Raw genomic sequence first — 54,874 nt, forward strand, 5'->3', positions numbered from 1 at the left:
CTGCCTACTCAATGCACTTAATTTTTTGGGTCGACACCCCCGGCCCATCCCCACCCCGACCCCCGGGGGCGGCCCCCCCCCCCGGGGGCGGGCGGGCGCGCCACTCATCCAGCCGCCCCGCCGGGGGGGGCCCCCCCCCCGCCGGGACGCTCATGTTTCACGGGAAACCTAATCGTCCGCGTCGTCGTCATCTCCGTCGGAGAGGCCGTCGACGTTCCGGCGGTCGCGATCCGCCTTGCTGATCCCCGGCGCGCCCGGTGAACGTCCGGGTCCGTGGCCGACGCCCGGCTTGTCCGCCTGCTCGGTCCCCGGCCGGTCCTCGGGCCGCCCGGTCTTGTCCGGTTCGTGGTCGGGCGACGTCTTGGAGCCCTTCCGCCCGGTCAGAGAGTCCGGAACGCCACCGAAGGTGACGTCCCAGTGAGACCGCTCGCGGGCGAACGTCACCGGCCCCGGCGCCCGGTACTGCGCCGCGCCGTCGCCCCGCGTCGGGACGTGCTCGAAATGGTGCGGGATGTAGGTGTCGAGACACCGGTTGGGCAGGAGGTCGAGCTTGTAGCCCGCGCCGTGGCTGTAGCGGCCCGCCGCGTGCCCCGCCTCGGTGCCGCCGGAGACGGTCAGATGGCAGTGGCTGGCCCCCTTCAGCGCCATCAGCCCGGCGAACGTCGCCGCCCGCAGCCCGTCGAACGAGGTGCAGTGCGGGTTGCCGCGCCGGGTGCAGTGCCCGGAGGAGATCCAGCGGACCCCCACCGCCCGGAACAGCGCACCGGCCAGTCGCTGGTGCAGCAGACCGGGCTCCGACGTCGGCGTGTGGGTGCGCGCCATGGCCGAACCGGCCATTAACGTCCAGAATCCGGCTGCGCAGCCGGCGATGACGGCAGTGCGTATCGACATGTAGCCCTCCCGTACTGTCACATCGCCAGTCGCAGCATTGATCGTCGCGAGCGCGACACTCCGGCAAGGGACGCGCCGCTTTCCCGAATCCACACCCACTTCTGGCCGCTGGATGACGGACCCGGATGGTCGGCGGAGGGCCGTACAGTGTCGCGTGTGGCCACACCGACCAAGTCCGAGCAGACGAGAGAGTTGATCGCGAAGACGGCCCTGCGGCTGTTCCGCGAGCGTGGCTACGAGGCGACGACGATGCGGGCGATCGCCGCGGAGGCCGGTGTGTCGGTCGGCAACGCCTACTACTACTTCTCCTCGAAGGAAGAGCTGATCCAGCTCTACTACGAGCACTCGCAGGATGATCACACCGAGGCGTGCCGGGCCGTGCTGGCGCGGGAGCGGGAGTTCCGCGCGCGGCTGCTCGGGGTGGTGCGCGCCCGCATCGACACGCTGCAGCCGTACAAGGAGTTCGCCGGGAAGTTCTTCAAGTACGCGGCGGAGCCGACGAGTCCGCTGAGCCCGTTCAGCACGGAGTCGGCGCCGATCCGCGAGGCCGCGATCGCCGTCTACCGGGAGCTCGTGGAGGGCTCCACCCTCAAGACCGACGCCGAGATCCGCGCCGACCTGCCCGAGCTGCTCTGGCTGTACAGCATGGGCGTCATCCTGCACTGGGTGTACGACAGCTCGCCGGGGGCGGCCAAGACCTACCGGTTGATCGAGCGGACGGTCCCGCTGATCGACCGTCTCGTCGGCCTCGCGCGGGTGCCCGGCATGCGGGGGATCGTGCGGGACGCCCTGGCGACCTACCGCGACCTCCGGCGGTGACGCGAGCCTGCCGCCGCGGCCGAAACCCGCGGCGGTGACGCGGGTCGGCAGACGCGGCCGAAGCCTGCGGCGGTGACGCGGGCCGGCCGTGCGTTCGCAGGGGGACCGCGAGGATCGTCACGCGGTTCCACCGAGATCGTCGCGGGCGAGGCGTGCCTCCCGGGCGTTACGCGTTCCGGGAGGCACGCCTCGGCCTACGTCAGGTCGAGGTGCTTGCGGGCGAAGTCCATCGTCGCGGCGACCTGGCGGATGCGCTCCTCCACGACCAGGGAGCCGTGCCCGGCGTCGTATCGGTAGACCTCATGGTCCTTGCCCAGCTCCCGCAGGCGGGCCAGGTAGTTGTCGATCTGGCGGATCGGGCAGCGCGGGTCGTTCTCCCCGGCCATGACCAGCACCGGGGCGGTGACGCGTTCGACGTACGTGATCGGGGAGGACGCCTCGTACCGTTCGGGCACCTCCGTCGGCGAGCCGCCGAACAGTGACCGGTCGAACGCCTGCAGCGCCTCCATCTCGTCCTCGTACGCGGCGACGTAGTCGGCCACCGGGACGATGCCGATCGCGACCGTCCAGTCGTCCGGCTGGGTACCGATGCCGAGCAGGGTGATGAACCCGCCCCACGATCCGCCGGTGAGGACGAGCCGCGCCGGGTCGGCCAACCCGGAGGAGACCGCCCAGTCGCGGACGGCCTTGATGTCCTCCAGCTCGGTCAGCCCGGGGCGGCCCTCGATGGCGTCGCGCCAGGTGCTGCCGTAGCCGGACGACCCCCGGTAGTTGACGCGAACGACGGCGAACCCGTGGTCCACCCACGCCGCGGTGTCGGGGGAGAAAGAGTCGGAGTCGTAGGCGGTCGGCCCGCCGTGGACGTCGAAGACCGTCGGGTACGGGCCCGGTCCGTCCGGCTTGGAGACCAGGGCGTGGATGTCACCGCCCGGACCCGTCACCCAGGCGTCCTCGACCGGGACGGACTCGGGCGCGGGCGGGCCGGGCGGGGTGAGCACGACCTCGCCGGAGGTGGACCGGATCACCGGCGGGGACGCCGAGGACGACCAGGAGAACTCGACCGTGCCGTCCGGGCGCGCGGTGACACCGCCGATCACTCCGCGCGGCGTGTCGATCCTCGACAGCTCGCCGCTCGCGAGGTCGTACCGGTAGACCTCGTCGCGGGCGTGGTGGGAGTGCCGGATCAGCAGCGCGGACCCGTCGTGGTACCAGTCCGAGCCGATCTCGCCGGGGAGGTCCAGGACGATCTCCTGGACGTCCCCGCTCACCGGGTCCCAGATCAGCGGCTCGGGCTTGCCCCGGCGCTCGTGCTCGACGAGCAGCCGCTGATCGCCGGGGACGGGCGAGAACGCCAGCCCCCCGAGTCCCTTGCCCGGGCCGTCCCACAGGTCGGCGACGGTCTCGCCGCCGGTTCGGACGACCCGCAGCGCCATGTGCCGGCTGTCGCCGTGCTCGCTGTGGTTGATCGCGACGAGCGACTCGTCCTTCGACAGGTCGATGGCGTAGGCGTCCTCGGCGTGGGAGTACAGGACGTACGGGTCGGCCCCCGGACGGGACACGTGGATCGTCGTGCCGCCGTCCGTGGACCGGCCGATGACGGCGAGTCCGCTGGACCCCACCGACAGCCCGGCGGGGTAGGAGGGCTCCAGGCCGGGAACGGCGGGCTCGTCCGGACCGCCGCCGAACGGCTGGCGCTTCCACACCCCGAACTCGTCACCGTCGGTGTCGGAGAACCACCAGATCCACTCACCGGTCGGCTCGACGCCGGCCATCCAGGTGCCGTTCGGCCGGTCGGTGACCTGTCTGCGGTCGCCGGTCGTACGGTCCCAGGTGTAGATCTCCCACGTGCCCGTGGCGTTCGATCGGTACACCGAGCGGTGCGGCGCGTCGTGCGCCCACCCGGGCAGGCTCACCCGCGCGGCCCGGAAGCGAGCCTTCCAGCGTTCGTCGTCACCCATGCGTCAAGTGTGTCAGTCCGTCTGCGGACCCGCGGGCACGGACTGCAGGCGGAGCTGCGCGGACTTGGTGCCGTACGCCCAGTCGAGCATCTTGGCGGCGTCGGTGAACCGGCGGTTCGGGTCGGTGGTCGTGCTGTTCAGGACGAGGCCGTAGATCGTACGGCCGCCACGCTTGGCCGCGAACAGCAGGCAGTACCCGGCGCCGTCCGTGTGGCCGGTCTTGATGCCGATCGTGCCGCTGTAGGAGCCGAGCAGCAGGTTGGTGTTCTTCCAGCTGTAGGCGTGGTGGCGGGTGGTCTTCGACAGCTTGTACGTCTTCTCGGCCACGATCGACCGAAACGTCGAGCTGGCCATGGCCTTCTTCGTCAGCTTGATGACGTTGTTCGGCGTGGAGTACCCCTCCTTCTTGGTGGAGGTCGGCAGCCCGTCGGCGGTCCGGAAGTACGTGCTCGTCATGCCGAGCGACTTGGCCGTCTTGTTCATCTTGGCGAGGAACTTCGTCTGCCCGGGGCCGTACACGTCGGCGAGGGCGTACGCCGCGTCGCAGCCGGACGGCAGCATCATGCCGCTCAGCAGCTGCCGGACGGTCACCTTGTCGCCGGTCTTCAGGCCGGCGGACGAGGCGTCGTTGTTCTTCACGTGGTCGACGTAGGACTTCTTGATGGTGACCCAGCGGTCGAGGCCGCCGGCGCGGAGCACGACGAGCGCGGTCATGACCTTGGTCATGCTGCCGATCGGGCGCTTCGTGGTCGTGGCGCGGCCCCAGAGCTTCTTGCCCTTGGAGGCGTCGTAGATGTAGGCGCCCTTGGCCACGACGCCGGACGGCGCGGAGGCGGCGGTGACGACCCTCGACCCGGCCGTCGGGGACGGCGTGGCCGCGAGGGCGCTCGGAGCGCCCAACGGAATTGAGGAGATCATGGCCCCCGCGACGGTGGCGGCGGCCAGGCGCGCGCTGATACGCAAGCGGACTCCTGGTGGTGGGGGGAAAGAATCATGCTCGCAGTCGGCGAAATGCGATGCAACCGGGACACGCGTGACCTTCAGTCCGGATGCGGTCAGCCCGCACGCTTCGCGGCGGGCCTGTTCGCCCCTGATCGGGACGTTCGGGACGGCGCGTCGTACCGTTGAGGGGTGACGCCGAGATCCTCGACAGAGCTCGCACTGAGGCCCGACGGCACCGGTGACGATGAGGTCGAACACGGCTACCCGCCGCCCGCCCGGCCCGCCGGGAGCACCGTGGTCGCCTACTGCGGCGCGGTGATGACCGTGCGCGGAGAGTCCTCGTCCGCGCCTCCGCCGAACACCTGCGCCGAGTGCGCGAAGATCTGGCGACGCCGTCGGCGCCGCTCCCGCTGACCGTACGGACCTCGCACGTGCATGCTGGGGGCCATGGAATCCGAATTCACGCTGATGGCCGTGCACGCCCACCCGGACGACGAGGTGATCGGCACGGGCGGCGTCCTGGCGCGCTACGCCGAGGAGGGCGTCCGTACGGTCCTGGTGACCTGTACGAACGGGGAACAGGGCGACGGCCCCGGTGGGGTCAAGCCCGGCGAGCCGGGGCACGACCCGGCCGAGGTGAGCCGCCGCCGGCTCGACGAGCTCCAGGAGTCCGCCGCCCACCTGGCCATCGACCACGTCGAACTGCTCGGGTACCCGGACTCGGGGATGGCCGGCTGGGACGCCAACGCCGACGCCGAGGTGTTCAGCAACGTCCCCCTCGACCGGTCGGCCGCCCGGCTCGCCGAGCTGATGGAGCGGTACCGCCCCCAGGTCGTGGTCACCTACGACGAGAAGGGCGGGTACGGGCACCCCGACCACATCCAGGCGCACCGGATCGCGATCGCCGCCGCGGAGGCGACGGGAATCCCCCGCAAGCTCTACTACACCGCCATCCCCCGGGCCGGGATCGCCCAGATGATGGACTACCTGCGCGACACCGGCGTCGACGTGGGCGACTTCGACCTTCCGGAGGACTTCGGGACGCCGGACGAGGAGATCACCACCGCCGTGGACGTCTCCGCGTACTTCGAGCGCAAGCGCAAGGCCCTGGAGGCCCATGCCAGCCAGGGCGAGAACATCTTCCTGCTGCGCATGCCCGAGGAGGCGCAGCGCCAGGCCCTCGGCCGAGAGGTCTTCGTGCGCCGCTTCAGCGCCGTTCCCGTCCCCGACGGGGAGGAGGACGACCTGTTCGCCGGCCTGCGCTGACCGGGTGTCGCGGAGGGCCGACGCGACCCGTCCCCGGGGGCTCTCGCGTCCCCGGGGCCGCACACGCCGGTCCGCCGGGCGCGTGTGCCCCACATGTAGGGTTCTGCCGACATACCGCCTGATCGCGAGGAGTATGCCGGATTGTCGCTACACAGCCTGTTGGGTCCGCTTCTCGCGCCCGCCGTCACGCTCGGCGGCACGCCGACGAGCTGGGCCGAGGTCCTCGGGTTCGCCACCGGCGCGATCAACGTCTGGCTCGTCGTCCGCCAGCACATCGCCAACTGGCCGATCGGCATCGCGAACGTCGTCCTGCTCGGCCTGATCTTCGTGGACGGCGGCCTGTACGCCGACGCGGGCCTGCAGGCGGTCTACGTCGTCCTGCAGGCGTGGGGCTGGTGGGAGTGGCTGTACGGCGGGCAGGAGCGCGGTGAACGCCTCGTCCAGCGGACGTCCCGCACCGAGTGGGCCGGGATCGCGGTGGCCGGCCTCGCGGCCACCGGTCTGCTGACGTGGGTGCTGAGCACCTGGACCGACTCGAACGTCCCCTTCTGGGACGCATTGACCACCGTGATCTCGCTGGCGGCGACGTACGGCCAGAGCCGCAAGCTGCTGGAGTCCTGGTGGCTGTGGATCAGCGCCGACCTGATCTACATCCCGCTGTACGCCTACAAGCACCTCTACCTGACCAGCGTGCTCTACGTCGTCTTCCTCGCGCTGTGCGTCGCCGGGCTGCTCGCCTGGCGGAAGGACTGGACCCAGCGGGCGGTGGCCTCGTGAGATATGAGCACGGGCTGGTCATCGGGAAGTTCTATCCGCCGCACGCCGGCCACCATCACCTGATCGACACGGCGGCGGACGCCTGCGCGCGCGTGACCGTCGTCGTGGCGGCCTCGACCGTGGAGAGCGTCCCGGTGGCCCTGCGCGCGGCGTGGCTCCGGGAACGACACCCCCAGCCGCACGTCGAGATCGTCCCGGTCCTCGACGACGTCGAGGTCGACTACGACTCCGACGAGGTCTGGGCGGCGCACGTGGCGGCGTTCCGGACCGGCCTGGCCGCGGCGTCCGGGCACGGCGTCGGCGCGCTCGGCGTACCGCCGGTCGACGCGGTGTTCAGCTCCGAGGCGTACGGCCCCGAGCTCGCGCGCCGGTTCGCCGCCGCGCACGTCCCCGTCGATCCGCCGCGCGACCGGTTCCCGGTCAGCGGCACCGCCGTACGGCGGGACCCCGTCGCCTGCTGGGAGTGGCTTTCGCCCGCCGTCCGGGCGCACCTCACCCGGCGCGTCGTCGTCCTCGGCGCGGAGTCCTCGGGCACCACCACGCTCAGCCGCGCCCTGGCCGCGCACTACGCCGTCCGCGGCGGGGTCTGGGCGGCGACCCGGTGGGTTCCGGAGTACGGCCGCCTGTACTGCGAGGAGAAGCTTGCCGTCGCCCGGCGGGCCGATCCGGACCTGTGGATCGGCGATCTCGGCTGGTCGTCGGAGGAGTTCACGGTGATCGCCGAGCGGCAGCTCGCCCTGGAGGACGCGGCCGCCCGCTCCGGTTCCCCGCTGCTGGTCTGCGACACCGACGCGTTCGCCACCTGCCTCTGGCACGAGCGCTACCTCGGCGCGCCGGCGCCCGACGTCGAACGCCTGCACGCCCGCGCCCACCACGACCTGTGGATCCTGACGGACACCGCCGGCGTGCCCTTCGAGCAGGACGGCTGGCGCGACGGCGAGTCGATCCGGGAACGGATGTCGGAACGGTTCCGGGAGGAGCTCGACCGGCGCGGCCTGCCGTACGTCGTCGTCACCGGGACCCACGAGGACCGTCTCGCCACCACCGCCACCGCCGTCGACGCGCTCCTCGACAAGGGCTGGACCTTCACCGACCCGCTCTGACCGACGGTTGCCATTCCGCGCGTGGCCGTTCTGGGCCGAATACCGAAACCTGATTGATGGAGGATCGGGCGGTCTGCGAAGATCATCATCTTCTCCCGACATCGCCCTATGAGAAATCGGTGAGCCATGTCAATGCGCCAGGTGGCGTTGACCGTCGTCGCGTCGTTCATTCCATTGCTGTCGGCCGCCTCTCCCGCTTCCGCGGAAACTCCGAAGGTCGAGATCACGGTCTCAAATCGCCTCATCGTCAACTACGTCGAGCGCTGCACTCCCCCCGAGGACGACGTTACTTGGGTGGGCGCCGGCACCGGTGTCAGCAAGGTCGTGATGCGGCTCTACAAGCCGAGTGGCGAGCGCGCCTACAGCGAGACCGCCCGGCCGGGGGAGCCGCACATCCTGGGCGCCAGTTGCAAGCCGACCTTCGGCAAGTGGACCGTCCGGGTCACCGCCTACAACGCGAAAGGCAAGGCCCTGACTGAACGCTCGGCCTCCTACTGGGAAAAAGGGAACACCCAGATCAAGGCGTTCAACGCCGCCCCCGAACCCGTCCGTGCGGGAGGAAAGGTCACGGTGACGGGCCGGCTCATGCACGTCAAATACCATCAAGCGCCGTGGTACATCGGTTATGCCGGCAAGCCGGTCCGGGTCTATTTCAAGGCGACGGGCACATCGAGCTGGCGGCTGATGGGTTCGACCACGACGGGACGGGACGGCCGTTTCCGTAAGAGCTTCACCGCCCGGAAGACCGGGGCCTGGCGGGCGTACTTCCCCGGCACGTCGGCGTACGACGTCGAGACGTCCCCGAGCGACGTCGTCAAGGTCCGCTGAGCGGCCTAGATCACTCGAAGTACGACCCACCCGCGCGGGTCGCGCGCTCCAGCCCGTCCAGCAGGACCGCGAGGCCCGCGCGGAACTCCTGGTCCGCCGACACCTGCGCCGCCAGCCGTCCCGTCTCGGCCATCAGGGGGAACTCTTCGGCCGGCAGCGCGGCGATCCGCCGGGTGCCCGCGCCGGACAGCGGGCCGAGATGCTCGAGCTGGATCGCCCCGATCAAGTACGCGATCAGGCCGCGCAGCGCGACGACGCGCCGCTCGCCGTCGATCCCCGCCTCGGTGAGGATGCCGAGCACCGTCTCCGCCCAGCGCAGGTTGCTCGGCGAGCTCTGCCGGTGGGTGAGCGTCAGCGGCACGACCTCCGGGTGCGCGGCGACCGCGCGACGTACCCGCTCCACCATGGTCGCGAGCCGGTCCCGCCACGACGTTCCGGTCGGCGGCGTGGTGTCGACCGCGCCCAGCACGCGTTCCACGACCAGCCCCTCCAACTGCTCGCGGTCGTCGACGTAGCGGTACAGCGACATCGTCCCCATCCCGAGTTCCTTGGCGACGGCGCGCATCGTCAGCGCGGCGAGTCCCTCGCGGTCGATGACCGCGAGCGCCGCCGCGGCGATCTGTGGCTCGGTGAGCGAGCGTGGACGGGGCATGGCGTACAAGATACGCGTACGAGTGTTAGCGTATGTTGTACGCCTACCTGAAGGGTGACCCGATGACCGACTCCGACGCTTCTCACCGGCTTCACCCCGGCGAGGTCATCCGGGACCGCGAACTCACTCCCGTCACCGGCCCCGCGATCCGCCTCCTGCAGCCGGGCCACCTCGTCCACCTGCAGTTCCGCCGCTTCGCGGGCTGTCCGGTCTGCAACCTCCACCTACGGTCGATCGTCCGCCGGCACGCCGAGATCGAGGCGGCCGGCATCCGGGAGGTCGTCCTCTTCCACTCGTCGGCCGACGAACTGCGTGAGTACACGCCGGACCTGCCGTTCGCCGTCATCGCCGATCCGGACAGGCGGCTGTACGTCGAGTTCGGCGTCGAATCGGCGAAACGGGCGCTCCTGAACCCGCGCGTCTGGGGCACGATCGTCCGCGCGGTCCTGCGCAACACCTGGGGGATCGTACGCGGCCGGGAACGCGCCCCCGCGGCGATGCCGCGCGGCGGTCGCTTCGGCCTGCCGGCCGACTTCCTGATCGCCGCGGACGGCACCATCCTGGCCTGCAAGTACGGCGACCACGCCTACGACCAGTGGCCCGTCGACGAACTGCTCACCCTGGCCGCCCGGGCGCCCGTACTCGACGACCGGTAGTCGCACCGTGTGGGGAAATTGCCCGTTTTTCCGGCGGGTGGAATCTCGGCTGTTGACCCTGGGGAGCAGAGGCGGACACGATCGGTCGTACGGTGTTCCCACAGAGTCACGGAGGTGCTGCACCATGCCGAAGGTGCTGATCGTCACGGGCGACGCGGCCGAGGACCTCGAGGTCATGTATCCCTATCAGCGACTGCTGGAGGAGGGGTACGAGGTGCACATCGCCGCTCCGACGGCGAAGAAACTGCAGTTCGTCGTGCACGACTTCGTCGACGGCTTCGACACCTACACCGAGAAGTTCGGCCGCACGTGGCCGGCCGACGTGGCGTTCGCGGACGTCGACCCGGCGGAGTACGTCGCCCTGGTGATCCCCGGCGGCCGCGCGCCCGAGTACATCCGCGGCGACGCCGAGTGCCTCCGGATCGTCCGGCACTTCGCGGAGGAGGGCAAGCCGATCGCGGCGCTGTGCCACGGCCCGCTCGTGCTCGCCGCGGCGGGTGTCCTGGGCAGCCGCTCCTCCAGCGCGTACCCGGCGCTCGCGCCCGACGTCGAGGCGGTCGGCGGTTCGTTCGTGGACAGCGAGGCGCACATCGACGGCTCGATCGTCACCGGCCGCGCCTGGCCGGACCACCCGGCCTGGATGCGCGAGTTCCTCAAGATCCTGCGGGTCGCCGCTCCCGTCGGCTGACGGGAGGTCGCGCCACCACCGTGGCCGGCGAAGCGGTCGCGTCGGCCGGCGACGGGGTCACCGCCAAGGCGGTCGCCCGCCGGTGCGGGTTCAAGCTGTCGACGACGTACCATCTCCTGAACACACTGGTCCATGAGGGCTACCTCGTCCGGCTGCCGAACGCCCGCGGGTACGGCCTGGGCTACCAGCTCGTCGGCCTCCACCAGCGGTTGCACGAGCAGTTGCTGCCGAGCCCGGGCGTGGCCGACGCGCTGCGGCACGCGCACCGGGTCGGCGGCACGGCGGTGTACTTCAGCGTGCTGCGCGACGCGCACCTCGTGGTCGCCGACGTGGTCGACTTGCCGCGTACGCCTCGGGTGCGCCCGCTCGACGTGGGGTTCCACGAGGCGGCGCACGCGACGGCCTTCGGCAAGATCCTGCTGGCCTTCCTCCCCGCCGACCGGCGCCGCGACTACCTGGCCGGCGCCGGACTGCGCCGGCTGACGAGCCGGACCATCACCCGGATCGCGGACCTGGAGGACCAGTTGGCGCAGGTCCGGGCCACCGGACTGGCCGACGAGATCGAGGAGTTCCGTCCTGACCTCGCCTGTGGCGGCCCCGGTCACCGACGACCGCGGCACGGTCGTCGGTGCGGTCGCGGCCTCCGCCCCGGCACCGTACTTCGGCGCCCACCGCGACCGGATGATCGAGGCCGTGCGGCAGGGCGCCGATCTGCTCGGCCCCTGCTGAGCCGCTGCGTCGAGGCGGCCCGGCGGAGCCGCCGCGGGCGACGGCCTCGGGCCGGGGTCAGGTCGCCGACGCGGCGCCGCGGGCGAGTGTCAGGGACAGGACGCTCGGCAGGCCGTACCAGTCACACGAGACGACGCTCGCGTGCGCTCCGGCCAGTAGGGCCACCCGCGCCTGCGCGTCGGACGCCGGCGGGTCGTACTGGTCGAGCGCCGGCGCCACGTTGTGCGCGTCGGTCATGGTCAGGAGGTAGTGGTTCGCGTCGTACCAGGCCGTGTCGACGCCGCTGACGTACGTGGCGGCGTCGCCGTCGAAGACGACGAACCACGGCCGGATCGAGGTGTCGGCGTACTGCGTGCGGGGGTCGCCGGAGGCGGCGCCGAGGACCGCGGGGAACGTCGTGGCGGTCGCCGTCGTGCCCGCCGCGCGGAGATTCTTCAGGTAGGTGGCGTACTCGACGTCGGTGTGCAGCGTGTCGGTGGGGTTGTTCAGCTCGACCGTGCCCGGGATGACGTACATGATGATCTTGCCGGCGAGCGCGGCGCGGCTCGGCCAGGCGTTCGCCTTGGCGGCCTCGTCGAGGCTCGCGTGGCCGCCCAAGAGGTCGGCGGGCCGGTACAGCACGCTCCCGACGTGGGAGTTGACATCGGAGTCGAACGCCGCCGGTCCCATGCCGTAGTTGTTCTGGAAGCCGGCCTTGAGCTCGACCTTGACCTGGATCGGGCCCTTTCCGCGGTGCGCGGCCAGCCAGTACTTGATGTCGTCGAGGCACGACCCGAGGTCCTTGTTCGCGCTGCCCGAGTAGATGTCGGACGGGCTCGACGCGTCGACGCAGTTGTTCTTGTTGCTGGTCAGCGAATCATGGCTGACCTTCCACTCATGGGTGAAGACGTCGTCCCAGGCGTCGAGCTCGACCATCGACGCGCCCGCGTCGAGGGCCTTCGCCAGGTACGGGTACGCGTCGGGGTTGTAGGCGTTGTGGACGCCGACCACCGTCGTCTGCGCCAGCGACACGTCCGCACGGGCGGTCCCCGCCGACAGGACCGAACCGCACACTCCCAGCGCTCCCGCCAGCACGGCCGCCGCGGCGACCGCGACGCACCTCCGAAGGCCGACCGGCATTCCGCCTCCCAGATCCGTACCGGAATGAAGAGCGTACGGATGAATATTCACCCCGTTCACGGCTACGAATAAAGTGGAATGTCGTCGCTGATATGAATCTATTTCTGTCAAGCTCAAAGTCCGCCGAAGAGACGCTTTGATCTCGGGCTACGCTTACCGGTTGACATGGGGATATGCGGCTAGTAATGGGCCGCGAGGAGATCGTCGCGGTCGTGATGGTCAAGGGACCATGGTCCCCTGACCAGGGACTTTGGTCCCTTGAGGGAACAGGTCCGCCGGGGCAGTGTGGGAGTTGGCCTGCGGGACGTGCGAGGGAGCTCGACCACACGAATCGCCCGGACGGGATTCGCGAGGAAGGGCTGAGAGGCCGGAAGGGGCGATGAGCCCCTACAGGAGCTGAAAAGCTTCTGGACGGCGACCCCCACAACCTGACCCGGACAATGCCGGCGAAGGGAAATCGCCTCGTAGGTCCTTTATGTGCGCCCGGACCGGCTGGCCTCGGGCTCGGCGAAACGCTGGTGTCCCAGCACCTCGAGCAGCCGCAGCTTCTCATGGTCCTCGGTGTTCGGCGCGGCGGTGAGCACGAGCAGCGCCTGCGACTGGTCCTCGGTGAACAACACCTGGCAGTCCACCTCGATCGGGCCGAGTTCGGGATGGACCAGCGTCTTGTGGTCCTCGAAGCGCTTGGCCACCTCGTGCCGTTCCCACAGCTCGGCGAACTCCGGACTCGCCTTCTGCAGCGTCCGTACGAGCTCGCCCGCCGGCGAGTGCGAGCCCATCGACCCGTACGCCGCACGCAGGTTCGCGACCTGGGCGCGACTCTGCCGGTCGCGGTCGTCCTCGGGATAGCGCAGCCGCTCCCCGGGATCGGTGAACCAGCGGTAGATCTCGCTGCGGGCGAGGCCCGTGTAGCCCGACCTGTCCCCGAACAGCGCCTCGGCCATCCGGTTCTGCACGAGGGTCTCGCCCAGGTTGGACAGGATGAGCGCGGGGGTGTCGGCGAGGCGGTCCAGCACACGGAGCAGTCCGGGCGCGACGTGCGTCGCGGCCGAGATCGGAGCCGGCGGATTGTGCCCGGCCACCTGGAACAGGTAGTCCCGCTCGTCACCGGTCAACCGCAGCGCCCGGGCGAGCGACCCGAGCATCTGCTCGCTCGGCTGCGGACCGCGCTGCTGCTCGAGCCGTGTGTAGTAGTCGGTCGACATCACGGCGAGCGCCGCGACCTCCTCCCGCCGCAGGCCGGGGGCCCGGCGGCGCGCCCCCTCCGGGAGCCCGACGTCCTCGGGCCGCAGGGCGTCGCGGCGGCGACGCAGGAAGTCTGCCAGTGCTGCACGATCCATGCGTCCATTATTCGGGCGATGACCCGGGGGAGCCAGGGATCGCCGATCCCCCGATGACCGCTCTCTGCACCCACGGCTGCCGGTGGGCGAGTCTTGAGACATGAACATCACCGGAAACACCATCTTCATCCCCGGCTCCACCAGCGGCATCGGCCTCACCCTCGCCCTCGAACTGCAGGCCAAGGGGAACACCGTCATCGTCGGCGGCCGCCGTGCCGAACTGCTCGAACAGATCGCCGCCGAACACCCCGGCATCGACACCGTGCAGATCGACACGGCGGACGCGGCGAGCATCGAGGCCGCCGCGAAGCAGGTGCTGGCCAAGCACCCGGACCTCAACGTCCTCATCGCGATGGCGGGCATCATGCGCGTCGAGGACTGGCACCGCCCCGAGTCCTTCCTGGCCTCGGCCGAGTCCATCGTGACGACCAACGTGCTCGGCCCGATCCGGCTGATCGCCGCGTTCATCGAGCACCTGCAGGCGCAGCCGGACGCCACGATCGTCACCGTCTCCTCGGGTCTCGCGTTCGCGCCGCTCAAGGTCACCCCGAGCTACAACGCGTCGAAGGCCGCGATCCACATGCTCAGCGAGTCGATCCGGCTGCAGCTCGCCGACACCAGCGTGAAGATCGTCGAACTCGAGCCGCCCGCCGTCCGCACCTCACTGCTGCCAGGCCAGGAGGAGAGCGAGTTCGCGATGCCGCTCGACGAGTTCGTGGCGGAGGTCATGGAACTGCTCGAGACCCGGCCCGACGCCAAGGAGATCCAGGTCGAGCGGGTGAAGTTCCTCCGGTACGGCGAGGCCCGCGGCGACTACGACCAGGTCGTCGCGACCCTCAACGCCTCCGACCCGCATGGGAAATGACCGGGCGGGCACGCACCGCCGGCGCTGAGAGGAAGCCCTCGCTCGGCGCCGGCGGGCGCCGGCCGCTCAGGTCGCTTCGGCGCTGAGGGTCTGTGCCACGGATCGGCGGGCTGCGATGCGGGCGGGTACGGCGGTGAGCGCCGCCGTTGCGGGCAAGGCCGCGAGTGCGGCGGTGAGCAGCGATCACGCGGGGGGCCAGGCCATGTTCGCGGCGCTGAAGGGCAGGCACAGGACGATGCCTATGGGGATGCCGGCGAGGGCGCCGGGCAGGGTCGGCAGGAGTTGTGCGACGGACAGTCCGGCGGTGATCTGTCCGGGGGTGGCGCCGAGGGTGCGTGCGACGGCCATGGTGGGGCTGGCTTCTTGTGCCGTGGTCCAAGTGATCGTGAGGGTGTTCACGACGGCGACGGCCAACAGGACCGGCGGCTCGTTGGCCAGGGCACGGGCGATGGCCACGCGCTGACGCTGTCCCCCCGACAACTGCCAGGGCAGGTGCCGGGCGCGGTCGGCGAGCCCGAACCGCTCCAGCAGAAAGGTCGCGCGGCGCCTGGCCGCGCGCGCCGAGAGCCCGGTCAGAAGCGCGGGCAACTCCACGTTCTCCGCCGCCGACAACTCCTCCACCAGATGGAAGGCCTGGAAGACGAACCCCACCGACCGGCGCCGCAGCCGGGCCAAGGCCCGCTCGCTCACGGTGTCGATGCGCCGGCCGGCCAGCCACACCTCCCCTTCGGTGGGCCGCTCCAGGCCCCCCCATCAGGTGCAGCAGTGTGGACTTGCCGCAGCCGCTGGGTCCCATCACCGCCAGCATCTGTCCCGCCGGGACCTCGAGGTCGACTCCACCGACCGCGCGGATCAGACTCTGCCCCTGGCCATGTTCCTTGAACAGGCCGCGGACCTGCAGCACACCGCCGAGCTCGTTCATCCACCCTCGGATTCGTTCTCGACCCGCGCGAGTTCGGCGGCCGGGTCGGCCGCAGGGGACTCCTCGACCTGGCGGATGAGTTGTTTGAGCTGGGAGATCTCGTCGTACAGGGCTTTCCTGCCGGTTGCGGTCAAGTTGATCCACGTACGGCCGCGTCTGCCCTCGTAGCCTTTCTCGATCTTCACCAGCCCGGCCTTCTCCAGCACGGTCAGGTGCTGGGACAGATTGCCGGCGGTCAGGTCCAACGTGGTCCGCAGCAAGCCGAACTCCACTCGCCGTGCCTCGTGGGTGACGGCGAGGATGCCCAGCCGGATGCGCTGGTGAACGACGTCGTCGAGTGCGTTCGCCGGATGGGTCATGCCCGGCGCCGCCGTTCGGCCAGGGCGAAGCACGCCCCACCGAGGAGCAGCACACCGCCGGCGACGACCAGGCCCGGGAGGAAGTTCCACGTCGGGGCGAGGTCGAAGCTTGTGTTCAGCTCCAGCCTCCGCGTTCCCACGCCGCAGGTCAGGACCGCGACCACCAGATAGCCGGCGGCGAACGCCAGGAGGGGCCGGTTGTCCTCCACCTGGGCCAGCACGAGCAGCGCCAGGCCGATGGAGATCAGCGGGACCAGGCCGACGGCGAGCGGACCGCCCGGGGAGTAATCCTCCAGGCCGAGTTGTCGAGCCCAGGCAGAGGCGATGCCGAAGACGAGTCCGGCGGCGATCCCCGAGCCCACGTACGGCAGGATGCGGGCGCCGACCCCGCGGCTGCGGGCCCGGTACACGTAGAAGGCGCCGATCGCCGCGTACGCCAGGACCAGGGCGATGAGCCAGTAGACCCCCGAGGGCCAGCCGACGACCTGGGTGCAGGTGCCGTCATGGATGATCTCGACGCCGCCGCGGGCGCCCCGGGCCGGGTCGCACCTGACGGCGTGTCGTCCCAGGCGGTAGAAGGGCGCGGCCGCGACGACGACCACGCCGAGGAGCGCGAGCGGGAACCAGGTGCCGCGTTGCGCACGGCGTACGCGTCGGGTCAGTTCCCGGGTGGTCGAAAGCACCTCTCGGGCGACGTCCGCGGAGGGAGCCGTTCCGTCTGTCATGGAAGCAGGTTTCCATCACAAACTGATCTTCGCAACAGACTCATGCAGATCCGCAGCGCGACCGCCACTGCCCTTTCGGCCGAGGAACGGGCTTCCTGACCTTCTCGACCTGCGAAACCATCGCCGACTGATCGCCACGTGTCGGCGTATGGACTCGCTGGCGACGCGGAGATGAAATTTTTTGTTGGACCGAGTTGCGTCGTGGGCTCTGTGCCGGACTTATAACTATTGGCCGTTGTCACGAGATGACGCGGCCCCCTCCCCGGGAGAACGCGGAGGGCGATCACAACGAAGGGACACCACGATGGCGGACAACAACGGCTCCGGTTCGGGCTCGGGCGGCGGGAACCAGAACCCGGGCATCAAGGGCCCGGTCCAGGTGACCAAGGCCCCCCGCAAGCCCGCCGAGAAGCGCTGACAACCTCGCGGGCGAGACGCCTGTGAGTACTGCGGGCCCGGCCATCGGCCGGGCCCGCACTTCGTTATCTACCCGGCCACTCGCAGGTGGTCATCGACCGCACTGGGCGTGCGGCGAGTAGCGACCAGGTCATCGCCGCTTGCTGGGTCGGTCCCGCCTTGAGCGGAGGTTCGGTGGAGTGGTGCCCGAGGCAGGTTCGTGGTGTAGCGAGCGTAATGCTCGGTGAATGCACCGTGATCGGGTCCCTTATCGAGACAAACCGCCCGGCAGCGCGGGCCTTCCCCGAGTCTTACGGCCGGCACGGCGGGGAGGCTTGTGTCGAGTCGTTCCGTCCACGCGGCACGCTGGCTGATGAGGAACTCGTCGATGAGAACATCAGCGGGTTCCGATGGTGGCTGCTGCAGGAGATCGCCACGTATCGCGGTCCCGACCTGTTCTCGCCTCGCGACCTCGCCACCCCACTGGTGGCGTTGATCGACCACGGCATTCCGGCGCAAGTCGTCGAACTCGGCCTGTGAGCAGCGTTCTGGCGAGAAGACCGGCGCAGTGGGGGGCGGCCAGTGCGAACGCGGCTCTTCTTCCGGTTTCAGCGGTGTTTCGTATAGGCATGCCACCCGAGGTAGGCCACAACCTCCTTCCTTGAGGGCACCCCGGCACTCTCCCAGGGCCGGTGATGCACCCGGCGGCGCCGGAAATGCCCCCAAGGCGGAGAGGAGACGGCCGGGGCCCAGTCGCCGGGTGTTCAGGCCCGGGACGTCGCTGCGGCGAGCTCGGCCAGGTGGTGCAGCGAGTTGGTGAGATGCTCAGGGCCGAACGGCGGGAACCGGAGGTACTCCCGGAAAGACTGCGGCACCGCCGACCAGTCGTAGGTGAGCGTGACCTCGGTCTCGGACGGACTGAGCGGCGCCAGGTCGTAACGCCAGAACCAGCCGCCGAACTCCAGGGGACCGTCGTCCTTCTCCGGCCCCGGCAGCCAGCCGATGGCGCGCGGCGGGTCGAGCACCTGGACCTTGTTGGCCATCCGGTAGTCACCGTCTGGATGGTTGGCGTGATACATGTCCATCCGGAAGATCTGCCCCACCTCGGTCAGCGGCGCCCGGTCGACGGCTTCCTGAACCCAGCCGGTGCCGTCGATCGCAGAATGGGCCGTGGGATCCGCCAGCACGGCGAACACTCTGGCGGCGGGCGCGGCGATGGTCAGGGTCGCGCTCAGGTTCTCCTGGTCCACGGTGTGCACGCTCCTTGTCGTCTCATCTCGGGCCTCCCACGGACGCGGAAGGGGATGTTCCCAAGATGTAGACCACGCGGCGAGGCGGAAGGCATCGGTCGTGCGGGCGGAACCCGCCCAGAAAACGGGGGCTCTACGCGAAGGACCGGACCGGTACGGGCTCCGTCCGGTCATCACCGAGGGAGCGGAGATCATCGGTAAGGCGTTCAGGACGGCCGGACCGGCTACGGCACGATGCAGAAGGGGCAGAGCATCATTTTCTTCTCCTTCACCGGCGGTCGGCCGATGCACGTCACCCACACCCTCAAAGGCGGAGAGCTTGCCGCCGGCCTTCCCGGCGGCGGGCCTTCATATGCCTGCCTGAACGGCCTCGACGCCTTCGGCAGGGTGATGGCGGGAAACATCATGACAAGCTCGTCTAGCGTGGTGCGATGCGGAGTCGCGAGGGCCTACTGATCCCGCTCCTCAGGACGGATCCGGTCAGCGTCTACTCCGCCACCTCATGCTCATTAGCTCGGTCTTGCGGTCCAACACGTCCGGGCACGTGCATCTGGCACGTCGGACGATTTCGAGGCGATAGGCGGCCGAGCACACGAAGAGGCCCTGCATCGCGATGATGCAGGGCCTCTGAGCTGGTCGGGGGGCGGGATTTGAACCCACGACCTTTTCGTCCCGAACGCATCCTGAGCCTCACCTGAGCTGCGCCCGCAGGCTGTGACCAGCATCGAGCATTCCAGCGGCGTTCGTGGAGGTTCGTGGTGGACCATACATCTTGGTTCTCCGGAGACCGCTTCGGCCGGTCGTGCTCTGTGAGCGCGCGGAGCACTACTCGTCGCTGGCGGCTTGGTCGGCTACGCAGGTGCCAAGGCCTGGCACCGACCGGACCAGTTCGTCATCTCTGCTACGGCAAGCCCTTGATCGCGCAGAGCGTGCGGCGAACGCTGGCGGTTGCCCTCCGGATCGCGGTCCTGCCGGTCGAGTGGACGTCCCGGGAACTGCGGCACAGCTTCGTCTCGCTCATGTCGGCCAATGGCGCATCCGTTTTGCTGACCTCACGCCTGGTCGGTCACACGACCACGGCAACGACCGAGAGGGGCTACCGGCACGAGCTACGGCCGGGTCATCACGGAGGGAGCCGAGATCATCGGCAGCGGAGCAGAAGGATCACCGGCAAGAACAGTGTCCTGGCAGGAGCGGCGGCATGGATCCGCCGCCGCTCCCACCAGGACACCTAGATCGTCATCCAGACCTTGTCAGGTCAGGACTGCGGGTTGATCACCCGGACGTCGCCGTCCTTGGCGTCGGCGCGCCCCGTCTGCTCCAGCTGCCGCAGCGCCTGCTCAAGGGCCGGGTCCTGCGGGCCGCTGGTGTTCTTCTCATCACGGGGGGGAAGATTCGAGATCTTGACCATGGTCAACTCCCTGGTTGTGGCGATGGTCGGTCGCCTCTAGGCGACCGGGGAGGTCCTGGATGGGACCACCCATGAGAACCGTCCGTGGCCGGGCGTAGTCGGCAAGGGTGCATGAGGCATCGTCGCGATCCCTACAGCAACGACAGGCTCACCGCGTTCGAGGTAGCGGGTGCTGCCGTCTTGCCGGGCAGCGGTGCCGTGGATGATGCGGCGGGCCAGACGGGAGAACTGCGGCGAGAAACGGTCAGCCTTCGATGGCGTACCGCATGGCGCGCAGCTTGGTCTGTCCCGGCGAGTTCGGCGGCCGGGCCGGAGCCAGCGACGATGCCGCCGCCGGCGACTCATGGACGGACTGACCGCGCGCTGGGAAGAGGCCCTGGCCGCGTGTCGGGCGCTGAGCCCCGAGAGGGATCGGAAACAACTCAGGCCCGGTCTTCCGATGAGGAAGACCGGGCCTGACCTGCTCTTTTACAGTCGGGGTGGCGGGATTTGAACCCACGACCTCTTCGTCCCGAACGAAGCGCGCTGCCAAGCTGCGCTACACCCCGGTGGCTGCAGGTCGTCTTTCAACGCCTGCGCCTCGACGAGTCTAGCGGACTTTTGACCCTCCCCGCGCCATGGTTACCGACTGGGCCTCTGATCCCTGGCGGACGCTGACGCTACGGCGCGGTGAGTGCCAGGGATCAAGGCTCGCTTCACCTCGCCGCCGGGACCAGCGTCAGCAAGGACGCCTCCGGGGGGCAGCAGAAGCGGACCGGGGCGTACGGGGAGGTGCCGAGGCCGGCGGAGACGTGCAGCCAGGCGTCGCCGTGCCGGTTCAGGCCCTTCACGCGGGCGCGCTCGATGCCGCAGTTAGTGACCAGGGCACCGTACAGCGGGACGCAGAGCTGGCCGCCGTGTGTGTGGCCGGCCAGCAGCAACTGGTAGCCGTCGGCGGCGAAGCGGTCGAGGTTGCGCGGCTCGGGCGAGTGCATGACGCCGATGCTGAGCGGGCCCTTGGCCGGGCCGGCGATCTCGTCGTACCGGTCCTTGCGGATGTGGGAGTCGTTGATGCCGCCGAGCCAGATCTCGGTGTCGCCCACCTTGATCGTGCCGGTCGCGTTGTTGAGGTCGAGCCAGCCGGCGGCGGTCATGGCGGCGCCGAGCTCGCGGTACGGCAGGTCGGGGACGGTGCGCCTCTTGCCGTAGTCCTTCTGGCTCGTCCGCCAGAGGTAGCGGGCGGGGTTCTTCGGGACCGGGGAGTACATGTCGTTCGAGCCGTACACGAACACGCCCGGACGGTCCAGCAGCGGTCCGAGCAGGTCGAGGAACGGGCCGATGGCGTCACGGTGCGAGATCGAGTCGCCGGTGTTGACGACCAGGTCGGGCTCGAGGGAGTCGAGCGCGCTCACCCACTTGATCAGCCGGCGGCGGCCCGGCGTCAGGTGCGTGTCGGAGATGTGCAGGATCTTGATCGGCCGCTGGCCGGGTGAGAGGATCGGCACGTCGTAGCGGCGGAGGCGGAACCAGTTCCGCTCGATGACCGATGCGTAACCGATTCCGGCGACCCCGGTGCCGAGGACGCCCAGGGGGATCGCGTATCTCTTTCGCACGCTCACCATCGTGCCAGAACGACGCACCGATTATTGCCGGGCGTCCAAGCCCGTACGCAGGGCAAGATTGTTCCTATGTTGAAGGAGAAGCTGCAGGCCGATCTGTCGGCCGCGATGAAGGCACGCGACGAGGTGCGCACCCGTACCCTCCGCATGGTGCTGACGGCCGTCACGAACGAGGAGGTCGCGGGCACGCGGGCGCGCGAGCTCTCCGACGACGAGGTCGTCAAGGTGCTGCAGCGGGAGGCCAAGAAGCGCCGTGAGGCGGCCGACGCGTTCGCCGACGCGGGTCGTACGGAGCAGGCGGAGGCGGAGCGGGCCGAGGGTGTGGTCCTGGCGGACTACCTGCCCGCCCAGCTGTCCGACGCGGAGCTGACCGAGCTGGTCGCCGCGACGATCGCGGAGACCGGCGCCGCGGGGCCGCGCGCGATGGGCCAGGTGATGAAGGCGGTCACGCCGAAGGTCGCCGGCCGGGCCGACGGCAAGCGGGTCTCGGGAGAGGTCAAGCGCCAGCTCGCGGGCTGACCGGCGCTCCCGCACAACGGAAAGGTCCCGCGCACGGGCCGTGCGCGGGACCTTTCACGGTTCGGTGGTCAGTTGCCGAACGGCCAGCCGCCGTGCTTCTTGCCGCCCCGCTTGCCCTTCTTGTCGGCGACCCCCGCGCCGCTGCCGTTGCTCACGAACAGCATGACGGTGGTGTCCTGGTCGACCTGGCTGCCGCCGCTCGGCGAGGTGTAGACGACGGTGTTCGCCGGCTGGCTCGAGTCGACCGCGCGCGGCGAGATCTGCACGCTGAACCCGGCGTTCTCGATCTGCTTCTTGGCCTGCTGTACCGGCATGCCCTGGACGTTGGGGATCTGCTTCTGGTCGAGCGTGCCGAAGTCCTTCACCGGCGTGTGGAACGACGAGGCGCTCGTCCCGCGCAGCGCGCCCATCATCGAGGCGCGCCAGATCGGGGCGACGTTCCTGCCGTAGACGCCGTAGTTGCGGTGCCCCCAGGGCGCCTCCGGGTCGCCGTACCAGACGGCGGCCGCCAGGTCGGGGGTGTAGCCGGCGAAGACCGCGCAGGTGAAGCTCTCACAGGTGCCGGTCTTGCCCGCGGCGGGCCGGCCGATGCCCATGCCGGCCGCGGTGCCCTTGGTGAGGACGCCCTGCAGGATGTTCGTGACCTGGTCCGCGATATCGGCGTCGACGGCCTTGGTGCACTTGGACTTGGGCACCTTGATCTTCTTGCCGGTCGAGTCGGTCACCTCGGTGATCGCGATCGGCGTGCAGTACTCGCCGCGCGCGGCGAAGCCGGCGTACGCGGCGGCGAGGTGGGTGACGTCGATCTCGTTGGTGCCCAGGACCTGGGCCGGGTTCTGCTGGAGCGGCTTGCCGTCCGAGCGCTTCATGCCGAAGTTCTGCGCCATCTTGACGGCGTCGCAGATGCCGACCTCTTTCTCCAGGTAGGCGTAGAAGGTGTTGATCGACTCCCACGTCCCGGTCTGCAGGTTGGCGGACTTGCCCTTGGACTTCTCGGCGTTCTGCACGGGCCAGGGCTCCGAGCCGTTCCCCTTGCAGTCCCGGTAGCCCGACACCGTGGCGCTCTCGGGCGCCGGGAAGGAGGAGCCCGCGCTGATGCCCTTGTCGAGGGCGGCCGCGAGCGTGAAGATCTTGAAGGTCGACCCGGCGGAGTAGCCGAGGTTGCCGCCGTGCGCGTAGTCGGCGGCGAGGTTCAGCTGGGTCTCGCCCTTCTTGACGTCGGCGCCGTAGGTGCGGCTGACCACCATGGCCTTGATCTCACCGGTGCCGGGCTTGACCATGGCCTCGGTGGCGGTTCGGCTGTGGCTGGGGCGACGGCTGAGCGCCTGCTGCGCGGCCCTCTGCGCCTTCATGTCGATCGTCGTGCGGATCGTCAGGCCGCCGCGGTACAGCAGCTTTTCTCGGTCCGTCTGCGTCTTGCCGAACGCCGGGTTGCCGAGGATCTCGTTCTTCACGTACTGGCAGAAGAACGGCACCTTGCTGGCGACGCAGTCGCTCTTGGGCTGCTTGGTGTGCAGCTTGATCGGCAGCGCGGCGGCCTGGTCGGCCTGCTGCTTCGTGATCATCTTCAGCTCGGCCATGCGGTAGAGCACGGTGTTGCGGCGCTCGCGGGCGTGGTCCGGGAAGACCGTCGGGTCGTAGTAGCTGGGGCTGTTGGTGATGCCGGCCAGCAGCGCCGCCTCGGGCAGGGTCAGCTCGGTGGCGTCCTTGCTGAAGTAGCGCTGGGCCGCGGCCTGCACGCCGTACGCGCTGGCGCCGAAGTAGGCGATGTTGAGGTAGCCCTGCAGGATCTGGTCCTTGGAGAGCCGCTTCTCGACGTTGACGGCGTACCGCAGCTCGCGCAGCTTCCGGCCGAACGTCGGGGCCTTCGCCTCCTCGATCTCCTTGTCGGTGTCCGCGCTCTCGACCAGCAGGTTCTTCACGTACTGCTGGGTGAGCGTCGAACCGCCCTGCTTGACCCCGCCCTCCTGGGCGTTGGTGACCAGCGCGCGGGCGGAGCCCTTCATGTCGAGGGGACCGTGCTGGTAGAAGCGCGAGTCCTCGATCGCGACGACCGCCTTCCGCATGATCGGGGCGACCTGGTCGAGACGTACCGACTCGCGGTTGTGGTGGTAGAACGTCGCGATCACCTCGCCGTCCGCGGAGTACACCGTGGTGCGCTCCGGCGGCGGCTGGATGCTGAAGTCGGCCGGGAGGTTCTTGAAGCTGTCGGCGGCGTCCCGGGTCGCCATTCCCGCACTGCCGACGGCCGGCAGGGCGAGGAAGCTGACCAGGACTCCGGCCACGAGCGCCGCCCCTAGGAGGCGTATCAGCTTGAGGATGGCGGGTTCCCGGTCTGCCTTCTCATCAGTCACGCGACATAGGTTACGCGGGACTGAAGGTGCATATGGGACACCTCGCCGTTGGGGATGACTAGTTCGTTGCCTCCTTATGGCCCGTAGGGGCTATCTCAAGAATGGACCCATCGGGGGCTGTTGAAGCGGCGCGCTCTTCCGTAAGTTTCTCCCCACGGCTTTCGTATGGCGGCCTGACGTCCGCGCCCGTCCGGCCGGGGCTCGCAAACGACAACCGACCCAAGGGGAGTGGGGCCAAGATGTGGATCACGGATTGGACCGCCCGCGCCGCCTGCCGTAACGCGGATCCCGACGCGTTGTTCGTGCAGGGGGCGGCTCAGAACCGGGCCAAGCTGATCTGCCGCGGTTGCCCAGTGCGCACCGAGTGTCTCGCCGATGCTCTCGACAATCGCATCGAGTTCGGTGTCTGGGGCGGCATGACGGAGCGCGAGCGCCGCGCGCTGCTTCGTCGGCGACCGGACGTCTCGTCGTGGCGAGAGCTGTTGGAGACCGCCAAGGAGCGGTACGAGCAGTCGCAGGACCCGGACGAAGAGCTCGTCGCGAGCTGATCCGGTGAATCGCCGCCCGAGTCGGCACGTCGTCGGCTGAACCGGCACGTCGCCCGACCGATCCGGCGAATCGATCGCCTGGCCGCCCCGGCCGGCCAGGTTCCCTCATGCAGCGCCTGAACGATCAGGCGGCCGACTCCTTCGGCGTGCCGGGCGCGCGTCGGCGTCACCGACGCCCGCGCCGCGTAGGAGAGCGCACGGCGGTCAGGCCGCAGGCTCCTCCGGTTCGCCCGCGAGGTCCCTCGCGATGCACCGGAGCCCGTCGAGGTCGTGTACGTCCTCGGCCATGGCCGCGACCGTGGCCCTGGGCACGGTCGGGTGCGACGAGGTGAAGCTCTCACACAGCCGCGCCTCGCGCGCGGTCACGTGCATCCGCTCGGCGTGCAGGCGCAGCAGCGCGGCGGCGAGGGGGTGCGCGCCGCGGTCCTCCAGCATCTCCGCGGCGGCCTGGCTGCGCACGGCCGACAGGTGCGAGGCGTCGGACTTGTGCACCCGGTTGAGGACCATGCCGGCCATCGGCATCTGCTCCTCGGCGAGGCGCTCGACGAAATAGGACGCCTCGCGCAGCGCGTCCGGCTCCGGGGCCGCGACGACGAGGAACGCCGTGCCGGGCGCCTGTAGCAGCCGGTACGTCTGCTCCGCCCGCTCCCGGAACCCGCCGAACATCGTGTCGAAGGCCAGCACGAACGTCTGGACGTCCTTCAGCAACTGCCCGCCGAGCACCTTCGTGATCGCGCTGGTGAACATGCCGAAGCCGGCGGTCACGACCTTCATCCCGAAGCGGCCGCCCGCCTTGGCGGGGGCCATCAGAATTTTGATCAATCGGCCGTCGAGGAACCGGCCCATCCGCTCCGGCGCGTCGAGGAAGTCCAGCGCCGACCGGGACGGCGGCGTGTCGACGACGATGAGGTCCCAGGCGCCGGACCGGTGCAGTTGGCCCAGCTTCTCCATCGCCATGTACTCCTGCGTCCCCGAGAGACTGGAGGACAGCGACTGGTAGAAGGGATTGGCCAGGATCTGCTGGGCGCGTCCGGGCTCGGCGTGCGCTTCGACGATCTCGTCGAAGGTGCGCTTCATGTCGAGCATCATGGCGTACAGCTCGCCGTCGACGCCCTCGACGAGACGCGGGGTGTTGTCCAGCTCGGTGAGGCCCAGCGCCTGGGCGAGCCGGCGGGCGGGGTCGACGGTCAGCACGACGACGTCGCGGCCGCGCTCGGCGGCGCGGACGCCCACGGCGGCGGCGGTCGTGGTCTTGCCCACGCCGCCCGACCCGCAGCAGACGATGATCTTCGTGTCGGGGTCGTCGATCAGGTCGTCGATGCAGAAGTCCGGCGGGGTCCTCTCGGCCGCGGTCACGCTGCTCCCTGCCTCCTCAGCTCGGCGGCCAGCTCGTACAGCCCGGCGAGGTCCATGCCGTCGCTCAGGTGCGGCAACTCGTACTGCGGGACGTGCGCGTCTGCGAGGCGCGCCTTCTCGCGCTCCTGCAGGGCGGTGCGCCGCGCGTGGTCGGCGGCCTCCTCGGCGAGGGCGTCGGCGATCTCGGCGGTGCGGTCCTCGATGCCGGCCGCCTTGATCCCCATGCGGATCGCCTCGACGTCGAGCTCGTCGTGGACGGCCAGGTCCAGCTCGTCCGCGGGCAGCAGCGGCGGCCGGACCATGTTGATCATCAGGCCGCCGACGGGCAGGCCGATCTCCCGCAGCTCCGTGACCCCGTCCAGGGTCTCCTGGACCGGCATCTCCTCCAGGAGCGTGACGAAGTGCACCGCGGTCTCCGGGCTGCGGATCACCCGCATGACGGTGTCCGCGTGGTTGCGGATCGGGCCGACCTTCGCCAGCCCGGCGACCTCGGCGTTGACGTTGAGGAACCGGCCGATCCGGCCGGTCGGCGGGGCGTCCATCACCACCGCGTCGTAGATGAACCGGCCGCTCTTGTCGCGGCGGCGCACGGCCTCACTGGCCTTGCCGGTGAGCAGCACGTCGCGCAGGCCGGGGGCGATCGTGGTGGCGAAGTCGATCAGGCCCATCTTGCCCAGCGCCTTGCCCGCCCGTTTGATGTTGTAGAACATCTCGAGGTACTCGAGCATGGCCTCTTCGGGATCGACGGCGAGGGCGTACACATCGCCGCCGTCCGGCGCCACCGCGACCTTGCGCTCTTCGTACGGCAGCGGCGGGCAGTCGAAGAGCTGGGCGATCCCCTGCCGGCCCTCCACCTCGATGAGCAGGACCTGACGGCCGCCCGCGGCCAGGGCGAGCGCCAGGGAGGCGGCCACCGTGGTCTTGCCGGTACCGCCCTTACCAGTGACGACGTGCAGCCGTACACCGTCCCAGTCGGTGTCTCTCGCGCTCACTCTTGTGAGGTTATCGTCCGTCCGGCGACGCGTTCGCAACCCCCGCAAGGTGACGTCTGCCACCTCAGGGGATCCGACGACTAGTGTCGGACATGAGGGAATCGGCCGTCAGAAAGGTGAGCGCCGTGGCTGAAGCGGCATTCGTGCTCCTAGGCGTCATCGGCTTCGTGATCCTGCTGATCATCCTGTCGTCGATCAAGGTCGTTCAGCAGGTCGAACGCGGCGTGGTCTTCCGCCTCGGCCAGGTGCAGTCGCACTTCCGGCCGCCGGGCCTGACCCTGATCTTCCCCGTGATCGACCGGATGACGAAGGTCAACATGCAGACGGTGGCGATGGGCGTGCCCGCGCAGGAGGGCATCACCCAGGACAACGTCAGCGTCCGCGTCGACGCGGTCGTCTACTTCCGGGTGATCGACCCGGTGAAGGCGATCGTGAACGTGCAGAACTACAACTGGGCCATCTCGCAGGTGGCGCAGACGTCGCTGCGTTCGGTCATCGGCCGCGCCGACATGCAGCAGCTGCTGTCCGACCGCGAGTCGATCAACGCCGAGCTCCGCCAGATCATGGACGGCATGACCGAGGCGCCCTGGGGCGTCAAGATCGAGCGGGTGGAGATCAAAGACGTCTCGCTGCCGGAGGGCATGAAGCGGTCGATGGCGCGCCAGGCCGAGGCGGAGCGGGAGCGCCGGGCCCGCATCATCACCGCCGACGGTGAGTTCCAGGCGTCCAAGCGACTGGCGGCCGCGGCCGAGGTCATGGCGCAGGACCCAGCCTCCCTCCAACTGCGGCTGCTGCAGACGGTCGTGGAGGTCGCCGCCGAGAAGAACAGCACGCTCGTCATGCCGTTCCCCGTGGAGCTGCTGCGCTTCTTCGACCGCGCCGCCGGCGGGGACCAGACACCGCGTGAGGGCACGCCCCGGACCGACCTGGCCGAGCGCCTCGCCAAGGCCGAGGAGGAGCTGGCCGAGGCCGGCGAGCCGGCGTCGATCGACTCCGCGAAGGAGGTCCCGCCCGTGCCCGGACTGGAGGCGAAGGAGCAGCCCGGCATCGCCGCACGCCACGAGGAGCCGCCCACCCAGCGGTAGTAGCGTTCCCCCATGAAGAAGTGGGAGTACGCGACCGTTCCACTGCTCGTGCACGCGACGAAGCAGATCCTCGATAACTGGGGCGAGGACGGGTGGGAGCTCGTCACCGTCATCCCCGGCCCGAACCCCGAGAACCTCGTGGCCTACCTCAAGCGGGAGAAGCAGTGAGCACCCCGGAGGAGAGGGTCCGCGAGCTCGGACTGGAGCTGCCGGACGTCGTCGCGCCGCTGGCGTCGTACGTCCCGACCGCCCGGTCCGGGAACCTCGTCTACACGTCGGGCCAACTGCCGATCGCCGACGGCAAGCTGCTCGCGACCGGCAAGGTCGGCGCGGAGGTCACCGAGGAGGAGGCCGCCGGGCTGGCCCGTACGGCCGCGCTCAACGCGATCGCCGCCCTGAAGGCCGAGGTCGGGGAGCTGTCGCGGGTACGGCGCATCGTCAAGGTCGTCGGCTTCGTGGCCAGCGCGCCGGACTTCTACGGCCAGCCGCAGGTGATCAACGGGGCGAGCGACCTGCTCGGCGAGGTGTTCGGCGACGCGGGCCGGCACGCCCGCAGCGCGGTGGGCGTCGCGGTGCTGCCGAAGGACGCGCCCGTCGAGGTCGAACTGATCGCCGAAGTCGAATAACGTTCGGCGGACAGAGCCTTACGGGACGCCGTGCCGGCACCCCGCCGGACGGCGTCCCGACCCCCGTGAACGAGGAGGCCCGTTGACGGACGTTCCCGGCCTTCGGCTGCCCGACCAATTCGCCCAGCGCGCCCGCGACATCGAGGAGGGCCGGGCGGAGCCGGCCGCGCCGCGGGACGCCTCCACCGTCGTCCTGCTCCGCGACGCCCCGAGCGGCGGCATCGAGGTGTACATGCTGCGCCGGGTGTCGTCGATGCCGTTCGCACCGGGCGCGTACGTCTTCCCCGGCGGTTCGGTGGACGCGCGGGACGGCGACCGTACGGTGGGCTGGGCCGGGCCGTCGCCGGAGGAGTGGGGCGCGGCGTTCGGCGCCGGGGAGACCCTCGCTCGTGAGCTGGTGTGCGCGGCCGTCCGTGAGACGTTCGAGGAGTCGGGCGTGCTCCTCGCGGGGCCCGCGGCGGACCTGATCGCGGGGGACATCAGCGGCGACGACTGGGAGGCGGACCGGCAGGCGCTGCTGGACCGTTCGCTGTCCCTCGCCGCGCTGCTCGACAAGCGCGGCCTCGTCCTGCGCGGCGACCTGCTGCGCCCCTGGGCGCACTGGATCACGCCCGTCATCGAGGAACGCCGCTACGACACCAGGTTCTTCGTCGCGGCGCTGCCCGCCGGCCAGCGCACCCGCGACGTCAGCACCGAGTCCGACCGGGTGACGTGGGTACGCCCGCAGGAGGCGGTCGAGGCAGCCCGGCGCGGCGAGATGGCGCTGCTGCCGCCGACCATGGTCACGCTCACCGAGCTGACGGCGTACGACTCGGTCGCCGCGGTCCTCGCCGCCGAGCGGGACGTACGGCCTCGACTCCCCGAGACGCGCGTGACCGGTGACGGCGTCTACCTCGTCCTGCCGCCGGAGCTCGACGGCCACGTTCCCGGAGCCCGGCCGTGAGCGGCATCGACGGCATGGGCACCGAGCGGGCCCGGTGCGTGCTGGCGCCGAACCCCTCGCCGATGACCCTGGACGGTACGAACACCTGGGTGCTCCGCGAGCCGGGCGCCGAGCGGTCGATCGTCGTCGATCCGGGGCCGGAGCACGAGGAGCACCTGCGCCGGGTCGCCGCCCAGGCGGGACGCGTGGCCCTCGTACTCCTCACGCACGGACATCCGGACCACGCCGAGGGCGCACGGCGGTTCGCCGAGCTCGCCGCCGAGAACTCCCACCCCGTCCCCATCCGGGCGCTCGACCCGGCCCTGCGGCTGGGCGAGGAGGGCTTGGGCGAGGGCGACGTGGTGGAGCTGGACGGCCTGGAGCTGCGGGTCATGGAGACCCCGGGCCACACCCACGACTCGCTGTGCTTCTGGCTGCCGGGTGACCGGGCCGTGCTCACCGGCGACACGGTGCTCGGCTACGGCACCACGGTGGTGGACCGGCTCGGGGACTACCTCGCCTCACTCGACCGGCTGCGGGCGATGGCCGAGGGGACGAGTGTGATCCTGCCGGGCCACGGCCCCCGGCTCGACGACCCCGTCGGCGCGCTCGACCACTACCTCGCCCACCGGCGCCAACGCCTCCAGCAGGTCGAGGCCGCGGTCGCGGCCGGCGCGCGGACCGCCCGGGACGTCGTGGAGCGGGTCTACGCCGACGTCGACCGGTCGCTGTGGCCGGCCGCCGAGTGGGCCGTCCAGGCCCAGCTCGACTACCTGGCCGAGCGCGGCGTCATCTGACGGGACCCGCTCGGCCAGGACCCGCTCAGCGGGAGCGCTTGCGGAGGCGGTCGATGTCGAGGACCTGTACGGCGCGGGCCTCGATGCGCAGCCAGCCACGCTGGGCGAAGTCGGCGAGGGCCTTGTTCACCGTCTCCCGGGACGCGCCGACGAGCTGGGCGAGCTCCTCCTGCGTCAGGTCGTGGTGGACGTGCAGACCGCTCTCGCTCGGCTGGCCGAACCGCTCCGCGAGGTCGAGCAGGGCCTTGGCGACCCGGCCGGGCACGTCCGTGAAGACGAGGTCGGCCATGTTCTCGTTGGTCCGGCGCAGGCGCTGGGCGAGTGCGCGCAGCAGGTGGACGCTTATCTCGGGGTGAACCTTGAGGAACGGCCACAGGTCGCTGTGGCCCACCCCGGCCAGCCGCGACTCGGTCACGGCGATGGCGCTGGCCGTACGCGGCCTGGGGTCGAACAGGGACAGCTCGCCGAACATCTCGCTGGGGCCGAGCACGCTCAGAAGGTTCTCCCGGCCGTCGGGTGCCGTCCGGGTGAGCTTGATCTTGCCATCGAGGACGACGTAGAGCCGGTCGCCCTCCTGGTCCTCGGAGAACAGCGTCTGACCGCGTGAGAGGTGGACCTCTGACACGATGGCGCGAAGCGCCTTCGCCCCTTCCTCGTCGAGTGCTTCGAACAGTGGGGCCCGTCCCAGAACCTCCACGTCGCGGTCGTTCACGTTTCCTCCTTGCTGACGTACCACCACAGTGTGACGCACATCGCAGGATGAGTTTTGGTCGACCCCCCCGTTACCCTTGCGTTCGTGCCACGCAAACCGGAGTCGCGTCTCGCCCTCGTACGCCGGGCTCGCCGGATCAATCGAGAGCTCGCGGAAGTGTACCCGGATGCGCACTGTGAGCTTGATTTCGTCGATCCGTTCCAGCTCCTGGTTGCGACGATCTTGTCCGCGCAGACGACGGACAAGCGAGTCAACATGGTCACCCCGACCCTCTTCGCCCGCTTCCCGACCGCCGCCGACCTCGCGGCGGCCGACCGGGAAGAGGTGGAAAAGATCATCCAGTCGACGGGCTTCTTCCGGGCCAAGACCAACAGCCTGCTGAAGCTCGGCCAGGAGTTGTGCGACCGGTTCGGCGGCGAGGTGCCGCACACCCTCGAGGAGCTCGTGACGCTGCCCGGCGTCGGGCGCAAGACCGCCAACGTCGTGCTCGGCAACGCCTTCGACGTGCCGGGCATCACGGTCGACACGCACTTCGGGCGGCTGAGCAGACGGTTCGGCTGGACCACCGAGACCGACCCGGTGAAGATCGAGTACGAGGTCGGGGAGCTGATCCCGCGCAAGGACTGGACCATCCTGTCGCACCGGCTGATCTGGCACGGCCGGCGCATCTGCCAGGCGCGGCGCCCGGCCTGCGGGGCCTGCCCGCTCGCCCGGCTCTGCCCGTCGTACGGCGAGGGTCCGACCGACGAGGAGACCGCCCGCAAGCTGGTGAAGCCCGGTCCGTTCTCGTGACCGGGAAGGAACAGGTCTCGTGACGGGGAAGGATCAAGCGGCCGATCCGGTTGAACCTTCAATGATGTCGGTCGACCCTGGGACGGACTGCCCGGAGTGGTTGCGCGGGTTCGCGGCCAAGGCACCCCGGATGCAGGTCCCCGCGCTCCTTCGTCCGCCCGCGAACGGCGCCCGCGCCGCCGCGGTGCTCATCCTGTTCGGCGAGGGTCCCGACGGCCCGGACCTCCTGCTCCTCCAGCGCGCGGACACGCTGCGCAAGCACGCCGGGCAGCCGGCGTTCCCCGGCGGCGGCGTCGACCCCGGGGACGACGGGCCGGTCGGGGCGGCGCTACGCGAGGCGACCGAGGAGACCGGGGTCGACTCCTCCGGCGTGGCCGTCCTGGCGACCATGCCGGAGATGTACGTCGCGCACAGCGGGTACCGCGTCACCCCGGTCGTCGCCTGGTGGCGGGAGCCGTCCGCCGTGGGCCCGGCCGATCCTCGCGAGGTGGCCTCGGTCGCGCGGGTCCCGCTGTCCGAGCTGACGGACCCGGCCAACCGGCTGCGCATCCGCGGGCCCTCCGGTCACCTCGGCCCGGCCTTCCGCGTCAGGGGGATGCTCGTGTGGGGGTTCACCGCCGGGATCCTGCACGCGGTGCTCGAGGCGGGCGGCTGGGATCGTCCCTGGGACACCACACGGGTCGAGGACCTCCCCGCCGAGGTCATCGACCTCGGGCGGCGCGAGTAGTCCCCGGTTCGTACGCCTCCGCGGCCGATCTGGTCCGGAGAGGGGACGTCCTCGGGGCCGAATGCGCTATACGGTTGACCGGTGCTGGGCGATCACGTTCTTGATCTCATCCTGCTGGTGCTCGTCGTGCTCTTTGCCATCTCGGGGTACCGGCAGGGCTTCATCGTGGGCGTCCTCAGCTTCGTCGGCTTCGTCGGCGGCGTCGTCCTCGGCATGCTGATCGCCCCACCTCTGGTCAAGGCGGTCGTCGACGGAGCGGCGCAGCAGGCGCTGCTCGCCGTGGTCATCGCCTTCCTGGCCGCGACGCTCGGACAGCTCATCGCCTCTTCCGTCGGGTCCGCGCTGCGCAGCCGCGTGACCTGGGAGTCGGCCCGGAGCGTCGACGCCGTCGGTGGCGCCTGCGTCAGCAGCGTCGCGCTGCTCGTCGTCGCGTGGTTCATCGGCAGCGCCCTGGTGACCTCGCCGATCGTCTGGCTGCGCACCCAGGTCAAGAGCTCCCAGGTGCTGCACGGCGTCGACACGTTCATGCCGCAGCAGGCGAACACCTGGTTCTCCTCCTTCCGCGGCTTCGTGTCCAAGACGGAGTTCCCGCAGGTGTTCGGCGGGCTCGGCGGCGAGCCCATCGCCGAGGTGCCGCCGCCCGACACCAAGATCCTCAACACCCCGCAGCTACTGGCCGCCCGCAAGAGCATCGTCAAGATCATGGGCACGGCGCACAGCTGCCAGCGCAGGATCGAGGGCACCGGCTTCGTGTACGCGCCCGGCCGCGTCATGACCAACGCGCACGTCGTCGCGGGTGTGGACTCCGGCCCGACCGTCTACACGGAGAAGGACGGCAACTACCACGCGAAGGTCGTGCTGTACGACGACAAGCGGGACATCGCCGTCCTCGACGTGCCGGGGCTGAACCTGCCGTCCCTGAAGTTCGACGAGGGCGCCCAGAGCCGCGACGACGCCGTGGTGGCCGGCTTCCCGAAGAACCAGCCGTTCACCCCGCGGGCGGCCCGGATCCGTGCCAAGCAGAAGGCCAAGGGCCCCGACATCTACCACTCCGGCCAGGTCACCCGCGAGATCTACGCCATCCGCGCGCTGGTCGAGCAGGGCAACTCCGGCGGTCCGCTGCTGTCCCCGTCCGGCAGGGTGTACGGCGTCGTCTTCGCCGCCGCCCTGGACAACAAGGAGACCGGGTACGCCCTCACCGCCCACGAGGTCGCGCCGGACGCCGAGGCGGGCATCAACGCGAGCGGCAGCGTCTCGACGCAGTCCTGCTCCGACTAGGCCGGCCGGGAGAGGCGGGGGGTCAGGTCGGCGTCCGTGACCGCCACCAGGCCGTCGCGCTCGATGCGGTCGGCCAGCTCGCGTGCCGTGGCCGCCAGGTCGACGACCGCGATCCCGTGCAGCGCGGCGTCATCCCCCGCGCTACCGCCGTGTGGTGTGGCGGCGGCCGCATACGGTGCGATGCGGTCGGCGGCGCGGCGCAGCAGCGTGCAGGCCCCTCGCGCGTTCCCGCGCCGTACGTGCGTGAATCCGACCGCAAGCTGGGCCAGCCCCTGCCACAGGGTGCGCTCGGCCTCCGGCGCGGCCTTCCAGGCGGCCTCCAGCACCTCATGGGCGTGGAAGGGCCGGTCCGCGTCGAGCAGCCGCTGCGCCTCGGCCAGGGCCTCGGCGGGCTCGGCCGCGTAGTCGTCCGGAACGCGTTCCTCTCCGGCCGCGCCATGCGGCAGCGGCCGACCGTACGCGTCACGGGGCCGCGCGTTGCGTGCCCGTCCCGTCTCATCCCGATCGCGCATGGTCCTATTGTCCGCTCCGGACGGTCTGCGGAATGTCCGGTGGCCCACTGTCCACCGGACACCCGCTAGCCGGCGCGGCGGCCCGGGTGGGGTTAGGCGAGCCAGGAGAGGAGCTCGGCGTCGAAGGCCTCCGGGCGTTCCTCCTGCGGGAAGTGCCCGACGCCGTCGATCAGCCGCCACCGGTACGGCGCGTCGACGAACCGGCCCGAACCCTGCGCGCTGCGGGGCAGCACGTAGCCGTCCAGTGAGCCGTGCAGCTGAAGGGTGGGGACACGGATGGGAGTGCGCATCCGGCGGGCGTACCGCAGTCCGTCCGGGCGCAGCATCGACCGCACCGCCCAGCGGTGGTACTCCAGCGCGCAGTGCGCGACGCCTGGGATCTGGAAGGCCGAGCGGTACAGCCGCTCGCTGCCGGAGTCGGGCCAGCCCGGCGCCGACCAGGCGTGCAGCACCCGGCCCACCTGGGCGGCGTCGTCCCGTACGAGCAGCCGCTCCGGTCCCATCGGCAACTGGAAGCCGAAGGTCTGCCGGGCCGCCCAGGCCTGGCCGCGCAGGTCCGTCGCCATCGCGGTACGGATGCGCAGCGGGTGCGGCGCCGACACCGCGACCAGCCGTTGTACGACGCGCGGCTGGTAGACGCCCATCGTCCAGGCGAGCAGGCCGCCCCAGTCGTGCCCGACGACGGTCGCGCTCGCCTCGCCGAGCGCCCGGATCAGGCCGGCGGCGTCCCGGGCCAGTGTGATCAGGTCGTACCCGCGCGGCGGCTTGTCGCTGCCGCCGTACCCGCGCAGGTCGACGGCCGCCGCCCGGAACCCGGCCTCGGCCAGCGACACGAGCTGGCGATGCCACGACCACCAGAACTGCGGGAATCCGTGGAGCAGCAGGACGAGCGGCCCCTCGCCGATCTCGACGACGTGGAAGCGCGTACCGCCCGCGCTCACCGACCGGTGCCGCCACGGGCCGTCGATCTGAACAACGGACTCGTCGGTCACGTACGGCCCCCCTTCATCGGCCCCCGGCGAGCGCCGGCGGACGTCACTCCGCCCGCGCGGGCTCCTCTTCTGTGGGCGTCACTCCGCCGGCGCGGGCCTCCGCGGGAAGGGCGTCACTCCTCCAGTGCGGGCTTGTCTTCGGAGTCGCCGCCCCGGCGGAGCATGGCGAAGTCCTCCATGACGGACTGCCGGGACCGCTTGGCGCCGCTCATCTTCTTCATCCGCCACAGGCCGATGAGGATCAGCACGGCCGCCAGCAGGACGTAGAACCCGGCGACGATGAGGAATGCGGCCCAGTTCCAGATGCCGAGCGCGACCAGGCCGTACGCGAGGGCGATCGACAACAGGATGACGACGACCCCGCCGATCACGCCGGCGACCGCGAACAGGGTGCTACCGAGGGCGGCCTTCTTCGCGTCGCCCTTCAGCTCCAGCTTGGCGAGCTCGAGCTCCGACTTCACGAGGCGGGAGACGCTGCCCGTGGCGATGGCGACCAGCTCGCCGAGTGATTTGTCGTCATACTGGCCGTTCGGCCGTACCTCGGTCATGTTTCTCCTCTCAGTGCAGGTCGCCACTCTCCCGGATCGGGCAGGATCCGAATAGGCCGAATCGCCGATGAGGAGTGAACCGGCGAAGTCCCGGCAAAAGAACGGCTTATCGGCACGCGACTGTCCGAGATTACCGGTGACGGGTTCCGTCGCCTCCGGCGGCGGGCCGGTACCGCCGCGACGGGTGAGCGCGGACCCGGAGGCCGCGCTCACCCGTTCGCCGCCGTTACTCGTCGCTCGACGCGGCCGGCATCTGGTCCTTGATGAGGTCCATCACCGTGCTGTCCGTCAGCGTGGTGACGTCCCCGAGGGAGCGGTTCTCCGCGACGTCGCGGAGCAACCGCCGCATGATCTTTCCGGACCGGGTCTTCGGCAGCTCCGGCACGATCATGATCTGCCGAGGCTTGGCGATCGGGCCGAGGTGCTTGGCGACGTGGTCGCGCAGCTCGGCGACCAGCGCCTCGCCGTCGTCGACGACCTCCCCGCGCAGGATGACGAACGCGACGATGGCCTGCCCGGTGACCGGGTCCGTGGAGCCCACCACGGCCGCCTCGGCGACCTTCGGGTTCGACACCAGCGCCGACTCGACCTCGGTGGTCGAGATGTTGTGGCCGGAGACCAGCATGACGTCGTCGACCCGGCCGAGCAGCCAGAAGTCGCCGTCGTCGTCCTTCTTCGCGCCGTCGCCGGCGAAGTACAGCCCTTCAAAGCGCGACCAGTAGGTCTTGATGAACCGCTCGTCGTCGCCCCAGATCGTGCGCAGCATCGACGGCCACGGCTCCTTGACGACGAGGAAGCCGCCGCCGCCGTTCGGCACCGACTCGCCCTGGTCGTCGACGACGTCGGCCTCGATGCCGGGCAGCGGCCGCATCGCCGCGCCGGGCTTGCCGTGGGTGACGCCCGGCAACGGGCTGACCATGATCGAGCCGGTCTCGGTCTGCCACCAGGTGTCGACCACCGGCGTACGGTCGGCGCCGATGTTCTTGCGGTACCAGACGTACGCCTCCGGGTTGATCGGCTCGCCGACCGAGCCCAGCAGCCGCAGCGACGACAGGTCGTGCTGGGCGGGGATGTCCTCGCCCCACTTCATGAACGTGCGGATCGCGGTCGGCGCGCAGTACAGGATCGAGACCTTGTACTTGGCGACCAGCTCCCACCAGCGGCCCTTGTGCGGGGTGTCGGGCGTGCCCTCGTACATGACGCTGGTCGCGCCGTTGGACAGCGGCCCGTACACGATGTACGAGTGGCCGGTCACCCAGCCGATGTCGGCCGCGGTCCAGAAGACGTCCGTCTCCGGCTTGAGATCGAACACCGCGTGGTGCGTCCAGGACACCTGCGTGAGGTACCCGCCGGTGGTGTGCAGGATGCCCTTGGGCTTGGCGGTGGTGCCCGAGGTGTACATGACGTACAGCGGGTGCTCCGCGTCGTGCGCCTCCGGCTCGTGCTCCTCGCTCTGCCGGTCGACGAGGTCGTGCCACCAGATGTCGCGGCCCTCGGTCCAGGCGACGTCCTGGCCGGTACGGCGGACGACGAGGACGTTGCGCACGTGGTCGACGCCCGCGATGGCCTCGTCGACGTTCGGCTTGAGCGCGCTCGGCGCGCCCCGGCGGTAGCCGCCGTCCGAGGTGATGACGACGTGGGCGTCACAGTCCTCGATGCGCCCGCGCAGCGCGTCGGCGGAGAACCCGCCGAAGACCACCGTGTGCGGCGCGCCGATGCGGGCGCAGGCCAGCATCGCGAACACCGTCTCCGGGATCATCGGCATGTAGATCGCGACGCGGTCGCCCTTCTGGACGCCGAGCTCGAGCAGGGCGTTCGCGGCCTTCGAGACCTCGCGCTTGAGGTCCGCGTACGTGATCGTGCGGGTGTCGCCGGGCTCACCCTCCCAGTGGTACGCCACGCGGTCGCCGTTGCCCGCCTCGACGTGCCGGTCGATGCAGTTGTACGCGGCGTTCAGCTTCCCCCCGACGAACCACTTGGCGAACGGCGGGTTCGACCAGTCGAGGGTCGTGTCCCACCCGGAGTTCCAGTGCAGGCGTTTGGCCTGTTCCTCCCAGAACGCCAGCCGGTCCGCCGCCGCCTCCTCGTACGCCGCCGAGGTGACGTTGGCCGCCGCGGCCAGCTCTTCCGGAGGAGCGAACCGCCGACTCTCCTGGAGAAGATTGGAGAGGGTCTCGTGTGGGGTTTCCTGCGTCACGGCGCGCTCCTTCGGGGTTCGGGAGGTCAGGACGGTCCAAGCCAACTTCAGCAGCTTCGCATGTGTCGTTACAAGGGGTGCTCGCGGCATAGGGTCATGCGGTGGCGCCGTTCCCGTCACCGGCGGGGCCCGCGCCGCGACATCCGCGCCGTGCCGTGTTCGGCCACCGACATCCCGAGGAGGAAGCGGCGTTCCCGGACCGGCCCGCCACCGGGACGGCCACCGAGCGCCGCGCGTTCGAATGAGCGACCCATTTGCCAACGTCGCAGGCCTGCCGGGAGTTCCCGAGGCCGTCGCCCGGGCCCGGGATGCCGTCGACCGGTTGCTCGGCCACCGGATCCTGCGGCGGCGGAGCGCCGAGGTTTCCGCCGAGTCGGCGCTGCGCGGCGCCCGCGCGTCGGCGGCCCTGGAAGGGGTCGCGGTCCCGCTGGAAGAGGTACGCGGCGGCCTGACGAACGACCCGGTCGTGCAGGGCGCCCTGCGCGTGTCGGCCGAGCTCGGCGCGCTCGCCGACACCTGGCACAAGGCGCCGCGCCAGGCGCTCGCCCGGCTCCACGTGCTGGCGGCCGCGGACGCCCTCGACCCCGACGCGCTCGGGCGGCCCCGTCCGGACGACGAGGCGACCGACCCCCTGGAACTCGGCACGCCCCTGCCGCCCGCGGACGTCGCCGCGCGGCTCGACGTGCTCAGCGACCTGCTGACCATCACGACGGAGGCGCCGGCGATCGTCATCGCCGCGATCGTGCATGGGGAACTGCTCGCCCTGCGCCCGTTCGGGTGGGGCGACGGCATCGTGGCCCGCGCGGCCTCGCGGCTGACCCTCGTCGACCGGGGCCTCGATCCGAAGTCGCTGACCGCCCCGGAGGTCGGGCATCTCGAACTGCGGGCCGCGTACGGCGACGCGCTGCGCGGCTACGCGACCGGCACCCCCGAGGGCGTGGGGCGATGGGTGAGCCACTGCGCCGAGGCCGTCGAACTCGGCGCGCGCGAGGCACTCGCGGTCTGCGAGGCGTTCATGCGCGGCTGACCGCGCCGATCATGCGGGTGGGCGCCGATCATGCGAGTGGCCGGCGTTGATGCGCGGCTTATCCGGCCGTCGGGGACCCACCGGAGCCGGCGCTCGTTGATTCACGCGAGCCGAACCGCTCGTCGCTCGTGCACGCACGCGCGGACGGGGTTCGGAAGCACGCATGGATCTCGGAAGATCGTTTCATCAGTGCCGATTTCGGCCGATCCAAAACAGGTGGCTGCCTGCGACAAAGCGAACGGCGCTCCCGGAGGAACGCCGTCGCCGACACGTCACACCGGGTTACCAAGCGTGCACCTCAAATCGTCGGATCGGGTCAAGCCCGTCTCGACGCGCCTCCCGCGGCTGGTCGCGCGTGGGTGCCCGGCTGCCGTGCTCGGACACTTGGTCCGTGCATTCTGTCTACGCCGAATCAGCGCAGATCGCAAGCCCCTTGGCCGGGTTAACGGAGGTCCAACGAAGGATCTTCGTCTGGTAGAAGGGCGGGCGCCCGAGCAAGCGATCGACCGCGAAGAGAGCGGCTTCGCCGAGATGATCGGAATGGCTGGGTTCGGCAGGGTGATCACATAGCGTGATCTACCTCTGAATCAATCAACCATGGCCCAGAGCAGAACGATCTCGCTTCCTTCCGCTACGCTGCAGACGCTTAGGACAGGCGTTCTCGCCGCACCCCCCGCGTGGCAAACGCCCGAATACTCCCGTTTTGGGTGATCGACCAATGATCACGAATTGGTCGCCACTCGACGGAACTCCGAGTGATCGGGCGACTTTATGTCGAATCTGCATAGACTGGGGGCCGTCGGGTTTACGGTGCGCTGACGAACGCCCGGCCTTGGCTTGACCTTCGAGACCTTCCGGGAAACGGGACCGGCTCTACCCCCCCGGAGCCGGACCGTCCGGCGACCCCCGCTCTCCCCCCCGGCGGGGGTCGTCTCGTGTCCAGGGGCATTCACGTTCGCGCGACGCTGCCGGGGCCGGGTTATCCACAGATTCGCGCAGGGGCCTTTCGAGGGGGCCGAGCGGGGCCGCATGGTTGATCTCGCGAAAGCGAGGAGATGCCATGTCCGCGACCGTGTTGATCGTTTCTGCCGACTCCCTGCTCATCGACGACCTGATGCGTCTGGCCACGGCGGCGGACGTCGAGAGCCGGCTCGCCACCGATCCCACGAGCGCGCGGGCCGCCTGGCGCGAGGCCGCGCTCATCGTCGTCGGCGCCGACTTAGCGGGTGACCTCGCCCGGTCGTCTCCCGAGCGACGGCCGGGCGTCATCCTCGCCGCGGCGGAGCCTGACGGCGACGAGGTCTACCGCCTCGCGGTCGAGACCGGAGCGCAGCAGGTCATCGCGTTGCCGGCGGGCGAGACCTGGTTGGTCGAGCAGATGGCGGCGGCCGCCGAGCCGGCCCGTCGACGCGCCGCCGTGGTCGCCGTCCTGGGAGGACGCGGCGGGGCGGGCGCGAGCGTGCTGGCCGCGGTGCTGGCCGGTGTCGCCGCCCGGCATCGGCTGCGCACGCTCCTGCTCGACGGCGATCCGCTCGGCGGCGGGATCGACCTGGTCCTGGGCGCGGAGGGGACGCCCGGGGCCAGGTGGTCCGACTACGCCGACCGGCAAGGACGGCTGAGCACCGCGACGCTCCACGACTCGCTGCCGGCGCGTGACGGCCTCGCCGTGCTGTCATGGCACCGTGGTGCGGCCGAGCCGGTCTCGCCGGAGACGATGCGGTCGGTGCTCGACGCGGCCGTCCGGGGCTACGACCTCGTCGTGGCCGACCTGCCCCGCCAACTGACCGACGCCGGCGCCGAGGTGCTGGCGGCCGCCGACTCCACGCTGATCGTCGTGCCCGCCGAGGTCCGTGCCACCGTGGCGGCCGACCGCGTCGCCGACCTGGTCCGCAACTACTCCCGCGACCTGCGGGTGGTCGTGCGCGGTCCGGCGCCCGGTGGCCTCAAACCGGCGGTCATCGCGGAGTCGCTGCGCCTTCCGCTCGCGGGCGTGGTCGCGACCGATCGGCGGCTGGCCACCGCGATCGAGCGTGGTCACCGTCCCGCCCGGGGCGGGGCGCTCGACGGCTTCTGCCGTCGCTTCCTCACCGACCTCCGGGAGGTCCGGCCGATGAGCGGTGAGGGAGGCGGGCGGCCATGAGCGACCTCACCGAGGCGGTCCGCGGACGGCTCGTCGGCACGGGCGCGGTCCCGACCGCGGCCCAGATCGCGGCCGCGCTGCGGGCCGAGGAGCCCGTTCTCGGCGACACCGAGGTCCTGTCACTGGCGGATGAGGTCAGGGCCGACCTGGTGGGAGCGGGGCCGCTCGAGCCACTCCTCCGGGATCCCGATGTCACCGATGTCCTGGTGAACGGCCCGGGAGAGGTCTGGGTCGACACGGGCGCCGGCCTGCGGCTGACCCGCGTACGGTTCCCGGACGAGTCCGCGGTACGGCGGCTGGCCCAGCGGCTCGCCGCTGCGGCCGGCCGCCGGCTCGACGACACCGCGCCGTACGCCGACGCGCGACTGCCGGGTGGAGTGCGCCTGCACGCGGTGTTGCCGCCGGTCGCGTCCGGCGGCACCGCCCTGTCGCTGCGCCTGCCGCGACGCCGGGCCTTCACGCTCGCCGAGCTGGTCTCGGCCGGCACCCTGTCCCCGGAGGGAGCGGACCTGCTGGACGCCCTGGTCGCCGCCCGGCTGGCGTTCCTCGTCACTGGAGGCACGGGCACCGGCAAGACAACCGTTCTGTCGGCCCTGTTGTCGCTGGCCGACCCGGGGGAGCGCATCGTCCTCGTCGAGGACTCGGCCGAGCTCAGGCCCGCGCACCCGCACGTCATCGGTCTGGAGACCCGTCCACCGAACATCGAGGGCGCGGGCGGCGTCACCCTCCACGACCTCGTCCGCCAGGCCTTGCGGATGCGTCCGGACCGCCTGGTGGTCGGCGAGGTGCGAGGGCGTGAGGTCGTCGACCTGCTGGCCGCGCTGAACACCGGACACGAGGGCGGTTGCGCCACTCTGCACGCCAACGCTCCGGCCGACGTTCCCGCCCGCCTGGAGGCCCTCGCGTGCGCCGCCGGCCTCAGCCGGGAGGCCGTCCACAGCCAGCTCGCCGCGGCGCTCGACGTGGTCGTGCACCTCGTCCGCGAGGCACCCGGAGGTCGCCGCCGGGTGGCCGCGATCTGTGTCTTCCAGCGGCGGCCGGACGGCCTGGTGGAGGTGGTCCCTGCGGTGTCCTGCGGGCCCGGAGGAGAGATCCGGGAAGGCCCGGGGGCCGCGGCGCTGGCCGCCCGACTCGGCGGTTCGCGGCCGTGACCGCCGTGCTGGCCGTGGCCTGTGTGTTCGCGGGCGTCTGGGTGCTGGCGCTGCCCTCGCCGACCCTGCTGCGGTTGACCTCGATCATGGGGACCCGGTCGGCCGGCGAGGCCGCCGAGCGGGCGGCCGCGCCCCGGCCCGTCGACCGGCTGCGCCACGTACGGGACCTGCTCTTCGGCGGCCGTCGAGACGTCACGGCACGGCGGGCGGCGGTCGTCGAGCTGTGCGACGGGATCGCCGCCGAACTCGCCGCCGGACGCCCACCCGGCGCCGCGCTGACCGGCGCGGCCGAGGGGCTCTCGTCCATTCCCCGGTTCGAGCCCGTCCTGGCCGCCGCCCGGTCGGGTGACGACGTCGCCGCGTCGCTCGACCGGGCGGCCGTGGCGCCTGGCTGCGAAGGTCTCCGCCTGCTCGCCGGATGCTGGCGCATCGGGATGGACCGGGGCGGCATGCTCGCCTCCGTCGTCGAAGGGCTGGCCGACGCACTCCGCGACGAGCAGACGCACCGCGAGGAGGTCGCCCTGCAACTCGCCGGTCCCCGCGCGACCGCCCGGCTGCTCGCCGGGCTGCCCCTCCTCGGCCTGCTCATGGCGATCGCGCTGGGCGCACGCCCCTTCGCCTTCCTGTTCGGCACGCTGCCGGGAGCCCTGTGCCTGGGGCTCGGGACCGGCCTCGACGTCCTCGGCCTGTGGTGGACCAGGCTCCTCGCCATCGCCGCCGAGGAGCCCCGGTGACGACCCCGAGCCGACGCCGCCCCGAAAACGCGCCGAACGCGGCGAGCTCCCCTGACCGCGCCGAGCCCCGGCCCCGACGCGGGAACCCGGACGCCGCCCCCGATCGGGTCGTTGCGACGGAGAAGGCGGGCCTTCGAGCGCGTTGGCCTCGAGCGGCATCCCGGTCGGGGCCGGTGCGACGGACAAGGTGGGCCTTCGAGCGCGCCGGCCCTGTGGGGGATCGCCGGTGTTCCTTGAGCTGATCGCCATCGGTTGCGCCGGCCTCGCCGGTCTCGTCGTCATCTCGGCCGACGACGCGAGTAAGCGACTGGGCAGGCTGTTCCCTGACGAGCACGGTGGCGCTAGGTCTCCGAACGGATCAGGAGCAGTCGCCGGAGGCGCACGCACCGTGGGGAGCCCGGCGGGAGCGGCACGGAGCACCGCGGTACCCGACGAGATCCGTTCGGTCACGACCGGCCGCTCTCATTCGGTCACGGCGGCCGGTCGCTCTCGCGCGGCGAACGTGGGTCCAGAGGTTTCAGCGGACGGGACGAGAGATCGGCGTCGGCCCGTGCTGAGCCTCGTGGCGGGTCTCGTCTGCGCTCTGTTGCTCGGCGGCCCGGTGGGCTGGGTGGCCGGCGTGCTCGTGGCGGTCGGATCGATGCGTCTTCTCGCGCGACTCGAGCCGCGGGCGGCCCGGCTCCGGCGAACCCGCGTGGTCGCCGAACTGCCCATCGCGATCGACCTACTCGCGGCGTGCCTTCGGGGCGGCGGTGCGTGGCACGAGTCGGTCGAGGCCGTGGCCGGTGCGGTCGGCGGGCCGCTCGGCGCCGAATTGGCCTACGTGGCGGCGCGTATCCGGCTGGGCGCCGACCCTGCCGCCGAGTGGCTCACCCTCACGGCGGATCCCGTACTGGCGCCTCTGGGCCGTGCGGCGGCCCGGGCCGCGTCCGGCGGCGCACCGCTCGCCGCGACGCTCACCCGCCTCGCCAGGGACCAGCGGCGCGTCGCCCGGGTCGCCGCGGCGTCACGAGCCAGATCCGCAGGCGTGCGAGCCGTCGCGCCGCTCGGTCTGTGCTTCCTCCCGGCGTTCATCCTCCTCGGCATCGTCCCGGCCGTCGCCGGCATCGCCGCGACCGTGCTCCTGCCCTGACCGTGACCGATCCGCGTCATTCCAGCTGTGCCGAGGATTTCTGTCGCCGGGACGACGGAAATCCTCGGCGTTGACCTCACTGTGGCGGCGACGCCAGCCGTACGAGACCGGTCTGGTAGGCGATGCCGACGCTGCGAAGCGCGCCTCGGGTCAGGGCCACGGCGGTGACATCGCCGACGAGCCTCCGGCGAGCGCGGCTGGGACGGGTTATCCACAGAACCGCATTCGGGCGTGGTGGGGGGTTGAGCGGTCCGCAACGCTGGATGCCGGACGTGCTCGCGTCCGTCGTCCGAACAGGAGGGTCCACATGCACATCGTTTCCGCGCTGAGGCGTCGCTGGCAGGCGCGTAAGGCCGATGACGGCATGTCCACCGCCGAGTACGCCGTGGGCACGGTGGCGGCCGCCGCGTTCGCCGGCCTGCTGTTCAAGATCGTGACCAGCTCCGAGGTCCGGCAGATGCTCTTAACGATCATCCATCGGGCACTCAACTTCGTCGGGTGACCGGCCGGCGTGCACAGCGCGCATCGCCAGGCGCATTCGGCCGTCTCACGTGGTCGCTGCGGCTCTCCAGCCCGATGTTTCGCCGGAGGCCCGGACGGTCGCGGACGCGTGAGACGGTCGGCAGGTCGGGGTCGGGTCGGTGGCCTGGGCCGTCGGTGCGCTCGGCTGTGGCGGGGTGGGGGCGTCGGCGATCGGGTGGCTCGGGGCGAGGCCCGTCGTCTGAGATGTCCGCATGCTCGGCTGTAGGGGTAGTGCGGGGACCTTGGCGGTCAGGTGGCTCAGGATCGGGTCGTGGGTCTGGGCTGTCCGTGCGCTCGGCTGCTGCGGTGATGCGGGTGCGGCGGCGACCAGGTGGTTCGAGGACGCGTGGGGATCGAGGGTCGGTGACGGTCGAGACAGCAGTCGCTTTTCCGGCGCTGGTCCTGCTCCTCGCGATCGCTCTGTGGGGCGTGAGCGCCGCAGCAGCGCAGGTGGCGTGCGTGGACGCCGCTCGAGCGGGTGCCCGCGCCGCCGCCAGGGGCGAGTCTCTGGCCGAGGTCCGTGCCGCCGTTCGCCGCGCTGCACCGCCCGGGGCCGGCGTTTCGATCGACCGTGATCGTCGGTTCACCCGGGTGCGGGTGAGAGCCACCGTCGACTCTCCGGTACGACGGCTGTTCCCGCCGCTGCGGCTGCGAGCCCAGTCCGTCGCCGCCACCGAACCGGAGGGAGGAGCCCAACCGATCTCCGCGCGAAATTGACCGCTCCATCAGGTCACCGGTTCGGCCGCACGCGGCCCAGGACAGCGAAGGACGGCCATGTCCGACCGCGTGCGGCTCATCCGGCAAGGCGACCGACTTGCGCTTCCCGGCGGCATGCGCCCCGGCAGCGCGGTGCGACACCGATTTGGGTGGCGTGCGCTGCGGCGTGGCTTTCCGCTGAGGAGTGGGTGGCGTGTCCGGAGGGCGGGCAATGGCGATCGGGGGTCGGGCACTGTGTGGATGGTCGCGTTGATCGGAGCCGTGTGGTCGGTGGCCGTCATGGCGATGGTGGTGGGCGGGGCGCGTGTAGCACGGCATCGCGCGGACGCCGCCGCGGACCTGGCGGCCCTCGCCGCGGCGGCCCATGCGGCCGAGGGATCCGAACACGCCTGCCGGTTGGCCGCACGAGTCGCCCGCGATTCGGAAGCGTCGCTCCGGCGGTGCACGTTCCGCGGTCGGGTCGTCGATGTCATCGTCATCGCCCGCGTCGGCGCCCTTCCGCGAACGGGCCGGTTGACCGCCACCGCGCGGGCACGTGCCGGGCCGGTCGATGGCGGTTCAGGCTCCGTCCCCGATTTCCCGGCTCCGACCGTCACCCGCCGGGCTTCGCCTCGTTGAACCCCTCACAAGTATCCAGAGTTCCTCTGTCCTGCCACGCATGTTTCGGTATTGATCGGTGACACTATTGGAGCTAGTGTCCGATAAGCTGCTGCGAACAATTACCCCCACCAGCCTCGAAAAGCCCTACAGTCACTCGGAACGGCCGACACGTGTTCACCGCCGGGTCGTTCGCGAGCAAGGGCTGAGAGTCGCCGCCGGAGTTCAGCAGACCGGGGCGACGAAAGAGTGTCGACGAAGGGACGGCGTCTTGAGGAAGGTCGGCAAGGTCGCCACTGTCGCCCTGATGACTCCCCTGGCCACGGCCGCCATCACGCTCGGCATCAGCGGCTCCGCGAACGCTGCGAGTCCCTGCTCGTTGTTGGGGAGCGCATCGATCACCCCTCCCTCCGGGTCGGTTACGACGGGGGCGAGTGTCCACGTGAGCGCCACGGTCAAAGGACTGCTCTCGGCGCATCTACAGATTTCCGGGCCTGGCATCGATCAGCAGGTCGGATCGCGTACCGGCAACGGCACTATCGCGGGTGATGTGAAGGTCTCCGAAGCCGGATACTTCACCCTGAGCGTCGTCGGGGACATCACGAAGTGCACGTATGACACCAGCGGGTTCTCCGTGAAAGCCCGATCGACGGAGGCTAAGCCGACGCCGACGCACTCCAAGACACCGAGCAAGAGCCCGACGTCGAGCAGTGACCCGACCACACCGGGTTCGGTTCCCAATCTGCCCACCGGCACGGACTCTGGCAGCGGTACGGCAGGCATCCCGACCCAGCCGTCGAGCAACAACAATTCGCCGTTCAGCCTGCCGTCGCTGGCTCCGAACGGCTCCGGGGTCGGGTTCCAGTACCCCACCCCGGAACCGCAGATCGCCGAGCCGGCCGCCAAGCGGATCCAGGCCGACGACGCCTCCGCGACCACCCCGATCAAGTGGGGCCAGAGCGTCGCGGCCGCGCTGGTGCTCCTGCTGCTCTCGGCGCACTTCGGCATGTGGTCCCGCCGCCAGCGCCTCGCGGCGGAGGCCCGCGCCGTACAGACCGGCCCCGCTGGGAAGAGCACGCGTGGTCGGGGTCCCGCCGCCGGGCGTCGCCGGAGAAGGCCGCCGATCACCGAGCTCGCCACTGCGGGAACCACCTCGTCCGGCGTCGCCGAGACCGGCACGCCGACCGGAGCGAGTGAGTCAGGCGTCGCCGAGACGGGTGGGGCCACCGAATCCACTGCTACGGCGGAGACGGCTCAGGCGTCTTCGGACGGGTCGGCGGCGGAGAAGTCAGCTCCCACCGCCGCCGAGCGGGAGGCCACGCCGGCTCGTCGTGGCTACCGCGGGCGTCGTCGTCGCAGCTGAGAGCCCGTGCCTCCCTGCCGCCAGTTGGGGAGGCCGTGCGCCTCTGCCGCTGTGAGGGAGGGACTCTGGGGTCTCTGCCGCCGCTAACGGAGCGATGGATCTCCGCCGCGCCTAGTGGTCTCTTGGTTTTCTGCGGCCGCTGACAGTCAGAGTCCCACCGGTCTCTGCCGCCGCTGGGCAGGCCCACGGGTCTGTGCTGCCGCTGAAGACCATGGGTCCCTAACGCCCTTGGCCCCAGGGGTCTCTGTCGTCGCAAAGAGCCCGACGGGTCTCTGCCCCGTGGGTCGCTGGTGCCGGTGCGGGCTCGTGGGGGCCTTCGTCACTGGAGGTCACGCGTCGGCGTCGTCATCCGCCGCCGGCGGCAGGTGCCGGCGGCGCGGCTTGGCGCTCAAGACGGTTCGAGCTCGAACCTAGGGTCGGTCGGCTCCGGTGGCATCCGGAGTCGGTGGGCTCCAGTCGAGGGCGGGGTCCAGCGCCTTCAGCATGGACGCCGACGGGCTCAGGCGGACGACCCAGTCCCGGACCGCCGCGGCCGGAGACCAGCTCCACTGCGCGACGGTTCCGATCAGGCGGGACCGGCGCGCGATCAATTGAGCGCGGGCGCGGCGCCCGCGGTCGTAGGCGGCGAGCGCCGACTCGACGGTCGGGTGCGCGGCGAGCACCGCGGCGAGGGTGACGGCGTCCTCCAGCGCCTGGTTGGCGCCCTGTCCCATGTCCGGCGTCATCGCGTGCGCGGCGTCGCCGAGCAGCGCCGTCGTCCCCCGGACGAAGGTGCGCAGCGGCGGCAGGCGGTAGATGTCATGGCGCATGACCGCGTCTTCGGCGGCGGCCGCCAGGAGTTCGGGGATCGGCGCGTGCCAGCCGTTGAAGCGCCGCCGCATCTCCGCCAGTTCGCCGTCGGGGCTGCGCTGCCCTTCGGGGGCGCTCGCGGCACCGAACAGGTAGGTCGTACCGTCGGCGAGCGGCACGATCCCCACGCGTTCGCCGCGCCCCCAGGTTTCGCCGCCCGACGTGAGGGGGCGATCCGTGTCGACGATCACGCGCCAAGCCGTGTATCCGGCGTAGCGGGGGGCCGGGTGCCTCGGCCACAGGGAGCGCCGGACGACGCTGCGGATGCCGTCGGCGCCGACCAGGAGATCGCTCCGTGACGTTCCCTCGCTGTGCCGCACCTCGATCCGCGGACCCTCGGTTCCGACCGCGATGACCTCGGTGCCCGTGCGCAGCGCCGCGGTCGGCACGGCCTCGCGCAGGATCTCGAGCAGGTGGGCGCGGTGGACCGCGACCACCGGGCCGTACCGGCGTCCCAGCTCCTGGACGTCCGTTCGAGCCAACCACCGGCCGGTCGTGTCGCGGATGCCGCCTTCGGTCTCGGTGAGGGCGCGCTCGCGGACCTGGTCGCCCAGGCCGAGCGCGTCCAGCGCGCGTACGCCATTGGGCCACAGCGACAATCCGGCCCCGATCTCACCGAACGTCGCGGCCCGCTCGAGGACCTCCACCCGCCAGCCGCAGCGGTCGAGTGCGATGGCGGCCGCCAGGCCGCCGATGCCGCCGCCGACCACGATCGCCTTGCGTCCGCTCGCCGCGCCGCCGAGCGCGTTGCCGTCCATCCGGCCTCCTTCCCCACTGGCGTGGGGTCACCTCGCCTCTGCTCAGCCGTCCGTTCCGGGCCGGACGTCCGACGCCACCGGACGAGACGCCGGCATGGAGCCGGACCGGTCCGGCGCGCATCAACAGAGTCGCGCACCAACAGCGTCGCGCACCGTACCCGGCGCTCGCTGATCGGTCTCCCACCTAGGCGGGAATCGCGACGAAGCACGGTGCGGCACCCGTCGTGGCGTGCGATCTCCGAGCGTCTCGTCCGGCCGGCGCACCGCCCTGGGCGGCGCGCGTCGGGAGGGTGGGCGAGAGGCTCGGTGTTCGCCACCCGTACGGGCTCGCAATCCCCCGGAAACCGGGGCGATCCGGCCGTCACGTCGCGGCTTCACCGAGACTTTCGTACGGGTGCTGGGAGCGTCGGCTGGACGGGGACCGCCGCGGGGCAGAGGGGTCAGTCGGTGCGGTCGAAGAAGGAGGAGACCGGGTCGCGGTCGGGAGCCGGGCGGCCGGCGACGCGGAGGTCGTCCGCGGTGGTGGCCGTCTCTCCGGCGGTGCCGCGGGCGCGGGCGAGTTCGCGCTGCAGCCGCTGCTTCTCCATCTCCAGCGTGCTGATCGACTCGCGGTGCTCCTCCCGCAGGTCGCGGAGCTCGCGGCGGACGCGCAGCGCCCGGCTCAGCGTGAGGAACGCCAGGCCCATGCCCAGCATGAACACGAACGCCACCAGGACGCCCGCGGCGAAGATCTGTCCCTCGGTCTGCACACCCGGCACGTGCTGGCCGAAGATGTCGATCGAGGCGGATGATGAGTTCTCGGCGATGATGCCGACGCCCACCGCGACCGCCGCGGCGGCCAGCACGATTCCCAGGATGACCATCGAGATGTCTCCTCTCCTATGACATCGGAGCGCGAGCCACGACCCCCGGTGACGCACCCGGCGAAATGTCGGATTGGTCAAGTTAGCGGGAAGTCGCGCGATCTCAAAAGGGCGGTGCGGGTCCGCCCTGCTCGTGAGACCGGACGATCGGCGCGTACGCGGCGGTGTGGTCGGCCCGTCGCCGACCGCCCTCGTACGAGGTGGGAGCAGGCGCAAAGCACGCCGGATCGAGCCGGGGTGATCAGCGCGGCGGGGCCTGCTTCAGCAGGGCGTCGAGCAGGTCGAGCGCGCCTTGCTTGTCGAGGGGATCGTTCCCGTTTCCGCACTTCGGCGACTGGATGCAGGAGGGGCAACCGTGCTCGCACTCGCAGTCGGCGATCGCCTCACGGGTCGAGCGGAGCCAGCGTCCGGCCTGTTCGTAGCCGCGTTCGGCGAAGCCCGCGCCGCCGTCGTGCCCGTCGTAGACGAACACCGTCATGCGGCCGGTGTCGGGGTGCAGCGCCGTGGAGACGCCGCCGATGTCCCAGCGGTCGCAGGTGGCGAACAGCGGCAGCAGGCCGATCGAGGCGTGCTCGGCGGCGTGCGCGGACCCGCCCACGTCCGCGTCGCCCAGCACGCGCAGGGCCTCGTCGGGCAGCGTCCACCAGACCGCACGGGTGCGGAGCGTGCGCGGCGGGAGTTCGAGCGGGCGTTCGCCGAGGACCTCCCCGCTGGCGAGGCGGCGCATCTGGTACGAGACGACCTGCTGGGTGACCTCGACGGTGCCGAAGCAAAGGGTCGCCTCGCCCCAGGACGTCGACCGGAGGGTCTCCAGGATCGAGATGTCGGTGACGTCGCGGGCGGTCGTCGTGTAGTCGGGGTCGGCGGCCTCCACCAGCGCCACCGAGTCGTCCAGGTCGAGGGTCTGGACGACGTACGACTCGCCCTGATGGAGGTAGACCGCGCCCTGGTGGACGGTCGTGTGCGCGGACGGCTCGTCGACCGTGCCGAGCAGGCGTCCGGTCGCGGCCTCGACGACCTGGACGGGCGGCCCGCCGGCGCCGCGGATGTCGGCGAGGTCGGTGGCCCGCTCGCGCTTGGTCCAGTACCACCCGGTGGGCCGGTGCCGGAGCATCCCCCGGCGTACGAGATCGGGCAGGATCTCGCCGGTCGACGGGCCGAACAGCGGCAGGTCCTTCTCGGTCAGCGGAAGCTCGGCGGCCGCGGCGCACAGGTGCGGGGCGAGGACGTACGGGTTGTCGGGGTCGAGGACGGTCGCCTCGACGGGCGTACCGAAGATCGCCGAGGGGTGGTGCACGAGATAGGTGTCGAGAGGGTCGTCGCGGGCGATGAGGACGGCGAGGGCGTCCTGGCCGGAGCGGCCCGCGCGGCCGGCCTGCTGCCACAGCGACGCGCGCGTGCCCGGCCAGCCGCAGATGATGACCGAGTCGAGACCGGAGACGTCGACGCCGAGTTCGAGGGCGTTGGTCGAGGCGAGCCCGACGAGGTCCCGGGAGCGCAGCGCCTTCTCCAGCGCGCGCCGCTCCTCCGGCAGGTACCCCGCGCGGTACGCGGCCACGCGGGCGGGCAGGTCCGGAGCGATCTCCTCGAGGGCCCGTTTGGCACCGAGCGCGACGGCCTCCGCGCCGCGCCGCGAGCGTACGAACGCCAGGGTCTGCACGTCCTCGATCACCAGGTCGGCGAGCAGGTCGGCCGCCTCGGCGGTGGCCGTGCGGCGTACGGGGGCGCCCTGCTCGCCGCGCAGGTCGGTCAGCGGCGGCTCCCAGAGCGCGAACGACGTCGCGCCGCGCGGTGAGGTGTCCTCCGCCACCTCCGCCACGTCCACGCCGGTCAGCCGGGACGCGGACAGGCCGGGATCCGACGCGGTCGCCGAGGCCAGGATGAACACCGGCTCGGCGCCGTACCGGGCGCAGACGCGCCGCAGCCGGCGCAAAATCTGCGCGACGTGGGAGCCGAACACCCCGCGGTAGCCGTGCGCCTCGTCCACGATGACGTAGCGGAGCCGGCGCAGGTACGGCGCCCAGCGCGCGTGGCCGGGCAGGACCGTGCGGTGCAGCATGTCGGGGTTGGTGAGGACGTAGTCGGCGTACTGCCGGACCCAGGCGCGTTCGTCGGCCGGGGTGTCGCCGTCGAAGGTCGCCGCCCGCAACTGGGCGAGCTTCAGGCCGCGCAGCGAGCGGAGCTGGTCGGCGGCCAGGGCCTTGGTCGGGGCGAGGTAGAGCACCGAGCCGCCGTCGAACACGCCCTGGAGGGCGGGCAGCAGGTAGGCGAGCGACTTGCCCGAGGCGGTCCCGGTGGCGATGATCACAGATCTGCCCTCGTGGGCGAGCTCGGCCGCCTTGACCTGGTGTTCCCAGGGACGGTCGACGCCGGCCAGGCGCAGCCGGTCGACCAGGAGCGCCGGCACCCACGCGGGCCAGTCGGCGGTACGGCCGTCGCCTGCGGGAACGCTCTGGACATGGGTGATGCGACCGCGGCGGCGGGGGTCGTCGAGCAGGCGGCGCAGGATGAGCGGGGCGCGCCCGTGCGGGCCGGTACGGCCGCCTGCGGCCGACGGGGCGTCATGGTCGGAGGGGAAGGCGGAGTCCGTCTCTATGGCCTGCGTCACCCCTTCGGTTGAAAGTGGTTCGCCATGCGGAGGTTTCCAGTCTGGCATCCTGGGCACAACGCTTGGGCCGTCACGTGCCTACCCCCTGCTCGCACGAGGCGTACGCCACGCTGGGCGGGGTCGCCCTGTGTGGTGATTTCGTGTAGACACGATGGCGGAGCGTGGTTGAATCACGGCGGGGTTCCATGGCCCCGACTTCCATACGCGGCACGGCGCAGGAGGATCTGTGGACCTGAAGGTGAACGACTACACCACCGACGATGACCTCACAGTCATCAACGTGGAGGGAGAGATCGACGTCTACACCGCGCCGAAACTCCGCGAGAAGCTCATCGACCTGGTGAACAAGGGTAAGTACCACCTCCTCGTCGACATGGAGAAGGTCGAGTTCCTCGACTCCACCGGCCTCGGGGTTCTGGTCGGCGGGCTCAAGCGGGTTCGGGCGCACGACGGCTCGCTGGAGCTCGTCTGCACGCAGGAGCGCATCCTGAAGATTTTCCGGATCACCGGCCTGACCAAGGTCTTCGGCATCTTCGACTCGGTCGACGACGCGCGAGAGCACCGCAAGAAGCAGAAGTAGGGTCGGATGGCGCCCGAGACAGCCACCGTCGAGCTTGCGTTCAGTCCCCTCCCGGCTCATGTCCGCACCGCCCGGTTGATCGCGACCGCCGTCGCCCGGCGGGGCGGGATCGAAGAGACGTTGCTCGACGAGGTGCGGTTGGCGGTCGGCGAGGCCTGCTCCCGCGCGGTGGAGGCCCATCGGCAGCAGTGCCCGGAAGAGCCCGTCCGGGTGGAGCTGCGGGACGGCGGGGATCGGTTCGTGGTCGTGGTCACCGACCGGGTGCCCGACGACGATCCGACGCGTAACGGCGGCACGGGGCCGGTCGACCTCGCGGAGCTGAACGGCGAGCTCAATCTGGGGTTCGCCGTCATCGCGGGGCTGGCCGACGACGTGGACATCGCTTCGACGCCGTCCGGAGTGGAGATCACAATGAGCTGGCCGGTCAAGAAGGACTGACCGGCCCGACCCGTCGAAGGATCCGTACGTACGCGCCGGTCGAGGTCCCTCGGCCGGCACGCTCAGGTCGAGGGTCCTCGGCCGGCCCTGACGGTTCAGGCCGAGAAGCCTCGGCCCTGACGGTCCCGGCCCGAGAAGCCTCGGCCGAGGAGGTCGTACGGTCCCTCTCGGACCGGTCGGCCCCGTATCGGACGGGTACCGGCCGGCATGGAAGGCTCCGCCCCCGGGGTCGCGCGACGCGCGACTCCGGGGGCTTCTGCTTTATACGGCCACTACACTTTTCCCAGTTTTCGCGGCCCTAATCCCCTGATCGCCGCTTATGGACAGCTTTTTGGTCAAGAAGTAGATCGCCGCGTAAGTCGGCTTTGACCAGCGAAGATGCGTCTGACTAACCGCGTAGTATTAATTTCTGGTGCAGCGGGTGTCACATCTCGGTCGCATTATCGTTAAGCAACCGAGCAGGCTTCTAATTCCGGCTACGCCTGCGTAGACTCCCGGCACCATTGCCCCGCCCGACGCGTGGCGGTGGCCGGTCACCCCTAGGGCGATCGGATCGAACGCGGCTGTCGAGGAGGATGCATGTCTGGGCTTCACCCGCCCGCCCAGGCCAGTGCGGAGGTGAGTCTCGGCGGCAGCGACCTGAGTCTGGTGGTCGTTGTCGGCGTGATCGCCTTGTTGGCACTGGCTGTCGCAGGCGTCTTGGTTCGCGAGGTACTCGCCGCGAGCCAGGGCACCGAGAAGATGCAGAGCATCGCAACGGCGGTGCAAGAGGGCGCGCTGGCGTACCTCAAGCGCCAGTTCCGTACGGTCGGCATCTTCGTGGTCATCATCCCGTTCCTGCTGCTCCTGCTTCCGGCGGAGACGACCGGGGTGAAGATCGGTAGATCGGTGTTCTTCGTCGTCGGCGCGCTGTTCTCCGGCATTACCGGGTTCACCGGAATGTGGCTCGCCGTGCGAGGCAACGTCCGGGTCGCGGCGGCGGCGCGCGAGACCGGCGAGAAACTCGCGATGCGGATCGCATTCCGCACCGGCGGCGTCGCCGGAATGTTCACCGTCGGCCTGGGCCTGTTCGGCGCCGCCGTCGTCGTGTTCGCCTACAAGGGCAAGGCCCCGGGCGTGCTCGAGGGCTTCGGATTCGGGGCCG

The 54,874-nt window shown here is 70.8% G+C and carries 58 protein-coding genes, 1 tRNA gene and 3 pseudogenes (1 of these 62 cut by a window edge); 35 read left to right on the top strand and 27 right to left on the bottom strand.

Going from position 1 to position 54,874, the window contains the following annotated elements:
• Nucleotides 1-168: 168 nt before the first annotated feature.
• Nucleotides 169-891 carry a hypothetical protein gene (locus tag AB0L00_RS32325; RefSeq protein ID WP_364440871.1) on the bottom strand — a complete coding sequence of 241 codons (723 nt, stop codon included), beginning with the start codon at nt 889-891 and terminating at the stop codon, nt 169-171.
• Between the two features lie 156 nt (nt 892-1,047).
• On the opposite strand from AB0L00_RS32325, the gene AB0L00_RS32330 reads away from it, so the two are divergent.
• Nucleotides 1,048-1,710: a TetR family transcriptional regulator gene (locus tag AB0L00_RS32330; RefSeq protein ID WP_345366062.1), complete on the top strand. Its 663-nt coding sequence runs from the start codon at nt 1,048-1,050 to the stop codon at nt 1,708-1,710.
• A 194-nt stretch (nt 1,711-1,904) separates the two neighbouring features.
• On the opposite strand, the gene AB0L00_RS32335 is transcribed toward AB0L00_RS32330, so the two are convergent.
• On the bottom strand, nt 1,905-3,668 hold the full coding sequence (locus AB0L00_RS32335; protein ID WP_364440872.1) for a prolyl oligopeptidase family serine peptidase: 1,764 nt from the start codon (nt 3,666-3,668) through the stop codon (nt 1,905-1,907).
• A 12-nt stretch (nt 3,669-3,680) separates the two neighbouring features.
• Nucleotides 3,681-4,631 (bottom strand): serine hydrolase, encoded by a 951-nt coding sequence (locus AB0L00_RS32340; protein ID WP_364440873.1) that lies wholly within the window; start codon nt 4,629-4,631, stop codon nt 3,681-3,683.
• Between the two features lie 168 nt (nt 4,632-4,799).
• Between AB0L00_RS32340 and AB0L00_RS32345 the strand changes: the two genes are divergently transcribed.
• From AB0L00_RS32345 to AB0L00_RS32365, 5 genes are all read left to right on the top strand, one after another.
• Nucleotides 4,800-5,024, top strand: coding sequence for a hypothetical protein (locus AB0L00_RS32345; protein WP_364440874.1), 225 nt, complete (start codon nt 4,800-4,802; stop codon nt 5,022-5,024).
• A gap of 33 nt (nt 5,025-5,057) precedes the next feature.
• Nucleotides 5,058-5,876, top strand: coding sequence for a PIG-L family deacetylase (locus tag AB0L00_RS32350; RefSeq protein WP_364440876.1), 819 nt, complete (start codon nt 5,058-5,060; stop codon nt 5,874-5,876).
• A gap of 141 nt (nt 5,877-6,017) precedes the next feature.
• A complete protein-coding gene (gene pnuC, locus AB0L00_RS32355) occupies nt 6,018-6,653 on the top strand; it encodes a nicotinamide riboside transporter PnuC (protein WP_364440878.1) in 636 nt (211 codons plus the stop codon).
• A complete protein-coding gene (locus tag AB0L00_RS32360; RefSeq protein ID WP_364440880.1) occupies nt 6,650-7,756 on the top strand; it encodes an AAA family ATPase in 1,107 nt (368 codons plus the stop codon). Before pnuC ends, AB0L00_RS32360 begins: the two co-directional genes overlap by 4 nt.
• A 126-nt stretch (nt 7,757-7,882) precedes the next feature.
• Nucleotides 7,883-8,584 carry a hypothetical protein gene (locus AB0L00_RS32365; RefSeq protein ID WP_364440881.1) on the top strand — a complete coding sequence of 234 codons (702 nt, stop codon included), beginning with the start codon at nt 7,883-7,885 and terminating at the stop codon, nt 8,582-8,584.
• 10 nt (nt 8,585-8,594) lie between these two features.
• Here the strand turns inward: AB0L00_RS32365 and AB0L00_RS32370 are convergent, their stop codons facing one another.
• Nucleotides 8,595-9,236 carry a TetR/AcrR family transcriptional regulator gene (locus AB0L00_RS32370; protein ID WP_364440882.1) on the bottom strand — a complete coding sequence of 214 codons (642 nt, stop codon included), beginning with the start codon at nt 9,234-9,236 and terminating at the stop codon, nt 8,595-8,597.
• A gap of 62 nt (nt 9,237-9,298) precedes the next feature.
• On the opposite strand from AB0L00_RS32370, the gene AB0L00_RS32375 reads away from it, so the two are divergent.
• The 3 genes and pseudogenes from AB0L00_RS32375 to AB0L00_RS32385 form a co-directional block, all read left to right on the top strand.
• Nucleotides 9,299-9,892 (top strand): peroxiredoxin-like family protein, encoded by a 594-nt coding sequence (locus AB0L00_RS32375; protein WP_364440883.1) that lies wholly within the window; start codon nt 9,299-9,301, stop codon nt 9,890-9,892.
• A 124-nt stretch (nt 9,893-10,016) separates the two neighbouring features.
• On the top strand, nt 10,017-10,580 hold the full coding sequence (locus AB0L00_RS32380; RefSeq protein ID WP_364440884.1) for a DJ-1/PfpI family protein: 564 nt from the start codon (nt 10,017-10,019) through the stop codon (nt 10,578-10,580).
• 20 nt (nt 10,581-10,600) lie between these two features.
• Nucleotides 10,601-10,723: pseudogene (locus AB0L00_RS32385) on the top strand (helix-turn-helix domain-containing protein); the annotation flags it as partial.
• A 38-nt stretch (nt 10,724-10,761) separates the two neighbouring features.
• Here the strand turns inward: AB0L00_RS32385 and AB0L00_RS32390 are convergent.
• The gene (locus AB0L00_RS32390; RefSeq protein WP_364441055.1) at nt 10,762-10,992 is read right to left on the bottom strand and encodes a hypothetical protein; all 231 of its coding nucleotides are present in this window, start codon (nt 10,990-10,992) and stop codon (nt 10,762-10,764) included.
• Nucleotides 10,993-11,008: 16 nt separating this feature from the next.
• On the opposite strand from AB0L00_RS32390, the pseudogene AB0L00_RS32395 reads away from it, so the two are divergent.
• Both AB0L00_RS32395 and AB0L00_RS32400 read left to right on the top strand, forming a co-directional pair.
• Nucleotides 11,009-11,110: pseudogene (locus AB0L00_RS32395) on the top strand (hypothetical protein); the annotation flags it as partial.
• A 58-nt stretch (nt 11,111-11,168) separates the two neighbouring features.
• Nucleotides 11,169-11,309: a hypothetical protein gene (locus tag AB0L00_RS32400; RefSeq protein ID WP_364441057.1), complete on the top strand. Its 141-nt coding sequence runs from the start codon at nt 11,169-11,171 to the stop codon at nt 11,307-11,309.
• Between the two features lie 57 nt (nt 11,310-11,366).
• On the opposite strand, the gene AB0L00_RS32405 is transcribed toward AB0L00_RS32400, so the two are convergent.
• Complete coding sequence (locus AB0L00_RS32405; protein ID WP_364440885.1) at nt 11,367-12,428, bottom strand: phosphatidylinositol-specific phospholipase C domain-containing protein; 1,062 nt, start codon at nt 12,426-12,428, stop codon at nt 11,367-11,369.
• A 473-nt stretch (nt 12,429-12,901) separates the two neighbouring features.
• Nucleotides 12,902-13,768, bottom strand: a complete 867-nt coding sequence (locus AB0L00_RS32410; RefSeq protein ID WP_364440887.1) for a helix-turn-helix transcriptional regulator — start codon at nt 13,766-13,768, stop codon at nt 12,902-12,904.
• 100 nt (nt 13,769-13,868) lie between these two features.
• Here AB0L00_RS32410 and AB0L00_RS32415 point away from each other — a divergent pair, with 100 nt between their 5' ends.
• A complete protein-coding gene (locus AB0L00_RS32415; protein WP_364440888.1) occupies nt 13,869-14,633 on the top strand; it encodes an SDR family NAD(P)-dependent oxidoreductase in 765 nt (254 codons plus the stop codon).
• A gap of 183 nt (nt 14,634-14,816) precedes the next feature.
• On the opposite strand, the gene AB0L00_RS32420 is transcribed toward AB0L00_RS32415, so the two are convergent.
• The 4 genes and pseudogenes from AB0L00_RS32420 to AB0L00_RS32435 form a co-directional block, all read right to left on the bottom strand.
• Complete coding sequence (locus tag AB0L00_RS32420; protein WP_364440889.1) at nt 14,817-15,323, bottom strand: ATP-binding cassette domain-containing protein; 507 nt, start codon at nt 15,321-15,323, stop codon at nt 14,817-14,819.
• Nucleotides 15,324-15,420: 97 nt separating this feature from the next.
• Nucleotides 15,421-15,555, bottom strand: a pseudogene (locus AB0L00_RS32425) (ABC transporter ATP-binding protein); the annotation flags it as partial.
• Entirely contained in the window at nt 15,552-15,914 is a 363-nt protein-coding gene (locus AB0L00_RS32430; protein WP_364440891.1) for a transcriptional regulator, read from the bottom strand. The gene AB0L00_RS32430 and the pseudogene AB0L00_RS32425, both read right to left, overlap by 4 nt.
• Nucleotides 15,911-16,639: a hypothetical protein gene (locus tag AB0L00_RS32435; protein ID WP_364440892.1), complete on the bottom strand. Its 729-nt coding sequence runs from the start codon at nt 16,637-16,639 to the stop codon at nt 15,911-15,913. Before AB0L00_RS32435 ends, AB0L00_RS32430 begins: the two co-directional genes overlap by 4 nt.
• 633 nt (nt 16,640-17,272) lie before the next feature.
• On the opposite strand from AB0L00_RS32435, the gene AB0L00_RS32440 reads away from it, so the two are divergent.
• Nucleotides 17,273-17,575, top strand: a complete 303-nt coding sequence (locus AB0L00_RS32440; protein WP_364440893.1) for a hypothetical protein — start codon at nt 17,273-17,275, stop codon at nt 17,573-17,575.
• A gap of 224 nt (nt 17,576-17,799) precedes the next feature.
• On the opposite strand, the gene AB0L00_RS32445 is transcribed toward AB0L00_RS32440, so the two are convergent.
• The 4 genes from AB0L00_RS32445 to AB0L00_RS32460 all read right to left on the bottom strand — a co-directional run bounded on the left by AB0L00_RS32445 (nt 17,800) and on the right by AB0L00_RS32460 (nt 21,297).
• Complete coding sequence (locus AB0L00_RS32445) at nt 17,800-18,285, bottom strand: hypothetical protein (protein WP_364440894.1); 486 nt, start codon at nt 18,283-18,285, stop codon at nt 17,800-17,802.
• Between the two features lie 1,258 nt (nt 18,286-19,543).
• Entirely contained in the window at nt 19,544-19,696 is a 153-nt protein-coding gene (locus AB0L00_RS32450; protein WP_364440896.1) for a hypothetical protein, read from the bottom strand.
• A gap of 474 nt (nt 19,697-20,170) precedes the next feature.
• Nucleotides 20,171-20,244: transfer RNA gene (locus AB0L00_RS32455), tRNA-Pro, on the bottom strand.
• Nucleotides 20,245-20,391: 147 nt separating this feature from the next.
• On the bottom strand, nt 20,392-21,297 hold the full coding sequence (locus AB0L00_RS32460) for a metallophosphoesterase (protein ID WP_364440898.1): 906 nt from the start codon (nt 21,295-21,297) through the stop codon (nt 20,392-20,394).
• A 66-nt stretch (nt 21,298-21,363) separates the two neighbouring features.
• Between AB0L00_RS32460 and AB0L00_RS32465 the strand changes: the two genes are divergently transcribed.
• On the top strand, nt 21,364-21,813 hold the full coding sequence (locus tag AB0L00_RS32465) for a GatB/YqeY domain-containing protein (RefSeq protein WP_364440899.1): 450 nt from the start codon (nt 21,364-21,366) through the stop codon (nt 21,811-21,813).
• Between the two features lie 68 nt (nt 21,814-21,881).
• On the opposite strand, the gene AB0L00_RS32470 is transcribed toward AB0L00_RS32465, so the two are convergent.
• The gene (locus AB0L00_RS32470; RefSeq protein WP_364440901.1) at nt 21,882-24,167 is read right to left on the bottom strand and encodes a transglycosylase domain-containing protein; all 2,286 of its coding nucleotides are present in this window, start codon (nt 24,165-24,167) and stop codon (nt 21,882-21,884) included.
• 239 nt (nt 24,168-24,406) lie between these two features.
• On the opposite strand from AB0L00_RS32470, the gene AB0L00_RS32475 reads away from it, so the two are divergent.
• Entirely contained in the window at nt 24,407-24,715 is a 309-nt protein-coding gene (locus AB0L00_RS32475; protein ID WP_364394833.1) for a WhiB family transcriptional regulator, read from the top strand.
• Between the two features lie 204 nt (nt 24,716-24,919).
• Here the strand turns inward: AB0L00_RS32475 and AB0L00_RS32480 are convergent, their stop codons facing one another.
• Nucleotides 24,920-26,071 carry an ArsA family ATPase gene (locus AB0L00_RS32480; protein ID WP_364440903.1) on the bottom strand — a complete coding sequence of 384 codons (1,152 nt, stop codon included), beginning with the start codon at nt 26,069-26,071 and terminating at the stop codon, nt 24,920-24,922.
• Nucleotides 26,068-27,063: an ArsA-related P-loop ATPase gene (locus AB0L00_RS32485; RefSeq protein ID WP_364440904.1), complete on the bottom strand. Its 996-nt coding sequence runs from the start codon at nt 27,061-27,063 to the stop codon at nt 26,068-26,070. The genes AB0L00_RS32480 and AB0L00_RS32485 overlap by 4 nt, the downstream gene beginning before the upstream one ends.
• A 125-nt stretch (nt 27,064-27,188) precedes the next feature.
• Here AB0L00_RS32485 and AB0L00_RS32490 point away from each other — a divergent pair, with 125 nt between their 5' ends.
• The 5 genes from AB0L00_RS32490 (at nt 27,189) to AB0L00_RS32510 (ending at nt 30,493) form a co-directional block, all read left to right on the top strand.
• A complete protein-coding gene (locus tag AB0L00_RS32490; RefSeq protein WP_364440906.1) occupies nt 27,189-28,148 on the top strand; it encodes a slipin family protein in 960 nt (319 codons plus the stop codon).
• A gap of 12 nt (nt 28,149-28,160) precedes the next feature.
• The gene (locus tag AB0L00_RS32495) at nt 28,161-28,316 is read left to right on the top strand and encodes a DUF4177 domain-containing protein (RefSeq protein ID WP_252781158.1); all 156 of its coding nucleotides are present in this window, start codon (nt 28,161-28,163) and stop codon (nt 28,314-28,316) included.
• Complete coding sequence (locus tag AB0L00_RS32500; RefSeq protein WP_345366009.1) at nt 28,313-28,774, top strand: RidA family protein; 462 nt, start codon at nt 28,313-28,315, stop codon at nt 28,772-28,774. Before AB0L00_RS32495 ends, AB0L00_RS32500 begins: the two co-directional genes overlap by 4 nt.
• Before the next feature lie 82 nt (nt 28,775-28,856).
• The gene (locus tag AB0L00_RS32505) at nt 28,857-29,717 is read left to right on the top strand and encodes an NUDIX hydrolase (protein ID WP_364440907.1); all 861 of its coding nucleotides are present in this window, start codon (nt 28,857-28,859) and stop codon (nt 29,715-29,717) included.
• Between the two features lie 14 nt (nt 29,718-29,731).
• A complete protein-coding gene (locus tag AB0L00_RS32510; RefSeq protein WP_364441044.1) occupies nt 29,732-30,493 on the top strand; it encodes an MBL fold metallo-hydrolase in 762 nt (253 codons plus the stop codon).
• A 25-nt stretch (nt 30,494-30,518) separates the two neighbouring features.
• On the opposite strand, the gene AB0L00_RS32515 is transcribed toward AB0L00_RS32510, so the two are convergent.
• Nucleotides 30,519-31,205 (bottom strand): Crp/Fnr family transcriptional regulator, encoded by a 687-nt coding sequence (locus AB0L00_RS32515; RefSeq protein ID WP_364440908.1) that lies wholly within the window; start codon nt 31,203-31,205, stop codon nt 30,519-30,521.
• Nucleotides 31,206-31,289: 84 nt separating this feature from the next.
• On the opposite strand from AB0L00_RS32515, the gene nth reads away from it, so the two are divergent.
• The 3 genes from nth (at nt 31,290) to AB0L00_RS32530 (ending at nt 34,002) form a co-directional block, all read left to right on the top strand.
• Nucleotides 31,290-31,997 carry an endonuclease III gene (gene nth, locus AB0L00_RS32520; protein ID WP_345366001.1) on the top strand — a complete coding sequence of 236 codons (708 nt, stop codon included), beginning with the start codon at nt 31,290-31,292 and terminating at the stop codon, nt 31,995-31,997.
• A 64-nt stretch (nt 31,998-32,061) separates the two neighbouring features.
• Nucleotides 32,062-32,724 carry a CoA pyrophosphatase gene (locus AB0L00_RS32525; RefSeq protein WP_364440910.1) on the top strand — a complete coding sequence of 221 codons (663 nt, stop codon included), beginning with the start codon at nt 32,062-32,064 and terminating at the stop codon, nt 32,722-32,724.
• Between the two features lie 84 nt (nt 32,725-32,808).
• On the top strand, nt 32,809-34,002 hold the full coding sequence (locus tag AB0L00_RS32530; RefSeq protein ID WP_345367404.1) for a MarP family serine protease: 1,194 nt from the start codon (nt 32,809-32,811) through the stop codon (nt 34,000-34,002).
• Here AB0L00_RS32530 and AB0L00_RS32535 read toward each other — a convergent pair.
• The 4 genes from AB0L00_RS32535 to acs form a co-directional block, all read right to left on the bottom strand.
• Nucleotides 33,999-34,514, bottom strand: a complete 516-nt coding sequence (locus AB0L00_RS32535; protein WP_364440911.1) for a DUF309 domain-containing protein — start codon at nt 34,512-34,514, stop codon at nt 33,999-34,001. The genes AB0L00_RS32530 and AB0L00_RS32535 overlap by 4 nt on opposite strands.
• Before the next feature lie 92 nt (nt 34,515-34,606).
• Nucleotides 34,607-35,506, bottom strand: a complete 900-nt coding sequence (locus tag AB0L00_RS32540; protein WP_364440912.1) for an alpha/beta hydrolase — start codon at nt 35,504-35,506, stop codon at nt 34,607-34,609.
• 113 nt (nt 35,507-35,619) lie between these two features.
• On the bottom strand, nt 35,620-36,054 hold the full coding sequence (locus AB0L00_RS32545; protein ID WP_364440914.1) for a phage holin family protein: 435 nt from the start codon (nt 36,052-36,054) through the stop codon (nt 35,620-35,622).
• Nucleotides 36,055-36,280: 226 nt separating this feature from the next.
• Nucleotides 36,281-38,251 (bottom strand): acetate--CoA ligase, encoded by a 1,971-nt coding sequence (gene acs / locus AB0L00_RS32550; protein WP_364440916.1) that lies wholly within the window; start codon nt 38,249-38,251, stop codon nt 36,281-36,283.
• A gap of 241 nt (nt 38,252-38,492) precedes the next feature.
• Here acs and AB0L00_RS32555 point away from each other — a divergent pair, with 241 nt between their 5' ends.
• From AB0L00_RS32555 to AB0L00_RS32590, 8 genes are all read left to right on the top strand, one after another.
• Entirely contained in the window at nt 38,493-39,278 is a 786-nt protein-coding gene (locus AB0L00_RS32555) for an oxidoreductase (protein ID WP_345365988.1), read from the top strand.
• A 1,060-nt stretch (nt 39,279-40,338) separates the two neighbouring features.
• Nucleotides 40,339-41,418 carry a septum site-determining protein Ssd gene (gene ssd, locus AB0L00_RS32560; RefSeq protein WP_364440917.1) on the top strand — a complete coding sequence of 360 codons (1,080 nt, stop codon included), beginning with the start codon at nt 40,339-40,341 and terminating at the stop codon, nt 41,416-41,418.
• Nucleotides 41,415-42,569 carry a TadA family conjugal transfer-associated ATPase gene (locus tag AB0L00_RS32565; RefSeq protein ID WP_364440919.1) on the top strand — a complete coding sequence of 385 codons (1,155 nt, stop codon included), beginning with the start codon at nt 41,415-41,417 and terminating at the stop codon, nt 42,567-42,569. The genes ssd and AB0L00_RS32565 overlap by 4 nt, the downstream gene beginning before the upstream one ends.
• Nucleotides 42,566-43,303 carry a type II secretion system F family protein gene (locus AB0L00_RS32570; protein ID WP_364440921.1) on the top strand — a complete coding sequence of 246 codons (738 nt, stop codon included), beginning with the start codon at nt 42,566-42,568 and terminating at the stop codon, nt 43,301-43,303. Before AB0L00_RS32565 ends, AB0L00_RS32570 begins: the two co-directional genes overlap by 4 nt.
• Nucleotides 43,304-43,853: 550 nt before the next feature.
• Complete coding sequence (locus tag AB0L00_RS32575; RefSeq protein ID WP_364440923.1) at nt 43,854-44,435, top strand: type II secretion system F family protein; 582 nt, start codon at nt 43,854-43,856, stop codon at nt 44,433-44,435.
• 307 nt (nt 44,436-44,742) lie between these two features.
• A complete protein-coding gene (locus AB0L00_RS32580) occupies nt 44,743-44,937 on the top strand; it encodes a DUF4244 domain-containing protein (RefSeq protein ID WP_345365978.1) in 195 nt (64 codons plus the stop codon).
• Nucleotides 44,938-45,266: 329 nt separating this feature from the next.
• A complete protein-coding gene (locus tag AB0L00_RS32585) occupies nt 45,267-45,674 on the top strand; it encodes a TadE family type IV pilus minor pilin (protein ID WP_364441045.1) in 408 nt (135 codons plus the stop codon).
• A gap of 114 nt (nt 45,675-45,788) precedes the next feature.
• Nucleotides 45,789-46,292, top strand: a complete 504-nt coding sequence (locus AB0L00_RS32590; RefSeq protein ID WP_364441046.1) for an Rv3654c family TadE-like protein — start codon at nt 45,789-45,791, stop codon at nt 46,290-46,292.
• Between the two features lie 204 nt (nt 46,293-46,496).
• Here AB0L00_RS32590 and AB0L00_RS32595 read toward each other — a convergent pair whose 3' ends face one another.
• Nucleotides 46,497-46,673: a hypothetical protein gene (locus tag AB0L00_RS32595; RefSeq protein ID WP_364440925.1), complete on the bottom strand. Its 177-nt coding sequence runs from the start codon at nt 46,671-46,673 to the stop codon at nt 46,497-46,499.
• A gap of 148 nt (nt 46,674-46,821) precedes the next feature.
• Between AB0L00_RS32595 and AB0L00_RS32600 the strand changes: the two genes are divergently transcribed.
• The gene (locus AB0L00_RS32600; protein ID WP_364440926.1) at nt 46,822-47,634 is read left to right on the top strand and encodes a hypothetical protein; all 813 of its coding nucleotides are present in this window, start codon (nt 46,822-46,824) and stop codon (nt 47,632-47,634) included.
• Between the two features lie 410 nt (nt 47,635-48,044).
• Here the strand turns inward: AB0L00_RS32600 and AB0L00_RS32605 are convergent, their stop codons facing one another.
• The 3 genes from AB0L00_RS32605 to AB0L00_RS32615 all read right to left on the bottom strand — a co-directional run bounded on the left by AB0L00_RS32605 (nt 48,045) and on the right by AB0L00_RS32615 (nt 52,613).
• The gene (locus tag AB0L00_RS32605; protein WP_364440928.1) at nt 48,045-49,241 is read right to left on the bottom strand and encodes an FAD-dependent monooxygenase; all 1,197 of its coding nucleotides are present in this window, start codon (nt 49,239-49,241) and stop codon (nt 48,045-48,047) included.
• A 440-nt stretch (nt 49,242-49,681) separates the two neighbouring features.
• Entirely contained in the window at nt 49,682-50,104 is a 423-nt protein-coding gene (locus AB0L00_RS32610; RefSeq protein ID WP_364440930.1) for a hypothetical protein, read from the bottom strand.
• A gap of 241 nt (nt 50,105-50,345) precedes the next feature.
• Nucleotides 50,346-52,613, bottom strand: coding sequence for a DEAD/DEAH box helicase (locus tag AB0L00_RS32615; protein WP_364441048.1), 2,268 nt, complete (start codon nt 52,611-52,613; stop codon nt 50,346-50,348).
• A gap of 325 nt (nt 52,614-52,938) precedes the next feature.
• Here AB0L00_RS32615 and AB0L00_RS32620 point away from each other — a divergent pair, with 325 nt between their 5' ends.
• The 3 genes from AB0L00_RS32620 to AB0L00_RS32630 form a co-directional block, all read left to right on the top strand.
• Nucleotides 52,939-53,292 carry an STAS domain-containing protein gene (locus tag AB0L00_RS32620; RefSeq protein WP_252843406.1) on the top strand — a complete coding sequence of 118 codons (354 nt, stop codon included), beginning with the start codon at nt 52,939-52,941 and terminating at the stop codon, nt 53,290-53,292.
• 6 nt (nt 53,293-53,298) lie between these two features.
• A complete protein-coding gene (locus AB0L00_RS32625) occupies nt 53,299-53,730 on the top strand; it encodes an ATP-binding protein (protein ID WP_364440932.1) in 432 nt (143 codons plus the stop codon).
• 579 nt (nt 53,731-54,309) lie between these two features.
• Nucleotides 54,310-54,874: the start of a sodium-translocating pyrophosphatase gene (locus tag AB0L00_RS32630; RefSeq protein ID WP_364440933.1), read on the top strand. Its footprint extends 1,826 nt past the window's final position; only the first 565 of its 2,391 coding nucleotides appear in the window; the start codon lies at nt 54,310-54,312; the stop codon falls past the right edge of the window.

The organism is Actinoallomurus sp. NPDC052308, assembly GCF_040679195.1.
GTDB classification, from domain to species: Bacteria; Actinomycetota; Actinomycetes; order Streptosporangiales; family Streptosporangiaceae; genus Actinoallomurus; species Actinoallomurus liliacearum.

Bases quoted from the DNA above. Each gene is read 5' to 3' on its own strand.
- AB0L00_RS32325 (WP_364440871.1), bottom strand. From the start codon at position 891: ATGTCGATACGCACTGCCGTCATCGCCGGCTGCGCAGCCGGATTCTGG.
- AB0L00_RS32335 (WP_364440872.1), bottom strand. From the start codon at position 3,668: ATGGGTGACGACGAACGCTGGAAGGCTCGCTTCCGGGCCGCGCGGGTG.
- AB0L00_RS32350 (WP_364440876.1), top strand. From the start codon at position 5,058: ATGGAATCCGAATTCACGCTGATGGCCGTGCACGCCCACCCGGACGAC.
- AB0L00_RS32365 (WP_364440881.1), top strand. From the start codon at position 7,883: ATGTCAATGCGCCAGGTGGCGTTGACCGTCGTCGCGTCGTTCATTCCA.
- AB0L00_RS32370 (WP_364440882.1), bottom strand. From the start codon at position 9,236: ATGCCCCGTCCACGCTCGCTCACCGAGCCACAGATCGCCGCGGCGGCG.
- AB0L00_RS32375 (WP_364440883.1), top strand. From the start codon at position 9,299: ATGACCGACTCCGACGCTTCTCACCGGCTTCACCCCGGCGAGGTCATC.
- AB0L00_RS32380 (WP_364440884.1), top strand. From the start codon at position 10,017: ATGCCGAAGGTGCTGATCGTCACGGGCGACGCGGCCGAGGACCTCGAG.
- AB0L00_RS32405 (WP_364440885.1), bottom strand. From the start codon at position 12,428: ATGCCGGTCGGCCTTCGGAGGTGCGTCGCGGTCGCCGCGGCGGCCGTG.
- AB0L00_RS32410 (WP_364440887.1), bottom strand. From the start codon at position 13,768: ATGGATCGTGCAGCACTGGCAGACTTCCTGCGTCGCCGCCGCGACGCC.
- AB0L00_RS32415 (WP_364440888.1), top strand. From the start codon at position 13,869: ATGAACATCACCGGAAACACCATCTTCATCCCCGGCTCCACCAGCGGC.
- AB0L00_RS32430 (WP_364440891.1), bottom strand. From the start codon at position 15,914: ATGACCCATCCGGCGAACGCACTCGACGACGTCGTTCACCAGCGCATC.
- AB0L00_RS32435 (WP_364440892.1), bottom strand. From the start codon at position 16,639: ATGACAGACGGAACGGCTCCCTCCGCGGACGTCGCCCGAGAGGTGCTT.
- AB0L00_RS32440 (WP_364440893.1), top strand. From the start codon at position 17,273: ATGCTCGGTGAATGCACCGTGATCGGGTCCCTTATCGAGACAAACCGC.
- AB0L00_RS32450 (WP_364440896.1), bottom strand. From the start codon at position 19,696: ATGGTCAAGATCTCGAATCTTCCCCCCCGTGATGAGAAGAACACCAGC.
- AB0L00_RS32460 (WP_364440898.1), bottom strand. From the start codon at position 21,297: ATGGTGAGCGTGCGAAAGAGATACGCGATCCCCCTGGGCGTCCTCGGC.
- AB0L00_RS32465 (WP_364440899.1), top strand. From the start codon at position 21,364: ATGTTGAAGGAGAAGCTGCAGGCCGATCTGTCGGCCGCGATGAAGGCA.
- AB0L00_RS32475 (WP_364394833.1), top strand. From the start codon at position 24,407: ATGTGGATCACGGATTGGACCGCCCGCGCCGCCTGCCGTAACGCGGAT.
- AB0L00_RS32495 (WP_252781158.1), top strand. From the start codon at position 28,161: ATGAAGAAGTGGGAGTACGCGACCGTTCCACTGCTCGTGCACGCGACG.
- AB0L00_RS32510 (WP_364441044.1), top strand. From the start codon at position 29,732: ATGGGCACCGAGCGGGCCCGGTGCGTGCTGGCGCCGAACCCCTCGCCG.
- AB0L00_RS32525 (WP_364440910.1), top strand. From the start codon at position 32,062: ATGTCGGTCGACCCTGGGACGGACTGCCCGGAGTGGTTGCGCGGGTTC.
- AB0L00_RS32535 (WP_364440911.1), bottom strand. From the start codon at position 34,514: ATGCGCGATCGGGATGAGACGGGACGGGCACGCAACGCGCGGCCCCGT.
- AB0L00_RS32545 (WP_364440914.1), bottom strand. From the start codon at position 36,054: ATGACCGAGGTACGGCCGAACGGCCAGTATGACGACAAATCACTCGGC.
- AB0L00_RS32555 (WP_345365988.1), top strand. From the start codon at position 38,493: ATGAGCGACCCATTTGCCAACGTCGCAGGCCTGCCGGGAGTTCCCGAG.
- ssd (WP_364440917.1), top strand. From the start codon at position 40,339: ATGTCCGCGACCGTGTTGATCGTTTCTGCCGACTCCCTGCTCATCGAC.
- AB0L00_RS32565 (WP_364440919.1), top strand. From the start codon at position 41,415: ATGAGCGACCTCACCGAGGCGGTCCGCGGACGGCTCGTCGGCACGGGC.
- AB0L00_RS32580 (WP_345365978.1), top strand. From the start codon at position 44,743: ATGCACATCGTTTCCGCGCTGAGGCGTCGCTGGCAGGCGCGTAAGGCC.
- AB0L00_RS32585 (WP_364441045.1), top strand. From the start codon at position 45,267: ATGCGGGTGCGGCGGCGACCAGGTGGTTCGAGGACGCGTGGGGATCGA.
- AB0L00_RS32590 (WP_364441046.1), top strand. From the start codon at position 45,789: ATGCGCCCCGGCAGCGCGGTGCGACACCGATTTGGGTGGCGTGCGCTG.
- AB0L00_RS32605 (WP_364440928.1), bottom strand. From the start codon at position 49,241: ATGGACGGCAACGCGCTCGGCGGCGCGGCGAGCGGACGCAAGGCGATC.
- AB0L00_RS32610 (WP_364440930.1), bottom strand. From the start codon at position 50,104: ATGGTCATCCTGGGAATCGTGCTGGCCGCCGCGGCGGTCGCGGTGGGC.
- AB0L00_RS32625 (WP_364440932.1), top strand. From the start codon at position 53,299: ATGGCGCCCGAGACAGCCACCGTCGAGCTTGCGTTCAGTCCCCTCCCG.